51 protein-coding genes, 1 tRNA gene, 1 rRNA gene, 1 pseudogene and 1 riboswitch (1 of these 55 running past the window's edge) are annotated in these 57671 nt (G+C 49.5%); of the genes and pseudogenes, 20 read left to right on the top strand and 34 right to left on the bottom strand.

What is annotated here, in order from left to right:
* On the top strand, positions 1-302 hold the 3' end of the coding sequence (locus KG631_RS07280) for a DUF58 domain-containing protein (protein ID WP_213997501.1). The gene continues 628 nt to the left of window position 1, outside the view; 302 of the gene's 930 nt are visible here — the last part of the coding sequence; its start codon lies beyond the left edge, outside the window; it ends in the stop codon at positions 300-302.
* A complete protein-coding gene (locus tag KG631_RS07275) occupies positions 296-2248 on the top strand; it encodes a DUF3488 and transglutaminase-like domain-containing protein (RefSeq protein ID WP_213997495.1) in 1953 nt (650 codons plus the stop codon). Before KG631_RS07280 ends, KG631_RS07275 begins: the two co-directional genes overlap by 7 nt.
* A gap of 23 nt (positions 2249-2271) precedes the next feature.
* Here the strand turns inward: KG631_RS07275 and KG631_RS07270 are convergent, their stop codons facing one another.
* From KG631_RS07270 to htpX, 3 genes are all read right to left on the bottom strand, one after another.
* Positions 2272-2508, bottom strand: a complete 237-nt coding sequence (locus KG631_RS07270; protein WP_213997487.1) for a TIGR02647 family protein — start codon at positions 2506-2508, stop codon at positions 2272-2274.
* Positions 2509-2610: 102 nt separating this feature from the next.
* On the bottom strand, positions 2611-3747 hold the full coding sequence (locus KG631_RS07265; protein WP_213997480.1) for an alanine--glyoxylate aminotransferase family protein: 1137 nt from the start codon (positions 3745-3747) through the stop codon (positions 2611-2613).
* Positions 3748-3919: 172 nt separating this feature from the next.
* Positions 3920-4780: a protease HtpX gene (gene htpX, locus KG631_RS07260; protein ID WP_213997472.1), complete on the bottom strand. Its 861-nt coding sequence runs from the start codon at positions 4778-4780 to the stop codon at positions 3920-3922.
* 167 nt (positions 4781-4947) lie between these two features.
* Here htpX and pepE point away from each other — a divergent pair, with 167 nt between their 5' ends.
* The gene (gene pepE / locus KG631_RS07255) at positions 4948-5649 is read left to right on the top strand and encodes a dipeptidase PepE (RefSeq protein WP_213997464.1); all 702 of its coding nucleotides are present in this window, start codon (positions 4948-4950) and stop codon (positions 5647-5649) included.
* A gap of 100 nt (positions 5650-5749) precedes the next feature.
* Here pepE and bioD read toward each other — a convergent pair whose 3' ends face one another.
* The 4 genes from bioD to bioB all read right to left on the bottom strand — a co-directional run bounded on the left by bioD (position 5750) and on the right by bioB (position 9549).
* Entirely contained in the window at positions 5750-6442 is a 693-nt protein-coding gene (gene bioD / locus KG631_RS07250; protein WP_213997449.1) for a dethiobiotin synthase, read from the bottom strand.
* Entirely contained in the window at positions 6432-7259 is an 828-nt protein-coding gene (gene bioC / locus KG631_RS07245; RefSeq protein ID WP_301003673.1) for a malonyl-ACP O-methyltransferase BioC, read from the bottom strand. The genes bioD and bioC overlap by 11 nt, the downstream gene beginning before the upstream one ends.
* On the bottom strand, positions 7256-8419 hold the full coding sequence (gene bioF / locus KG631_RS07240) for an 8-amino-7-oxononanoate synthase (protein WP_213997435.1): 1164 nt from the start codon (positions 8417-8419) through the stop codon (positions 7256-7258). The genes bioC and bioF overlap by 4 nt, the downstream gene beginning before the upstream one ends.
* A gap of 77 nt (positions 8420-8496) precedes the next feature.
* Entirely contained in the window at positions 8497-9549 is a 1053-nt protein-coding gene (gene bioB / locus KG631_RS07235) for a biotin synthase BioB (protein WP_213997428.1), read from the bottom strand.
* A 114-nt stretch (positions 9550-9663) separates the two neighbouring features.
* Between bioB and bioA the strand changes: the two genes are divergently transcribed.
* Complete coding sequence (gene bioA / locus KG631_RS07230) at positions 9664-10944, top strand: adenosylmethionine--8-amino-7-oxononanoate transaminase (RefSeq protein ID WP_213997422.1); 1281 nt, start codon at positions 9664-9666, stop codon at positions 10942-10944.
* Positions 10945-10974: 30 nt separating this feature from the next.
* On the opposite strand, the gene KG631_RS07225 is transcribed toward bioA, so the two are convergent.
* Positions 10975-11358 carry a hypothetical protein gene (locus KG631_RS07225; RefSeq protein WP_213997416.1) on the bottom strand — a complete coding sequence of 128 codons (384 nt, stop codon included), beginning with the start codon at positions 11356-11358 and terminating at the stop codon, positions 10975-10977.
* Between the two features lie 103 nt (positions 11359-11461).
* On the opposite strand from KG631_RS07225, the gene asnS reads away from it, so the two are divergent.
* The gene (asnS, locus tag KG631_RS07220) at positions 11462-12862 is read left to right on the top strand and encodes an asparagine--tRNA ligase (protein WP_213997409.1); all 1401 of its coding nucleotides are present in this window, start codon (positions 11462-11464) and stop codon (positions 12860-12862) included.
* Positions 12863-12937: 75 nt separating this feature from the next.
* Here the strand turns inward: asnS and KG631_RS07215 are convergent, their stop codons facing one another.
* From KG631_RS07215 to KG631_RS19190, 4 genes are all read right to left on the bottom strand, one after another.
* On the bottom strand, positions 12938-13495 hold the full coding sequence (locus tag KG631_RS07215; RefSeq protein ID WP_213997403.1) for an NAD(P)H nitroreductase: 558 nt from the start codon (positions 13493-13495) through the stop codon (positions 12938-12940).
* Between the two features lie 163 nt (positions 13496-13658).
* A complete protein-coding gene (locus tag KG631_RS07210) occupies positions 13659-15065 on the bottom strand; it encodes a glycogen synthase (protein ID WP_365868402.1) in 1407 nt (468 codons plus the stop codon).
* 19 nt (positions 15066-15084) lie between these two features.
* A complete protein-coding gene (gene glgC / locus KG631_RS07205) occupies positions 15085-16323 on the bottom strand; it encodes a glucose-1-phosphate adenylyltransferase (RefSeq protein ID WP_213997393.1) in 1239 nt (412 codons plus the stop codon).
* 266 nt (positions 16324-16589) lie between these two features.
* A complete protein-coding gene (locus KG631_RS19190) occupies positions 16590-18608 on the bottom strand; it encodes an FAD-dependent oxidoreductase (RefSeq protein WP_213997387.1) in 2019 nt (672 codons plus the stop codon).
* A 179-nt stretch (positions 18609-18787) separates the two neighbouring features.
* Between KG631_RS19190 and sppA the strand changes: the two genes are divergently transcribed.
* Positions 18788-20668, top strand: a complete 1881-nt coding sequence (sppA, locus tag KG631_RS07195; RefSeq protein ID WP_213997381.1) for a signal peptide peptidase SppA — start codon at positions 18788-18790, stop codon at positions 20666-20668.
* Between the two features lie 68 nt (positions 20669-20736).
* Positions 20737-21762 (top strand): asparaginase, encoded by a 1026-nt coding sequence (gene ansA / locus KG631_RS07190; RefSeq protein WP_213997371.1) that lies wholly within the window; start codon positions 20737-20739, stop codon positions 21760-21762.
* 24 nt (positions 21763-21786) lie between these two features.
* On the opposite strand, the gene KG631_RS07185 is transcribed toward ansA, so the two are convergent.
* The 9 genes from KG631_RS07185 to KG631_RS07145 all read right to left on the bottom strand — a co-directional run bounded on the left by KG631_RS07185 (position 21787) and on the right by KG631_RS07145 (position 30694).
* Complete coding sequence (locus tag KG631_RS07185) at positions 21787-24522, bottom strand: DUF349 domain-containing protein (protein WP_213997367.1); 2736 nt, start codon at positions 24520-24522, stop codon at positions 21787-21789.
* Positions 24512-24793, bottom strand: coding sequence for a DUF1315 family protein (locus KG631_RS07180; protein ID WP_213997361.1), 282 nt, complete (start codon positions 24791-24793; stop codon positions 24512-24514). The genes KG631_RS07185 and KG631_RS07180 overlap by 11 nt, the downstream gene beginning before the upstream one ends.
* A 4-nt stretch (positions 24794-24797) precedes the next feature.
* Positions 24798-25121: a zinc ribbon domain-containing protein gene (locus tag KG631_RS07175; RefSeq protein WP_097110331.1), complete on the bottom strand. Its 324-nt coding sequence runs from the start codon at positions 25119-25121 to the stop codon at positions 24798-24800.
* 54 nt (positions 25122-25175) lie between these two features.
* Positions 25176-26303, bottom strand: coding sequence for a M14-type cytosolic carboxypeptidase (locus KG631_RS07170; protein WP_213997358.1), 1128 nt, complete (start codon positions 26301-26303; stop codon positions 25176-25178).
* Positions 26304-26368: 65 nt separating this feature from the next.
* Entirely contained in the window at positions 26369-26614 is a 246-nt protein-coding gene (locus KG631_RS07165; protein WP_213997354.1) for a DUF2960 family protein, read from the bottom strand.
* Positions 26615-27466 carry an EamA family transporter gene (locus KG631_RS07160; RefSeq protein ID WP_213997347.1) on the bottom strand — a complete coding sequence of 284 codons (852 nt, stop codon included), beginning with the start codon at positions 27464-27466 and terminating at the stop codon, positions 26615-26617.
* 2 nt (positions 27467-27468) lie between these two features.
* Positions 27469-28578, bottom strand: a complete 1110-nt coding sequence (locus KG631_RS07155) for a 1-acyl-sn-glycerol-3-phosphate acyltransferase (RefSeq protein ID WP_213997341.1) — start codon at positions 28576-28578, stop codon at positions 27469-27471.
* Positions 28579-28698: 120 nt separating this feature from the next.
* Entirely contained in the window at positions 28699-29571 is an 873-nt protein-coding gene (locus KG631_RS07150; RefSeq protein WP_213997337.1) for an EamA family transporter, read from the bottom strand.
* A 157-nt stretch (positions 29572-29728) separates the two neighbouring features.
* Complete coding sequence (locus KG631_RS07145; RefSeq protein ID WP_213997333.1) at positions 29729-30694, bottom strand: DUF4382 domain-containing protein; 966 nt, start codon at positions 30692-30694, stop codon at positions 29729-29731.
* A 153-nt stretch (positions 30695-30847) separates the two neighbouring features.
* Between KG631_RS07145 and KG631_RS07140 the strand changes: the two genes are divergently transcribed.
* A tRNA-Pro gene (locus KG631_RS07140) sits at positions 30848-30924 on the top strand.
* Positions 30925-31044: 120 nt separating this feature from the next.
* Here the strand turns inward: KG631_RS07140 and KG631_RS07135 are convergent.
* Positions 31045-31527 (bottom strand): DUF4124 domain-containing protein, encoded by a 483-nt coding sequence (locus KG631_RS07135; RefSeq protein WP_213997332.1) that lies wholly within the window; start codon positions 31525-31527, stop codon positions 31045-31047.
* Between the two features lie 255 nt (positions 31528-31782).
* On the opposite strand from KG631_RS07135, the gene KG631_RS07130 reads away from it, so the two are divergent.
* The gene (locus KG631_RS07130; RefSeq protein WP_365868434.1) at positions 31783-32472 is read left to right on the top strand and encodes a superoxide dismutase; all 690 of its coding nucleotides are present in this window, start codon (positions 31783-31785) and stop codon (positions 32470-32472) included.
* Positions 32473-32556: 84 nt separating this feature from the next.
* Positions 32557-33114: a YaeQ family protein gene (locus KG631_RS07125; protein ID WP_213997322.1), complete on the top strand. Its 558-nt coding sequence runs from the start codon at positions 32557-32559 to the stop codon at positions 33112-33114.
* A gap of 14 nt (positions 33115-33128) precedes the next feature.
* Here the strand turns inward: KG631_RS07125 and KG631_RS07120 are convergent, their stop codons facing one another.
* The 4 genes from KG631_RS07120 to apbC form a co-directional block, all read right to left on the bottom strand.
* Complete coding sequence (locus KG631_RS07120) at positions 33129-33704, bottom strand: glutathione S-transferase family protein (protein ID WP_213997319.1); 576 nt, start codon at positions 33702-33704, stop codon at positions 33129-33131.
* On the bottom strand, positions 33704-34630 hold the full coding sequence (locus tag KG631_RS07115; RefSeq protein ID WP_213997317.1) for a DMT family transporter: 927 nt from the start codon (positions 34628-34630) through the stop codon (positions 33704-33706). Before KG631_RS07115 ends, KG631_RS07120 begins: the two co-directional genes overlap by 1 nt.
* A 185-nt stretch (positions 34631-34815) precedes the next feature.
* Positions 34816-35406 carry a dCTP deaminase gene (gene dcd / locus KG631_RS07110; protein WP_213997315.1) on the bottom strand — a complete coding sequence of 197 codons (591 nt, stop codon included), beginning with the start codon at positions 35404-35406 and terminating at the stop codon, positions 34816-34818.
* Positions 35407-35408: 2 nt separating this feature from the next.
* Positions 35409-36341 (bottom strand): iron-sulfur cluster carrier protein ApbC, encoded by a 933-nt coding sequence (gene apbC / locus KG631_RS07105; protein ID WP_213997313.1) that lies wholly within the window; start codon positions 36339-36341, stop codon positions 35409-35411.
* Positions 36342-36491: 150 nt separating this feature from the next.
* On the opposite strand from apbC, the gene metG reads away from it, so the two are divergent.
* Both metG and KG631_RS07095 read left to right on the top strand, forming a co-directional pair.
* The gene (gene metG / locus KG631_RS07100) at positions 36492-38555 is read left to right on the top strand and encodes a methionine--tRNA ligase (RefSeq protein ID WP_213997311.1); all 2064 of its coding nucleotides are present in this window, start codon (positions 36492-36494) and stop codon (positions 38553-38555) included.
* Positions 38556-38558: 3 nt separating this feature from the next.
* Positions 38559-39953 (top strand): MFS transporter, encoded by a 1395-nt coding sequence (locus KG631_RS07095; protein WP_213997303.1) that lies wholly within the window; start codon positions 38559-38561, stop codon positions 39951-39953.
* Positions 39954-39956: 3 nt separating this feature from the next.
* On the opposite strand, the gene KG631_RS07090 is transcribed toward KG631_RS07095, so the two are convergent.
* Both KG631_RS07090 and KG631_RS07085 read right to left on the bottom strand, forming a co-directional pair.
* Complete coding sequence (locus tag KG631_RS07090; RefSeq protein WP_213997300.1) at positions 39957-41423, bottom strand: hypothetical protein; 1467 nt, start codon at positions 41421-41423, stop codon at positions 39957-39959.
* A gap of 72 nt (positions 41424-41495) precedes the next feature.
* Positions 41496-42494, bottom strand: a complete 999-nt coding sequence (locus tag KG631_RS07085) for an NAD(P)H-quinone oxidoreductase (protein ID WP_213997297.1) — start codon at positions 42492-42494, stop codon at positions 41496-41498.
* Positions 42495-42592: 98 nt separating this feature from the next.
* Between KG631_RS07085 and KG631_RS07080 the strand changes: the two genes are divergently transcribed.
* Positions 42593-43798 carry a class I SAM-dependent methyltransferase gene (locus tag KG631_RS07080; protein WP_213997286.1) on the top strand — a complete coding sequence of 402 codons (1206 nt, stop codon included), beginning with the start codon at positions 42593-42595 and terminating at the stop codon, positions 43796-43798.
* Positions 43799-43840: 42 nt separating this feature from the next.
* Here the strand turns inward: KG631_RS07080 and KG631_RS07075 are convergent, their stop codons facing one another.
* The 5 genes from KG631_RS07075 to KG631_RS07060 all read right to left on the bottom strand — a co-directional run bounded on the left by KG631_RS07075 (position 43841) and on the right by KG631_RS07060 (position 49722).
* Complete coding sequence (locus KG631_RS07075) at positions 43841-44140, bottom strand: PilZ domain-containing protein (RefSeq protein WP_213997284.1); 300 nt, start codon at positions 44138-44140, stop codon at positions 43841-43843.
* A 126-nt stretch (positions 44141-44266) separates the two neighbouring features.
* Positions 44267-47941: an ATP-dependent RNA helicase HrpA gene (gene hrpA, locus KG631_RS07070; RefSeq protein WP_301003672.1), complete on the bottom strand. Its 3675-nt coding sequence runs from the start codon at positions 47939-47941 to the stop codon at positions 44267-44269.
* A complete protein-coding gene (locus KG631_RS18830) occupies positions 47904-48164 on the bottom strand; it encodes a hypothetical protein (protein WP_301003671.1) in 261 nt (86 codons plus the stop codon). Before KG631_RS18830 ends, hrpA begins: the two co-directional genes overlap by 38 nt.
* 62 nt (positions 48165-48226) lie before the next feature.
* The gene (locus KG631_RS07065; protein ID WP_213997281.1) at positions 48227-48646 is read right to left on the bottom strand and encodes a CBS domain-containing protein; all 420 of its coding nucleotides are present in this window, start codon (positions 48644-48646) and stop codon (positions 48227-48229) included.
* A 62-nt stretch (positions 48647-48708) separates the two neighbouring features.
* Complete coding sequence (locus KG631_RS07060) at positions 48709-49722, bottom strand: isoaspartyl peptidase/L-asparaginase (RefSeq protein WP_213997278.1); 1014 nt, start codon at positions 49720-49722, stop codon at positions 48709-48711.
* A gap of 197 nt (positions 49723-49919) precedes the next feature.
* Between KG631_RS07060 and KG631_RS07055 the strand changes: the two genes are divergently transcribed.
* The 7 genes and pseudogenes from KG631_RS07055 (at position 49920) to thiH (ending at position 57230) form a co-directional block, all read left to right on the top strand.
* Positions 49920-50102, top strand: coding sequence for a hypothetical protein (locus tag KG631_RS07055; protein WP_213997275.1), 183 nt, complete (start codon positions 49920-49922; stop codon positions 50100-50102).
* 77 nt (positions 50103-50179) lie between these two features.
* A complete protein-coding gene (gene sbcB, locus KG631_RS07050; protein ID WP_213997271.1) occupies positions 50180-51613 on the top strand; it encodes an exodeoxyribonuclease I in 1434 nt (477 codons plus the stop codon).
* A 54-nt stretch (positions 51614-51667) separates the two neighbouring features.
* Positions 51668-51778, top strand: a riboswitch (TPP riboswitch).
* Positions 51779-51953: 175 nt separating this feature from the next.
* A pseudogene (gene thiC / locus KG631_RS07045) lies at positions 51954-53624 on the top strand (phosphomethylpyrimidine synthase ThiC); the annotation flags it as partial.
* Between the two features lie 16 nt (positions 53625-53640).
* Positions 53641-55143: a thiamine phosphate synthase gene (thiE, locus tag KG631_RS07040; RefSeq protein WP_213997265.1), complete on the top strand. Its 1503-nt coding sequence runs from the start codon at positions 53641-53643 to the stop codon at positions 55141-55143.
* A complete protein-coding gene (gene thiS / locus KG631_RS07035) occupies positions 55127-55327 on the top strand; it encodes a sulfur carrier protein ThiS (RefSeq protein WP_213997263.1) in 201 nt (66 codons plus the stop codon). Before thiE ends, thiS begins: the two co-directional genes overlap by 17 nt.
* A 2-nt stretch (positions 55328-55329) precedes the next feature.
* A complete protein-coding gene (locus KG631_RS07030) occupies positions 55330-56097 on the top strand; it encodes a thiazole synthase (RefSeq protein ID WP_213997261.1) in 768 nt (255 codons plus the stop codon).
* On the top strand, positions 56094-57230 hold the full coding sequence (gene thiH, locus KG631_RS07025; RefSeq protein ID WP_301003670.1) for a 2-iminoacetate synthase ThiH: 1137 nt from the start codon (positions 56094-56096) through the stop codon (positions 57228-57230). The genes KG631_RS07030 and thiH overlap by 4 nt, the downstream gene beginning before the upstream one ends.
* Positions 57231-57485: 255 nt before the next feature.
* On the opposite strand, the gene rrf is transcribed toward thiH, so the two are convergent.
* Positions 57486-57600: ribosomal RNA gene (rrf, locus tag KG631_RS07020) — 5S ribosomal RNA — on the bottom strand.
* Between the last annotated feature and the right edge of the window lie 71 nt (positions 57601-57671).

Here is a 57671-nt window from a genome sequence, read left to right as displayed (position 1 = left end):
TCCGCAGCTATCAGGCTGGCGATAGTCTTAAATTAATGTTGTGGAAACGACTGGCACGTGACCCGGCAACTCCGGTGGTAAAACATGCACCGACTAGTCCACAACCAGAGCCTGACTGGATCAACATACCCGCAGTCAGCGGTGCTGCACTTGAAGTCGCGCTATCGAAGGCCTGTTACCTGATGTTGCAACTAGAACAGCGCAGTAAGCCTTACGGCCTGCGAATTAACAACAAGAGCATCAGCCCATCGTGTGGCCAACAGCACCTGGAACGCTGCCTTCGCGAGATGGCACTATGTTAGTGCTATTGAGCCGACAAGCGTTACTCTCTTTCTATGCCATTCTGATAGCAGTGATAGTGCTGCTGCATCAGGCACTACCATTATGGTATAGCGCCATTCTAGTAGTGTTGTTGCTGTACCGCTGGCCATTGCAGCAAAGCAGTTCAAAAGTTAATAAATTAAAACGTATTAATATTATTGCAGCATCGATCCTGTTGCTACTACTTATCAGCATTAAGCAAAGTGGCGTGTTTCATTTTATGATCCAAATATTACTGCTATCAGCCACCTGCCGGCTGGTGCTTATTCATCAGCGCCATGACAGCCATCAGCTGTTATGGGTGCTCTACTTCCTTTTAGCATGCTGTTTTATTTTTTATCAAAGCATGCTGGTCAGCCTGCTTATCTTGGCTCTTCTAATGTTCACGCTGTACAGCCATTATCAATTGTATGCCAGTAAACAACATAAAATTCAGCTGCTGCAACTGGGCAAAGCTATCCTGCTCACATTGCCAATCTGGATTTCCATGTTTTTGTTGTTTCCACGCTTACAACCATTGTGGCGGATCCCGACTGCTGAAACAGCAGTCACCGGCCTGGCAGACAGCCTTGATCCGGGCAGCATTGAAAACCTGGTGCAAAGCGATAAGTTGGCATTTCGGGCGATATTCGAAGACTCGTTACCACCGCGCCAACAATTGTACTGGCGGGCAAAAGTGTATGAAGATTTTGATGGCCGTAGCTGGACTGTTAATCAACGCTTTGAGCGGAGGCAACCGGCTAGTCGGCAACCAGTTAACAACAATGTTGAGCGGACGCTTAGCTATCAGATTATTGCTGAGGTTAGTAATCAACGCAGCCTGTTTGCACTTGGTATGCCGGTCCAATATACCAGTGTCGTGAGACCGGCATCTGCTTATTTAGTTGAGGCCAGGCGTCCTGTCAGTCAGCGTCTTAGTTATCAGTTAACGAGTATATTGTCAGCGGTGCCAGAAGATATTGCGCTGGAACAACGGTTAAATAGCCGTACGGTCAGTGCGAATCCGAAAACGAAAGCACTTGCGCGGGAACTCACCAGCAAAGCCAGCTCCACCGCTGGCTTAATTGACCAAATAAGTGAAATGTTCCGGCAACAGCCTTATTTTTACAGTTTGAATCCGCCCGGTCTGGGGGAGAACAGTATAGATGCCTTCCTATTTGATAGCCGTACCGGCTTTTGCAGCCACTATGCCTCAGCGACTGCCGTATTACTTCGCGAAGCGGGTGTGCCCGCCAGAGTTGTAGGAGGCTATCAGGGCGGGGTATGGCATGAAGAACAACAATATCTCGAAGTGCGACAACGGGAGGCGCATGCCTGGGTAGAATACTACGATAATAACGGCTGGCAGCGATTTGACCCCACAGCCGTTATCGCACCTGAGCGGGTACTGGCTGGCCTCGATGCGGCGCTTTCTGCCGATGAGCAAGATCAGTTGCAAGCCAACTGGCGTCGCTTGTCTGCCTTTAATTATCTTAGTCAGCAGTTGCTGCATCTGGATTATTACTGGTCGGTATGGGTCCTTGGTTTCGATGACAATCAGCAGCACAACCTGTGGCAACAGCTAAAAGCTGCCGGTAAGTTGCTGGCATTGCTTGGTACGTTGCTGATAACTGTACTGATACTATGGTGGTATCTGCATTTACAACGACAACCAGCAGAATTTGCAGCCCCGGTACTGCTTGTCAGACGCTACTTTGGCAAGGTGCTGGCCAATAAGCCGGCAGGTCAGCATTTCAGCCAGTTTATTGCTGAACTGAAAGCGCATAATCTGGCAGACGCCAATTTGCTTGGCAAAATAGATATGTTATATCAGCGTGCAGTATATGCCGATGATCAGCAAGCGCTACTGCAGTTAGAACAACATTTAAAGCAAAATGCCAGCACATTGGCCAGGCTGAACTGGCCTGAAAAACAGACCAGTGCGTGATTGCTCAGTAAACTGTGAATTGTCTAACGATTAGTTAAAATACGCATGGCGGTCTGAATATGCTCCGCACAGTGCACGCCCAGATCAGTCAGATAGCCACCGTCACTCTGAGTAAGCAACCCTTTCTGATGTAGTCGGGCAATTGCCGCACGGGTTTCGCTATCAGCATCTTTATGTACTTTTAACCCTTCCATCTGTGAATCGAGATTATATAAATTAAGAATTTTTATCTCAGCATTTAGCTCAGCGGTTACCGGCATAGCATACGTCCTCTGTTATTAACAGATTTAAGATAGCCGTTATCGACAAATATTGGCAGCCTTTTCTACAGAAAATTGGCCAAAGACTGCACCATAATAATCTTAACTCCCGGTAAGTTGCTCAGTGAGTGCCTGAATACACAGCGCCACGTTTTCACGACGGGCACCATAGCCCATTAATCCTAAACGCCAGGCTTTGCCAGCCAGTTCGCCCAAGCCGGCACCAATCTCCAGATTATATTCATTCAGTAGGGTACGACGAAGCAAAGCATCATCTACCCCTGCTGGAATATAAACACTATTTAACTGCGGCAACCGGTAAGGCTCTGCCACGACAAATTCCAGCCCAAGTTTAGTTAAACCGTCAGCCAGTAACTGATGCATAGCACGGTGCCGCTGCCAGGCTTGCTCCAATCCCTCATTGGCCAGTAAGAGTAAGGCTTCATGCAGGGCATATAAACTGTTTACCGGTGCCGTATGGTGATAACTGCGCTTACCCTGACCGCTCCAATAAGCCATCACCAGGCTTTGATCTAAAAACCAGCTTTGCACCGGGCTTTTGCGCTGCTGAATTTTGGCAACCGCCTTTTCAGAAAATGACACCGGTGACAAACCTGGCACGCACGACAGGCATTTCTGGCTGCCGGAATAAATGGCATCAATACCCCACTCGTCCACCCGCAGTTCCACTCCACCTAAAGACGTGACGGCATCGACGATAGAGATACACTCATACTGTTTGGCTAACGCGCACAGGGTTTTGGCATCACTTAACGCGCCGGTCGACGTTTCGGCGTGAATAAAAGCCAGAAAGCGGGCGTCAGGATGCTGTTTTAGCGTATCCTCAACCTGTTGCGGGCTTACTGGTTCACCCCAGGCATTATCAACACATACTGCAACACCACCGCAGCGCTCAACATTCTGGCGCATCCGCTCACCGAACACGCCGTTACGGCAAACAATTACTTTCTCGCCCGGTTCAACTAAATTGACAAAGCAGGTTTCCATGCCGGCACTACCCGGTGCAGAAACAGCAATGGTCATTTCATTTTCCGTTTGAAAGGCGTATTGCAATAATTGTTTCAGTTCATCCATCATGCCGATAAACAGCGGGTCTAAATGGCCAACCGTTGGCCGGGCCTGCGCAGCCAACACTTGCGGATATACATCAGACGGCCCCGGGCCCATCAGAATACGGCGTGGTGGGTTAAAGCTTTCTATTTTAGGTGGCGGTAACATAGCAACTCCGGCTAATTATTTTTGCTTACCTTAGCAAAACTAACAGCTGATGCCAGTGTTGTTCGGCTATTGCCGCTATTCAAAAGATTAATAATGGCATATGGCGGCCAACGGCGAAGAAAAAACAAGGCCCCGTTAACGGGGCCTGTTGCTATATACCAGAGATCAATAATTAAAATTCGCGGCGGTTACGCAGGGCTTCAATCCGTTTTTCCAGCGGCGGATGCGTTAACAACAGCTCTGATTTCGGTTTTTTACCGGCAATACCAAAGGCCATTAAGCTACCCTCTAAGCGGCTTTCATGGTTATGCTTCAGCCGTTCCAGTGCTGCAACCATTTTATCGGGGCCTTCTAAACGTGCGGCACCGGCATCTGCCCGGTATTCACGCTGGCGTGAGAACCACATAACAATAATACTGGCCAGAAAGCCAAATACAATTTCCAGGACAATGACGATACCAAAATAGGCAAAGGTGCCCAGCTGCTGGTTATTGTTGCGGATAGCACCGGCAATCAGCCGGGCGAAGAAGATAACAAAGGTATTAACCACCCCCTGGATCAGTGTCAGGGTTACCATGTCGCCATTGGCAATGTGCGATACCTCATGCGCCAGGACAGCTTCCACTTCATCTTGTTTCATATTGCGCAACAAACCGGTACTTACCGCCACCAGCGCATCATTGCGATTCATGCCGGTAGCAAAGGCATTCATCTCAGGCGAGTCATATACAGCCACTTCCGGCATACCAATACCGGCTTTTTTGGCCTGGCGCTCTACTGTACGCAATAGCCATTGCTCGGTGGCATTGCGCGGCTGAGTTATGACCACGGCACCGGTGGAGCGTTTCGCCATCCATTTTGACAACGCTAAAGAGATAAAAGAGCCACCAAAACCAAAAATGGCCGCAAAGACCAGCAGCCCGCTGATGCTACTGTGATCAATCCCCAAAAAACTGAAAACGATATTAAGTACAATACTCAGTACTACGATAACCGCCAGGTTCGTTGCCAGAAACAGCAAAACTCTTTTCATATAACTCTACCTCAGTGACTTAACTGCTATCAATATATGGGCAGCAAGCTGAATTTCAAATTAAGTGCCGCGGTAATTTATAAGGTAAAGTGTAAGAAAACATGTGTGACTGAACACTTTTCGCTACAATGACCAACTGTTACAACCGCTTAAGACCAGAGGTATTGATGCAATTACTTTTACTTAGCAGCTCCCGCGCCAACAACAGCGATTATCTGGCGCCCTATATGGCCTGGCTTAAAACGCAGTTACACGGGATCGATGAGTTGCTTTTTATATCCTATGCCGGCGTCACCATTACTGACGATAACTACCTTCAGCAAGTGGCCAGCGCACTGGCTCCGTTATCAATAAAAGTGACCAGCCTGCACCAGTACACTGATCCCAAAACAGCAATTAGCGACGCCCAGGCAATAGCAGTGGGTGGTGGTAATACTTTTCAGCTACTTCATAAGCTATATCAACAAGATATCGTGCATTTAATCAGGCAACGCGTAACCAATGGCATACCTTATATTGGCTGGAGTGCCGGCTCAAATATCGCCGGCGCCACTATCCGTACCACCAATGATATGCCGATCGTTGAGCCGGAATCGTTTGATGCATTAAACCTGTTGCCAGTGCAGTTAAACCCACACTACAGTGACTATAAACCAGCAGGTTTTCATGGTGAAACCCGGGATATGCGCCTGGCCGAATTTATGGTGTTAAACCCCACCACACCGATAATTGCGCTACCAGAAGGTACTGCCCTAAAATGCAGTGGCGATAAGCTGACACTGCTGGGCAGTGACGGCGGCTATCTATTTAAAGGCGGTGATAAAACGGCGATAGCGGAGAATAGTGATTTATCGCATTTTTTTATTTGAAAATAACGAATTTAAAAAAAGCAGGTGATAAAAACGAAGGTTGGAATACATGCTCAGTCGCCACAGAGTGTCTGAGCGGTAGCGAGTTGCTGTGGCGAGCTTAGCGTGTGTTGCAACCTGAAGTCTTAAGGAGATCCTTAGCTAAATTCAACGCAACTTGCTCCACGTCATCCGGTGCATAAGGCACCACACCCAGACAAGGCGCCGGGATCCGTTGTTTTAGATCAGCTATGTTCTGCTCTGACAACGCCATCTCCGGGTCGACACAATTAGCCATCCAGCCCACCAGCTCACAGCCACTGCGGGCAATCTCTCGCACGGTTAACATGGCGTGGTTTAAACAGCCCAGTTTCATGCCAACAACCAGCAGTACCGGTAACTGCTGTTTCCCTACCCAGTCAGCCAGATAGCGCTGATCACTGATGGGTAATAACCAACCACCCGCACCTTCAATTAATAGTTGCTGCAGTGGCAATTGTTGCCAGCTGTTAAGCGCATCATCAAGCGTTGCTTCGCTGATCGGTTGCTGTTCAATTTCCGCCGCCAGATGCGGCGCTACCGGCGCCTGATAGCATATCGGGTTTGCCTGCCGATAAGGTAACGCGATACCAGAATGGCGCCTTAACAGTAACGCGTCACCGTTCTGATTATGCTCGTCAGCCCCCGCAGCTATAGGCTTCACCCCTGCGGCAGCCACACCGAGCTTGGCTAAACCCTGTAACAACAGACAGCTGACAAAGGTTTTGCCGGCATCGGTGTCTGTGGCAGTAACAAACAACGATTTAACGGCCATACTTTTCTCCACGAATAAACAATACCTGATAAGTGGCTGGCAAGCCCTCACTGCGGCGGTGCTTCTCATAAGCTGCTGCTAGTTTTTGCCAGTAGCCTTTTCCGGTTAAGCCTGTCTGGCTGCGTCCGGCTAACTGATTTGCTCCTAACGCTTTTAACTCACGGGCTAAACTCTGCACATTAGGGTAATACAAAGGGTAACTACGACGTTCAAACTGCCAGTTAATACCCGGCAACTGGTTAGCTGCAGCAATAAGCGCTGTTTCAGGCAAAAATGGGTGGATATGCGAATGCTGATCCAAGGTTGCAAAGGCGCCTTGCAGCTCATATAAGGTGCCCTGCACCAGCGTACTGATAACCAGTTGGCCGCTGGGTGCCAGCACCCGGGCGGCTTCGGCTAATACAGCTGCAGGCCTCGGACACCACTGCAACATTAAGCTGGAGAACACCTTGTCAAATTGCTCTGCGGCCAGCGGTAGTGCTGCCGCGTCAGCCTGAATATAAGCCCTTGCCTGCTGCTGGCTACTGGCTTTGGCCAGCATACCTTCGCTTAAGTCAACTGCCGTAAAACCAGTACAGTACTCGCTGAATTCAGGGTGGATCCAACCGGGGCCACAGCCTAAATCGAGCAACTGGCCTTGTTGAATCACAGGCAGCATGGCCAGTGCATCCCGTGCTACCTGCTGTTGCAACCTTGCAGCAGCTAAGTAACTGTCACAGGCTTTACCAAAACTGGCTGCGACCTGTTTCACAAAGTGGGTTTCATGCGGCGCCTGATGTGCAGCCACTGACGGGGTAATTAACTCAGAGCTCATCATACTGTCTGCCTTAACTGCTGTACCAGTAACCTGATGTCCTGCGCAGTATGCTGAGCGCTAAGGGTTATTCTTAAGCGGGCACTGCCAGAGGGCACGGTTGGTGGCCGGATAGCGCTCAGCCAGATCCCGGCCTGCTTTAGCTTTTTGCTGGCGGTAAGTGCCCGCTGATTGCTGCCCAGCACCACGCCCTGAATCGCTGTGTCGGATACTAATAGCGGCAGCTCAGCCGCTAACTGGCGAAACAAGCTGATATTTTGCTGCAGTATCTCGCGTCGCCAGCTCTGGCTACGGCACAATTCAATACTTTTAATAACCGCTGCGCAAAGGGCCGGTGATAAGCCCGTGCTGTAAATATAATGGCGGCCAAATTGTTCCAGATAATCTATTACCGTTTTACTGCCGGCAACAAAAGCCCCCCCTACTCCCAGGGCTTTGCCAAAATTGGCCATCAGGCAAAACAGGTCGCTAATCGCAATACCTTGCGCTGCCGCACTGCCACTGCCTTCAGGCCCAAGCACTCCCAGGCCATGCGCATCATCCAGTAATAACGGTGCCTTGTGTTGCTGACACAGCGCCAGCAGCGCCGGCAAATCAGGGCCGTCGCCATCCATGCTGAATACGCCCTCAGTCACCACCATCGGCTGCAGAGCATCTGCCGATTGGTGCTCAAGCAGGCTGCTAAGCGAGCTTAAATCATTATGAGCAAAGCGTTTTAAGTCAGCCTTGCTACAAAGTGCGGCATCAATCAAAGACGCATGGCTGAGTTTATCCAGTAACAGCAGGTCCTGCTTATCGGCCAGGGTTAACAGCATTGCCTGATTCGCCGCAAATCCGGATGAAAACAACAGTGCCCGCTCTACTCCAAGCCAGTCGCACAGCATGTCGGACAATTGTTGATGTACTTTGTGTTGGCCGGTTACCAGTGGCGAGCCACTACTTCCTGCGCCATAGTGCGCCGCCCCTTCAGCAAAGGCCTGCAGTACCTCAGGCGCTGTCGCCAGCCCTAAGTAATCATTACCGGAAAAGTTAAGGTACTGCTGGCCGTTAATGGTGATTAAACGGCCATTGTAGTTATCTAAGGTGACGGGTTGGCGTAATAAGTTCTTCTCAGCACGCTCAGCGAGAGCGTGCTGCAACCGCGCCAGCTTAATTTGCGACATGGCTACTGCACTGCATTTCTACTGCACTGTTTTTACTGCGCTGCATGCTACTGGGCCGCATTCTAATAAGCAGCACGCTACTGAACGGCATGGTACAGCGGCGGATTGGCCTGTTCATTAAGGGCATCCGCTAACGCCAGCTCGTGCGCCTCATCTGACACATCAGTGCGTTGCTCCGGCTTAATACCCAGCTTGGCAAACAGTTGCATATCGGCATTGGCTTCGGGGTTATCGGTGGTCAGTAATTTATCGCCGTAAAAAATCGAGTTAGCACCGGCAAAGAAACATAACGCCTGCATTTGCTCGTTCATTCGTGAGCGACCAGCTGATAGCCTGACATGGCTTTGAGGCAGCATGATCCGGGCGACGGCAATAGTACTGATAAACTCAAAACCGTCTAAATCATCAACATTTTCCAGCGGTGTGCCCTGTACTTTTACCAGCATATTAATTGGCACACTTTGCGGATGCTCGGGCAAGTTTGCCAGCTGCATTAAAAGCGCCGATCGATCATTCGCGCTCTCTCCCATACCCACTATGCCACCGCAGCATACTTTCATGCCAGCGTCACGCACGTGGCTTAAGGTATCTAAGCGGTCCTGATAAGTACGGGTAGTGATAATTTCACCATAAAACTCTGGCGATGTGTCCAGGTTGTGGTTGTAGTAATCTAACCCGGCCTGGGCCAGCGTCTTCGCCTGGCTATTATCCAGCATCCCCAGTGTCATACAGGTTTCCAAACCCAGTTCTTTTACACCTTTTACCATTTCAATAATATAAGGCATATCACGCTGCTTTGGGTTACTCCAGGCGGCGCCCATACAAAAGCGACTGGCGCCCTGTGCCTTCGCGGCCGCGGCCTGGGTCAGGACCTTTTCAACTTCCAACAAGCGCTCACGTTCCAGCCCGGTGTTGTAATGGCCGCTTTGCGGGCAATACTTACAGTCTTCGGCACAGGCGCCGGTTTTAATTGATAACAAGGTACTTATTTGAACCTCGTTAGGCGCAAAAAACTGGCGATGAATGGTTTGCGCCTGGAACAATAAGTCATTAAATGGCATTGCGTATAAGGCGTTAACTTCGGCTAGGGTCCAGTTATGACGAACCTGAGTGGTGGCAGCAGCTTGCATAAGGTGTATCCATTGTTGTTATGCGGTTTTTGGGCTAGTCTAACCAGCGGTTGCAACTTGTCAACGCCGACCACAACAAAAACTTTACTACTGATTATTTTTTGAGCATTGATTATGGCCGTTAACTTAGAGTTCGATCGTGAGCATATCTGGCACCCCTACACTTCTATGCTAGACCCGCTGCCGGTTTATCCGGTCAGCCGGGCCGAAGGCTGTGAATTAATTCTGGAAAATGGCCAGCGGCTGATTGACGGCACCTCCTCCTGGTGGGCTGCCGCCCATGGCTATAACCATCCGGCATTAAATGCGGCGGTAACAGAGCAATTACAGCAAATGGCGCATGTGATGTTCGGCGGGATCACCCATCAGCCTGCGGTCAGCTTATGTCAGCAACTGGTTGAAATAACACCGGCAGATTTAACCAAAGTGTTTCTGGCTGACAGCGGCTCGGTCGCGGTTGAAGTGGCGATTAAAATGGCATTGCAGTACTGGCTGGCGAGCGACACGCCAGCCAAAACCAAATTGATCAGCCTGCGTAAAGGTTATCATGGTGATACCTTTGCAGCGATGGCAGTGTGCGATCCGGTTGATGGTATGCACGACATGTTTAGCGGCATTTTAAACCAGCATTATTTTCTGCCACCGCCGCATAGTCCCTTTGATGCAGCGTTTGATCCGGCAGATATGCAGCCTTTAGCTGAACTGCTGGCACAGGAGCATCACCAGATTGCTGCGCTAATTCTGGAACCCATCGTACAGGGCTATGGTGGTATGCGTTTTTATCATCCGGAATATCTGCGTCAGGCCAGGGCCCTGTGTGATCAGTACAACGTATTGCTGATTGCCGATGAAATTGCCACCGGCTTTGGCCGTACCGGTAAACTGTTTGCCTGCGAACATGCCGGTATTACCCCGGATATCATGTGTTTGGGTAAAGCATTAAGTGGTGGCTATATTACGCTCGCCGCAACGTTATGTACCGATGAAGTGGCCAGGGGCATCAGCCTGAGTGCGGCCGGTGGTTTAATGCATGGCCCGACCTTTATGGCGAACCCACTGGCCTGTGCGGTGGCCAATGCCAGTGTTAAGCTGATTCGTGACAATAACTGGCCGGCACAGGTGGCAGCGATTGAGCAGCAGCTGCAGCAGGAGCTGGCACCGTGTAAAAATCTACTTGCAGTAAAAGATGTCCGGGTGTTAGGCGCCATTGGCGTGCTGGAAATGCAGCAGAAAGTAGATGTTGCCAGGTTACAGCAACAGTTTGTTGAACTGGGCGTCTGGATCCGGCCATTTAATAACCTTATTTATATTATGCCGCCCTTTATTATCAGCCCTGCCCAGTTAAGCAAGCTTAGCGCCGCCATGGTGAATGTGGCTACACGCTGCGGCAGTTAATAAGATGCAGGGTTGGGCTTATATGACGGACTAGCGCAAAATATAAAACAACATACCGCTGGCGCTAAGCAATAACAAAATAATATTGAAATGCAAATGGTCGCTGCGGCGCTTTAAGCGCATCCGGTTAAGCAACAGGCTGGCAACGCTGACGACTACACTGCCCCACAGCAAATATACTAACCAAAAGGTTAAGCGGGGCCGCCAGTAGTCGCGAATATCCAGCCCGAGATAACGCACTAAACCTGAGTCCATTTCCGGCCGGGCATAATGGCTGACAATCAGTGCCGCAAAAAACAGCAACCAGGCAATGACGGCAAGATACTTAAATGCCCGGCAGAGTAAATCAGGCCCTTCCCGCCGTTCAAATTCAGGCCCTCCCTTATCTGACCCCACTTTGTTATATGCTGTCATTTTTGGCTTCCTTCCAACTTTTACTTGTTTTCAGCTTCTGGCAAAGTATGATTACAGCTTTCATAAATATAGCCTAGTTATAACACCATCTGGAGTTTGTTGCATGACGCACGCCGTAGTTAAAGATGTGTTGGCCGGTAAGTACGATACCGGTTCACAGATCACCGTTAAAGGCTGGATCCGCACCCGTCGCGATTCCAAAGCCGGTATTTCTTTTTTAGCTGTGCACGATGGCAGCTGTTTTGATGCGGTGCAGGCCGTTGTGCCATCAGATCTGGCTAATTATGAAAATGAAGTTAAGCGCTTAACCACTGCTTGTTCAGTTATGATTACCGGCACCGTGGCGCGCTCTGAAGGCCAGGGGCAGGCATATGAGATTCAGGCAGAAAATGTCACCGTAGTTGGCTGGGTGGAAAACCCGGATACCTACCCGATGGCCCCTAAACGCCATAGCATGGAATACCTGCGGGAACACGCCCACCTCCGCCCGCGCACCAACGTGGTTGGCGCTGTGACCCGGGTACGGCATTGTTTAGCGCAAGCCGTACACCGGTTTTTCCATGAACAGGGTTATTACTGGATCAGTACTCCAATTATTACCGGCTCTGATACCGAAGGTGCCGGTGAAATGTTCCGGGTCAGCACTCTTGATTTAGAAAACCTGCCGCGAACAGATAATGGCAAGGTTGATTTCAGCCAGGATTTCTTCGGCAAGGAAACCTATCTGACCGTTTCCGGCCAGCTTAACGGCGAAACCTACGCCTGCGCCATGTCAAAAATTTACACCTTCGGCCCGACCTTCCGGGCCGAAAACTCTAATACCAGCCGTCATTTAGCAGAATTCTGGATGATAGAGCCGGAAGTAGCCTTTGCGGAATTAAAAGACATCGCTCAGCTGGCAGAAGATATGCTGAAGTATGTGTGCAAAGCGGTGCTGACCGAGCGTGCCGACGATATGGCGTTCTTCGCCGAGCGGATTGACCCGACTGCCATCAGCCGTTTACAAAAGCTGGTTGACTCCTCCTTCGTGCGGATGGATTACACCGACGCCATTGAAATTCTGCAAAACTGTGGCAAAACGTTCCAGTACCCGGTTGAATGGGGTGTGGATCTGCAATCTGAGCACGAGCGTTACCTGGCAGAAGAACATGTGGGCGCGCCTATTATTATGCAGAACTACCCGAAAGACATTAAAGCCTTTTATATGCGCTTAAATGATGACGGTAAAACCGTTGCGGCAATGGATGTACTGGCCCCCGGCATTGGCGAGATTATTGGCGGCAGTCAGCGGGAAGAGCGGCTGGAGCAATTTGATAAGCGGCTGGATGAAATGGGCCTGAACAAAGAAGACTACAGCTGGTATCGCGACTTACGCCGTTATGGCACTGTGCCGCACGCCGGTTTTGGTCTGGGCTTTGAGCGGTTAGTGTCGTATGTTACCGGGGTAGGCAATGTGCGCGATGTAATTGCTTTCCCGCGTACGCCGGGTAATGCCGAGTTCTAAAACGGTGTATCTGAAAACAACAAACCCGCCAATGGCGGGTTTGTTGTTTCTGAAAACTGTGTACGCGGGTATAGCTTAAAAATAGGAGAAAAACGCCTCCGGATCCGGATCGCTGCGCACCGGCGCATTAGCTGCTGCAGTACCTAAATATAAAAAGCCGACAATTTCATCATCCTCGCCGACATCCAAAGACTGCTTTACAAAATCCTGCTGGGCATAACTGCCAGTGCGCCAGATCCCACCGAAGCCCTGGGCAAACGCGGCCTGTTGCATCGCCATTACCGCACAGGCAGCAGATTGCACTTGTTCATGAGCTGGTACTTTTGCATGTTCCGTTACCTTAGCAATACAGACAATCACCATAGGGGCCCGAAGCGGCAACTGTCTGGCACGTTCGTGCATTTCCGGGGAAATACCGGGCGCATCTTCAATAGCGGCCTCGGCAAAAACATCTCCCAGCCGGTTTAGAGCCTCTTTGCCAGTGACGATAACAAAGCGCCACGGTCGCAACCCACCGTGATCAGGCACTTTTAAAGCCGCCTTTTTAATCAGCGCCAGCGCTTCGCCTTCTGGCGCTGGCTCGGTTAAACGCGGCGTAGAGTATCGTGTCGTTAATAATGTCAACGCATCCATAACTTAACCTCTGTAGACATTTCAGTAAACGTATAAGTAAACATTCTGGCCAGCAGGCTAGCAGGCTAGCAGGCTAGCAAAGATTAAACCCTGTGCCCACGACAAAATCATGCCAGCCACACTGTTTGCTCAGCCGCTGGCCATATCGCTTAAAATAGCGCCGTCAATTGGCTTGCCTGGCTTGCTGATACAGCGCCAGGTACTGGTTAGCGGCCTCGGCCCAGCCAAAGCTCTGCGCCATGGCATTTTGCTGAATTTTTTTATACATTTTCTGATCCTGATATAACGCCAAAGCCTGGCGTAACGCTTGCTGCAAAGCATCAACCGTTGGTTCAGTAAAGCCAATGCCGGTTGCTTTTTTTTCAGGCCAGGGTACAACAGTATCTTTTAAGCCACCGGTTAACCGCACCAGCGGCAAGGTGCCATAGCGTAAACTGTACAGTTGATTCAGGCCACAGGGTTCAAATAAACTCGGCATCAGAAAAAAGTCACCGGCCGCCTCCACCTGATGAGCCAATTGTTCATTAAAACCTTCGATAAAGCGAAATTTATCAGCAAAGGTTACTGTTAGCTGATGTAACTGCTGGCAATAATGCGCCTCGCCACTGCCAACAATCACCACTTGCAGCGGATAATTCGCCAACAGATGTTTAAGCGCTGGGATCAGTATATCGTAGCCCTTCTGACCGGTAACCCGGCTTACCGCTACCAGCAAAGGCTGGTCAGTTACGGCTAACTGATAGTCCCGTTGCAATTGTTGTTTACACAGCGCCTTGCCGGCTAAATCAGCCGCCTGATAATTTGCCGGCAGTGCCGGATCCATGGCCGGATCCCATTGCTGGTAATCACAGCCATTTAAGATACCGCTGAAATCGTCCTGCCGCTGCTGATACCAGGCCGAGAGACCATTGGCTGCCGGCTCAGTTAATAACTCATCCCGGTAGCCCTGACTGACGGTATTGATCTTCGTTGCATATTGCAGTGCTATCTGCAGAAAATTAATGCTATTGCCATGCAGTGGCAGGTCAAGCTGTGACGCCCATTGCGGCTCAGATTGTTGCTGGTAGGCACCGTTGTGAATGGTAAAAACAAAGGGCGTTTTGGCAAGTGCAGGATAATGCCGGTAGCTATTCGCTAAATAATACGCCGCCGGTGCGGTTTGCCAGTCATGGCCATGCAAAATGTCGAATGCAGGCTGGTCTTTACACCACTGCAGTACCGCTTTGCAGAAAAACGCAAATCGCAGCGGGTTGTCCTGATAACCATGCTCGCCATCGTCATATGGCCGGCTTCTGGCAAAAAAGTCATGATGCTCCAGCAGGTAAACCGACACACCGGCGATGTCAGTATGACGTACCGCACAGCCAAGGGTATGGCCGCCCAGCTCGACAAATACTGAGTCTGCAGCCGTTGTCTCAACCTGATACAAGGCGCCGTATCTGGGCAGGATCACACTAACCTGATGGCCACCGGCCAGTAAGCTACTGGCCAGGCCGCGACAGGCATCGGCCAGACCACCTGTTTTTATTAAGCCTTCATATTCACTACAAATAAACAGAATACGCAACACAAGTTCCTTAACAATTTAATCAGGCGTCATCAAAACCGATTTTTGCCCCTTTCGGGATCACTACCACACCACCTGGCGAAATATGGAAGCGGGCTTTATCCTGCACCGGATCTTCGCCAATAATGGTGCCGGGGGCTATTTTTACGTCTTTATCGATAATAGCGCGGCGAATACGGCAACCACGGCCAATATCATTGTTGCCCATCAGCACACACTTCTCGATGTAACTGTGGCTATGCACATGCACGTTGTAGCCCAAAATTGACTGATACACGATAGCACCACTGACAATACAACCCGACGCCACCATCGAACTTATCGCCTGACCGGTGCGGTTGGTTTCATCATGGACAAATTTGGCCGGTGGCATTGGCGGCGTATAGCTGCGCAGGGGCCAGTAGCGGTTATAGACATCAAATGGCGGGTTAATCGAAATTAAGTCCATATTAGCTTCATAATAGGAATCTATGGTACCAACATCGCGCCAGTAGCCGGCGCTGCTTTCAGACTCGCCGCGAATCCGATTGCTGGAGAAGTCATACACATACACTTCACCCTGCGGATACAAGCCCGGAATAATATTATGGCCAAAGTCATGTTTCGAGTCGGCAACTTTAGCATCCTCTTCCAGCACCTCAACCAAGCAGCGTGCTTCAAAAATATAGTTACCCATCGACGCCAGCACAAAATCAGGCCGGCCGGGGATAGTTTTCGGGTTTTCTTTCGGCTTTTCTTCAAAGCCAATCATTTTACCGTGCTCATCAACCTCTATTACCCCAAACTCATGGGCCTGACTTACCGGCACCGGTATCGCCGCCACGGTAAGCTTGGCTTTGTTGTGGCGATGAAAGTCGAGCATTTGCCGCACGTCCATTTTATAAATATGGTCGCCACCAAATACACAAACATGCTCCGGGTCCAGCCCTTCTATTAAATGCAAGTTCTGATAAATGGCATCAGCAGTACCCAAGTACCAGTGCTTGCCGGTCTGCATCTGCGCCGGTATCGGGTCAATAAAACGGTTGGTTAAACCACTTACCCGCCAGGCGCGGCCTAAGTGCTTCATTAACGAGTGCGATTTAAACTGAGTGATCACAAAAATCTGCAGCAAGTCAGAATTTACAAAGTTGTTTAAAACAAAATCGACAATCCGGTAGTTGCCGCCAAATGGCACCGCCGGTTTAGCGCGAATGCCGGTAAGTGGCGCCAAACGGGTTCCCTCGCCCCCGGCCAACACCATAGTTAACACTCCTGACATAAAGACTCCCTGTAATGACTTTGTAATTATATGGAAATGTACTGCAAAGCTAATACCACGATAGCAGCATTAACAAATAAAGCACCAGAAAAGTGACTTGCCAATAGCAAAATCAGACTTAAGTCGGTGATCTTTCGCTATACCGTGGCCATCAATAGATTTTAACGTTGGGAAACGAAAATTGGGTTACAGCAGGATGACAAAATAAAACCGCACCATGATGGTGCGGCTCGCTTAACAAAAAAGGGGTAGCAAACTAACTGCAGCTAAATCTGCGCCGCCAGCTCTGCACCCTGGCGGATGGCGCGTTTAGCATCTAACTCGGCGGCTACGTCGGCGCCGCCAATCAGATGGTGGCGAATGCCGAGCTCGGTCAGGCCTTGCTGCAGCGCGCGCTGCGGCACCTGGCCGGCGCAGATAATGACGTTGTCGACATCCAGACAACGCTCTTCGCCGCCTATTTCCAGCCACAGGCCGTTATCATCTACTTTCAGATAATTAACCCCTGCCATCGACTCGACGCCTTTTTTCTTCAAAGAAGCGCGATGAGTCCAGCCGGTGGTTTTACCTAAACCCGCACCAACTTTACTGTCTTTACGCTGCATTAAATAAATTTTACGGGCAGCGGGCTCTGGCAAGCTGTCAGGTAATAACGCACCACGGCTTTGATAGCTTTTATCTACGCCCCACTCTTTTAACCAGGCATCGGGCTGCAGGGTTAATGAGTTATCTTCGGTCAGGTATTCCGCTACATCAAACCCGATGCCGCCGGCACCAATAATGGCGACGTTTTTACCGACCGATTTATGATCGCGTAACACATCTAAATAACTCAGTACTTTCGGGTGGTCCTGCCCTGGCAGGGCAATATCCCTTGGCAAAATACCACTTGCCAGAATCACTTCATCAAAGCCCTGTTCGGCCAGGCTGGCTGCAGTTTGCTCCGAGTTTAAATGCAGCTTTATCGCATGCAACTCAATCATTTTGCCAAAATAACGCAGCGTTTCATGAAACTCTTCTTTGCCCGGAATTTGTTTGGCGTAGTTAAACTGGCCACCGATTTGATGCGATTTATCAAATAAATGCACCTGATGGCCGCGCTGCGCTGCATACACACTAAAGGCTAAGCCGGCAGGGCCAGCACCGACCACTGCCAGCTTTTTCGGCTGCGCTGCCGGGGTAAAGTTAAGCTCGGTTTCATAACAGGCTCTGGGGTTAACCAGACAGCTGGCCCGTTTGTTCTGAAATACATGGTCCAGACAGGCCTGATTACAGGCAATACAGGTATTTATTAAATCGGCGTTATCAGCCGCAGCTTTATTGACAAAATCGGCGTCGGCTAAAAACGGCCGGGCCATACATACCATGTCGGCCTGACCATTGGCCAGAATATCTTCGGCCACTTGCGGGTCGTTAATCCGGTTGGTGGCGATAACCGGAATACTCAGCTCTTTTTTAACCCGCTCGGTTATCCAGCTAAAGGCAGCGCGCGGCACCCGGGTGGTAATAGTTGGCACCCGTGCCTCATGCCAGCCAATGCCGGTATTAATTAAGGTGGCGCCGGCCTCGGCTATGGCTTTACCCAGCTCGACGACTTCTTCAAAGCTGTTGCCGTCTTCAACTAAGTCCAACATCGATAAGCGGTAAATAATAATAAAGTCAGTGCCGCATTGCTCGCGCACGGCTTTTACCGTTTCAATGGCAAAGCGGCTGCGGTTGGCAAAACTGCCACCCCACTCATCCTGGCGCCGGTTCGTGCGCTGACAAATAAACTGGTTAATTAAATAGCCTTCCGAGCCCATGACCTCAACGCCGTCGTAACCGGCTTTTTTCGCCAGCTTAGCGGCATAGGCAAAATCTTTAATGGTGCTGTTAATTTGCCGCTTTGACATCTCGGCAGGTTTAAACGGAGTGATCGGCGATTTAATTTTACTGGGCGCGACATTAAACGGGTGGTAGCCATAACGCCCCGCGTGCAGCAGTTGCAAGCAAATTTTTGCATCGTGCTGATGTACTGCCTCTGTTATCTGGCAATGTTTTTTCACCTGCCACCAATGGCTGAGCTGGCTGCCAAACGGCACCAGATTACCCCGGAAGTTTGGGCTGATCCCGCCGGTAATAATTAAGCCCACCCCACCTTTAGCGCGTTCAGCATAAAAGGCGGCCAGCTTGGCGAAGCCATTTTTTTCTTCTTCCAGGCCGGTATGCATCGAGCCCATAATTACCCGGTTTTTCAGGGTAGTAAAACCTAAATCCAGTGGTTGTAATAATTTTTGATATGCCACCGCCGCCTCTCTGGTCGTACCTGTGAAATTATGAAGAATGTAGCCGCTTTGGCTATTGATAGCAAGTGCTAAACATTTACTTACAAATTCAATTTAGTCTTTGCAGCTAAATTGGTTAGCATAGCGGTAATAAAACTATCATTTCGCTTCCGTTACAGGAACTCATACAGGAATTTATTATGTCCGAACCGAAAAAAGGTCCAATTCGCCGCTTCTTTGGCGCTATCTGGCGGGTCTATAAAGGCTTCCGCTCTACCGTACTAAACCTGCTGTTTATCTTGATTGTCGCTTTTGTACTGGTTGCCATGTTCAGCGGTGAGGACGAAGTTGAAATTGCCGATACAGCGGCCTTAGTATTAAACCTGAACGGTGATTTAGTTGAAGAAAAGCGCTGGGTAGACCCGGTATCTGCCGCAGTCAATGAAAGCCTGGGTGCCGGTGAAGAATCACCGGAAATGCTGGTATCAGATGTTGTAAAAGTAATTGAAACCGCGACAACGGATAACCGGATCCAGGCAATGGTGTTAGATGTATCTGGTTTAGGCTATGCCTCTATCGATAAAATGCAACGGGTTGGCGCCGCAATTGCAGACTTTAAAGCGGCCGGTAAAAAGGTATTCAGCCATGGGGCATATTATGGTCAAACCCAGTACTACCTGGCCAGCTATGCTGATGAGATCAGCTTAAGCCCAATGGGTGCGGTTATTCTGGAAGGTTATGGCAGCTATCCGATGTACTACAAAGAGGCATTGGAAAAGCTGAAAGTGAATACCCATGTATTCCGGGTCGGCACTTATAAGTCAGCAGTAGAGCCTTTCCTGCGCAACGATATGTCTGAAGCCGCCAAAGAAGCCAATATTGCCTGGCTATCTGATTTGTGGGACACCTACAAGCAGGACGTCAGCAGCCGCCGTGGCTTTGATATTAGCAACTTTGACGAAACCTATGACGCTTTATACCAGAAGCTGCAGGCTGCCGATGGCGACACCGCCCAGTATGCTATCAATAATAGTTTTGCCGACAATATTGCCACCCGTGAACAGTTCCGGCAGAAACTGATTGGCATCGTCGGTGAAAATGACAAGCATGTATATAACCACGTTGGCTTTGACGACTACGCCAAGTACGCCATTGCCAACAGTAATTTTGTTAATCCGTTAACCTCGAAAGTCGCGGTAGTGGTAGCAAGGGGCATGATAGTTGATGGCTCTGCCAAAGCGGGCACCATTGGTGGCGATTCAACGGCAGCATTGTTACGCCGGGCACGCTTTGATGACAAAATAAAAGCGGTGGTACTGCGGATTGACAGCGGTGGCGGCAGCGCATTCGCTTCAGAAGTGATTGGTCAGGAAATTGCGTTGCTACGGGAAGCTGGCAAGCCGGTTATCGCCTCTATGGGTGCTGTGGCAGCCTCAGGCGGTTACTGGATAGCGGCACCAGCCAATGAGATCTGGGCGTCCCCTACCACCATTACCGGTTCAATCGGCATTTTCGGCCTGTTACATACTCTGGAAAACTCATTAGATAGCCTGGGTTTAAACGTCGATGGCGTCGGTACCACTGAACTGGCCGGCCTGTCTTCTGGCTTACCACTTTACAAAGGCTTAAACGACAAAGCGAAAGATGTGTTCCAGTTATTAATTGAACGCGGTTACAGTGAGTTTTTAACCATGGTTGGCAGCAATCGCAATATGTCAGTGTCTGAAGTAGATGCCGTGGCCCAGGGCCGGGTATGGACCGGCAGCACCGCACTTGAGCTGGGTCTGGTCGATAAACTGGGTACCTTTGACGACGCCATCGCAGCGGCAGCTGAAAAAGCAGGCCTGGATAACTATGATGTACAGGTTATTACTCAGGAATTAAGCCCGACCGAACAGATGCTGAAAGAATTGTTCGGCAGTGCCAAGGCAAATGGCTGGTTACCACAGACACAAGCGTCGCCAGAGCAACAGATGCTGCAGCGGGTTAGCAAGCAACTGCGCCAGGACTTTGTTATTCTGAACCAGTTTAACGACCCTAACGGTATCTATTCATACTGTGTAACCTGCACCGTTAACTGACAGTTACCTTAATTTCTACTACAATGCCCGCCATTCTGCGGGCATTTTTTATGGTAAACATTGCTTATATGAATAGAAAACGTATTTATGTCGCCTATACCGGTGGCACCATTGGCATGCAACAATCCAGTCAGGGCTTTGTGCCAGTGCCTGGCTTTTTAAGTGCCACAGTTAAGCAAATGCCGGAGTTTTTTCATCCCGACATGCCCCTGTTTGATATTCATGAGTATCATCCGGTTATCGACTCTTCAGATATGACCCCGGCCCACTGGCAGCATATCGCCAGCGATATTCAGCAGCATTATCAGCAGTATGATGGCTTTGTGGTATTGCATGGCACTGACACCATGGCATACACCGCCTCAGCGTTATCTTTTATGCTGGAGAATCTGCAAAAACCGGTGATTATCACCGGCTCGCAAATTCCGCTGGCCCAGCTTCGCTCTGATGGCCAGGTTAATCTGCTTAATGCGCTGTATCTGGCGGCCAACTATCCGATTGCCGAAGTAGCGTTATTTTTTAATAACCAGCTGTTTCGCGGTAACCGCGCCACTAAGGCCGATGCTGATGGTTTTAATGCCTTTGCCTCACCCAATTTTTTACCGCTGCTCGAAGCCGGAATTAACATCGATTTGATTGAAGGCAAAGTCAGCCCGGCCCCGGCAAAGGTAGCAGACTTACAGGTTGCTGAAATTACCCCGCAACCAATCAGTGTTGTCACGCTGTACCCCGGGATCAGCACCGATGTCATCAGCAATATGCTGAATGCCCCGGTACGGGCGTTGATCATTAAGTCATTCGGCGTGGGTAATGCGCCACAACGGCCAGAACTGCTGAAAGTACTGCAGGCGGCGACAGAGCGCGGGCAAATTCTGGTTAACTGCACTCAGTGCTTTAAAGGCAAGGTAAATATGGACGGCTATGCCACCGGCAATGCCCTGAAAAACTGCGGCGTGATCAGTGGCTTTGATATGACCCTGGAAGCGACGTTGACTAAGCTGCATTACCTGCTGAGCCAGCCGTTAGATGCATCGCAGATCCGTCAGAAAATGCAGCAGAATTTACGCGGTGAGCTAACTGATCAGGGGGCTTAATCCCTGATCAGTTAGCCAGGTGGTTTAGTTTAAGAAAATGACCTTAAGCCGCTCTACTAAATGTTGCTCTGCTGCCGCTACCGGTCCAAACGCCAGCCAATGCTTAAGCAAGCTGTGTTTATCAGTCACTTCTCCTGCATTGTGCTTTAAGGTCAGCAAAGTAAGCTGTACTTGCTGACGTTCAGCGCGCTCCTGCTCCGGGCTATTTATGTCACTGACGATCTCAAGTGCCTGGGTTAAGCCTTTACGATCTAACCCCAGCGCACCGGCCAGCTCAGCTTGCGGTTTAAACTGTGCCGGCCAGCTGTCGCAGCTGCCGTCTGGTTTAGCTAACTGTTCAAATAGCACTTTCGTATCGTGCTGCGCCGCCTGACTGGCCTGTTGCTTTATTAACGCCGCCAGTTGTTGCTGCAAGTTGTCGCGCTGCTTACGGGCACTGGCAATAACCCCGACATCCAGTTGCTGCAGCTGCTCATTCACCGCGGCAAATTCACTACTGGTACTTTCTGTCGTTAACGACTGTAGCTGTTGAGCAATGTCGCTAAGCGCGCTGCTCAGCGTTTGTTCCTGCGCCAGCTGCTGTTGCTGCTGCTCGGCAAATGCCGCCTGACGCTGATTAAAGAAACCATCACAAACCTGGCGGAATTGCTGCCATAGTTGCTGATCATGTTTTTTACCGGCAAAACCCAGTGTTTTCCAGCGTTGTTGCAACTCTTTGAGTATTTTACTGCTCTGGTTGCTGTCGCTAAGTGCTACGGCGGCCTGCGCTTCGTTAATCAACGCTTGTTTTTGTTCGGCTACCTGCTGCTGAAACTCAGCTGCCCTGGCTTTTAACGGCTCAACTGCGGCCTGATAGCGAGCCTGCACCGCCAGAAAATCCTGACGTTTAACCGGGCCGGCTTGCTGCCAGGCCTGAGTCAGCGACTTTAACCCGCTGTCCAGTGCTACTGCGTCCGGCTGCGCAGCCGCCAGCTGCTCTAACTGGGCAACAATCTGTTCACGTACCGTTAAATTTGCCGCTTTTATGGCATCCTGTTCCGCAAAGTACGCCCGACACGGCGCATATGCTTGCTCGCAAGCAACATCAAAGGCGGCATTTAACTCTGCTTCCTGCTCTGCTCCCGCTTTACCAAAACTGCCCCATTGCTGGCGGGCCTGTTTTACCTGTTCGGCCCGGGCTGGAATATCATCCGGGGTTGCTGTTGCAAGTTGCTGCAGTTGTGCCAGCAATTCTTGTTTACGGGGGGTGGCAATATATTCCTGCCAGTCAGCCAGCTCGGTAATCCGCTTACTGGCAAACTCATAGTCAGCCGCCAGCTTCTGCTGTTCAGTCTCGTTAAGTACAGCGTAATCTGCGCTGATCCCTTTAAACAAGCCAAATAACACTTTAAAGCGGCCCTGCTGGTCCAGCCGTTTAAACTCAGCAATTTTACTACGACACTGGCGCACCGCACGTTCGCTCTGGTTGCTAAGTGCGGCAATAGCCTGTTGCCACTGCTGCTGCAACTGTTGCTTTGCAGTGGCCAGCGAGGCCGGCACCGCCAGCGGTAACTCTGCAGTGATAGTGTTCCAGTTATTTTTATACTGAGTTAATTGCGCTTTTGCTGCAGCAAGCTCGGTAGGATCTGCCGGTAACACCTGGGCAGCCCAATCACTGACTAAGCTCGACGCCTGACTAAGCTTCTCTGCGGTTTGCGGTAAACTGCTTAACTGACTGGCCAGAGTGTGTTGCTGTTTTAGCAGATTTTTCCGCTGGGATTCACTGACAGTCGTGTTTTGTGTAATCTGCGCAGACAGAACTGCTAACTGCTCGGCGATAGCTTCGGCTGCACTGATATCCACATTAGCCAATGCTTCAGTCAATTGTGCCGTCAGCGCAGTAATAGCATCCGAAAACTGCTGATACTGTTCAGTAGCGGCTGCCAGTTGCTCCGCTTGTGCTTTCTCCCGCGCCAGTTGCTCCAGTTGCGGTGTCAGCCAGCTTTGCAGTTTGCTGCGCAGTTGCTGATACTTTTCAGCAAGCCCGACAGCTTCAATGGCAGGCAGACATTCCAGCTCCGTTTGCAGGTGCTGCCACTGGCCTTGCAACTCAGCAAGTTGTGCCGGGATCTCAGCAACTGCATAGCGTTCGCGCAAGGCATTTAATCTGGCCAGTAGCAGGGTTATATCCTTGCGAACTTTTAATGGCTTTTGCTTTTGCTCAGCCAACCGGCTGATTTTTTGTTGCAGTTGCTGAGCCAGTTCGCCACTTAGCACTTTACTGAGCTTTTCCAGTTGTTTCTGGTCATCCAGTTGTGCCAGTAACTGCTGTTTCTGGGTAATGGTCAGTACCTGGCCAGTCAGCGCAGCCATATTCAGCTCTGGGTTATTTAATCGCTGTAACACACTAAACAGAATTTCGGCGTCAGTTTCCCGCCCGGCTAATTGTTCCAGCAATGCTAACCGGTTGCACTGGGCAACAAACTGGCGCTTTAACGGTGCTGAAATTTGCTGTTGTAGCAGCATGGTCAGTAACTGTTGCTCAGCGTACTGACGTAACTTATCACTGCTGTCTTGCTTACTTGCCTGCCACCATAAGGAAAAGTCGTTCAGGTGCTCTAAGGCACTGCGCCGCACAGTCTCATTGCTGTCGTTAAATGCCAGTTCGTGCAAAATTTCTTTATGCTCGCGCTGGCCGGCAGACAGGCTGGCAATAGCTTGCTGACGAGTGGCACTATCAGGGTGTTGCCACTTCGGTTTAAACCAGTTTTTAAATATCATCGTGTCCGAACCTTGCTATTGCATCATTGTTGTCAAATTGCTTTTTCAGTTCAGCTTTCGATTTCTGGATTAGCTGACCATCGGCGCCCACAGTAAATAATTCGTCTGACTTTAGCACCGTAGCCTGATAGGCCATCACCAGCTGTAAGGTTTGCGCTTTCTGTTGTTCAGTCAGTGCTGTGCCATCGGCCCAGCGTCCGGTGGCAACAGCATCAGCCAGTTTTTGATAGGTTTCCGGCGCCATAGCGCTAACCAACGCTTTAAAATCCATAAGGCTACTTTCGCTTCAACATAATAATACGGGCCCGGGTAACCACATACCAACAGAAGCCGAGGGCAATCGCTGCATTTGATAAATATTGGTTGTAGCTGTGATTTGCCGGTTGCCACCAGTATAAAATACCAAAGCCGCCCAGAAACAATACCATGGCCAGCATCGACTGGTTCATCAGCGACTGCATTTTACGGTTTTTCTTCTCCCGTTCAATGGCAGCCAGTTGCTCTGGCGTGTTGCTGCTAAGATCGCCACCGCATTTACTGCACGCTGTTGCTTTATCGGAAATTCGTTGCCCACAGTACGGGCAGGAAATAATTGCCATAATACTTACCTTTCGTTCTAATCTTTACTTCTCTGGCTTGGCCACCAGAATACCTTAACGTAGCTTATCTACCACCTGCAAAATGGCGCTCAGGCTATCCTGGCCCAGTTTCATTGAACGGATATCTGACCAACCAAATGCCGCGTCGGGTAAATCAGCATTATCTTTAAACGGCATTTCCACGGTATACGCCAGACATTTAAACTGTTCAGCCACCCAGTTAGTAGCAACCGTCAAATTAGCCTGCCCCGGTTCATCCTTGTCGTAACCATGTTTTACCTGAAACTCCGGTGTCACTGTCAACAAAGCGGCTTTAAAATCCTGTTCCAGCTGGCGCATATGTTCGTTATATGCAGGCACGCCCTCAGAGCCGGCAACAAAGTTATAGGGCAGGTTTTCATCACCGTGAATATCTAAAAACATGTCCAGGCCGGTTTCCAGCATTTTCTGGCGTACCAGATACACTTCCGGGCTGCGATCCAGCGTTGGGTTTTGCCATTCACGGTTCAAATTAGCACCGGCGGCATTAGTGCGTAAATTACCGCGAACACTGCCATCCGGGTTCATATTCGGCACAATGTAAAATACCGCTTTCGCCAACAGGCTGCGGGCCACGCCGTCATCTTCGTCCAGTAGTCTATCGAGTAAGCCTTCAATAAACCACTCGGCCATGGTTTCACCGGGGTGCTGGCGGGCTGTGATCCAGATTTTCTTTTTACTGTCGTCCGGCTCACCGATTACCAGCAGGCTCATATCACGGCCATCCAGGGTTTCGCCTAGATCTATCAACTGGCAGTTATAGTCGTTTTGTGCCTGATGCAGTAAATCCTGATGCCGCTCATAGCTGTAAGGGGCAAAATAAGCAAAATAAACCGACTCTGCTTCCGGGTAGTGATTAATCGTTAGTGCCTGACCATCGTACTCGGTTTCCACCCGAAACCAGGTTTGACGGTCATACGAAGCCACCGCCTGGTAGTCCTGCCAGCCATCGGGGTACGCTGAGCCGGCAGCATTAGTGAGGGTAATTTTATGCATTTGGGGATGCGGGCTGTTTAACCGAAAATGAAACCACTGATAAAAATCTGACTGGTTATCTTTACGAATGGCCAGTTGAATATCGGCCGGATCGTCGGCTTTTATTATCTCGATATTACCACTGTCAAAGTTGCTGGTGATTTTCATAATTCAGTTCCTGTTTTTTTAAATGCTGAAAGCCTAACATAGCCGCATGGGGCTGAACATGGGCTTCAGGTCTCGTCGCGCAGAAAAGTAATATTACTAAAGCCCATTTTGGTAAAGGCTTGCTGCCGGAAGTTCTTAATAGCCGCTTTATCTTTGGCCGTTTTTGCCACCTGCTGTTCCATTGCCAGAAAACCGCTGAGATCAATCCCTTCCGCAGCAGCAACCGCCTCGTATAAATCGACAAAACGATCATAGCTAAAGGCGATAACTTTAGTGGTGCCTTTAAAGGTGTACTGTACTTGTCTTGCCACTTAACCTCCCTGCCCGGCTGGCCTGCGGCACAACCAGATTGAAAAACCGATCATAGCGCAGCCAATGCTCAGGCGCACTAAATCCGTATCACGTTGCCAGATAATTACATTAACCAGCAGCCCGGCCGGAATAAGTGCGTTATTCATCACTGCCAGCATGCCACTGGAAACCTGAGTGGCGCCTTTATTCCAACCGTAATAGCCCAGGCCCGATGCAACCAGCCCCAGCCAGAGTAATACTGCCCAATGCACCGTTGTATCGGGGTATTGCTCGTTGCCCAGCAGTAACCAGGCTGGAATAGCGATTAACGCCGCACCGACATAAAACCAGCCAAACAGCTGATATTGTTTAATATCCCCCTGGCCAGCCAGCAACCTTTTATACCCTACCTGGCCCAGGGCAAAGCACAAATTAGCTGCTTGCACCACGGCAAAACCAGCCCAGTAATGTTCACTAAACGACTGGTAGCGCATGATGGCTGCCGCCAACACCGCAATCAGCGCTGCCAGCAAAAACTGCGGATTAAAGCGTTTGGCCAGCACATCATGCAGCAGGGTGATATATAGCGGCGTAAAAATGGTAAACACTAACACTTCGGCCACAGTCAGTAGCAAAAAAGACTGGTAATAAAACAAATACATCAGGCCCAGCTGCAAGGCCCCCAGACCAATCACCGGCAGCACCAGGCTGCTGGCAAAACGGTAACGCAGCAACAAAGGGCTAAATAACAATAATGCTAATAGTATTCGGCTAAGCACGGCAAAATAAGGGTCAACCTGGCCTGCCAGGTACACTCCAATCAGGCTGAACGAAAATGCCCACAGCACGGTCACACTGAGTAAATAGCCCATTATTATTGTTTTTTCAGCACGGGTGCCGCGTATAACGCCGTCATCATGTCATGAGCGCCTGGCGGCACACTTTGCAGCCGTTGCTGCCATTGCTCGGTCGCTTTTTCGGTTGCAGCAGGTTCACTTCTGCCAGCAGCTAGCGCATTGATGGGGTAAAGGCGATAGTGTTGCCAGATTTGCTGGTCTATATAATCTGCGGCTGTATCCGGGTCATCTGGTAATGCCCGCAGTGGCTTAGCAAAAGCAACATGTACCCTGCCCTTATAACCGACAATGCCTTTTATAATGGCATCAATATCTTCAAATTCGGTTTTCTGATAACTGCCCTGGGTTTTCTTCTGCCATAGCTCATTAATTTTGTCACTGTCGCAGGGGTCATATTCGTATGAAATACACACTGGCACAATATTCAGGCTTTGCAGGTACTCATTAAAGCTGAGCCCTTGCTTCTTGCCCTGCATATAAAACATTTTAAGAATTGTTGGATCGGTTTGATCGTTACCGTCTTTGGCCCGCCCCTCACGTTGCGCAATCCAGACAGAATGATTGTCATCCAGCGAGTGTTTAATATACGCAGACAATTGCGTCAGATTCTTTAGCATTTCACGCGGGCCCTTGGCGCCCCGTTTGACAATAAAGCTTTTATTTAACTTCATCAGCTCAGTGGCACAGGCTTTGCGCAGCAAATTATCGCCAATGGCAATTCGCACGGTAGCAAAGCCCTGCTGATGCAGACACCAGTTAACCAGCGCCGGGTCCATCGCAATGTCCCGATGATTCGATAAGAATAAATAAGATTGCGTCGGGTCTAGCTGCTCCAACCCGGAATAGGTTACTTTATCAGTGGTGCTGGCAATCATTCGGTCCATAAAGCCGGCTACCTGCAACTGCACTGCCCTTACCGACTTCAATCTGGCCCAGCGGCGTTTCAACCATAAACGAACCAACGGCGACAACAGCCAGCCAAAAGGCCCGGATAAGCGCGGAAAGCGATAATGCAAAATGGCCTGAATAAATTCGCGATCAGCAATGAGGCGCGAAATAGCCGGCGCAACTTCGTTATCATGATATGGCCGGATGTCGGCGAAAGGATCCTGCTCCAATTGCTCCACTTTTACTCAGTTCGGTTGCTTAAAACAGCGGCCTATTTTACTGAGTTAGCAAAAATTCACCAGCAAAGAACGCATTTAATTCTGGCTGAATTACCACAGGCACAGCTGGTAATTAACCTGTCAGGCCCACATAACACAAATAGCAGCCAATACGATCAGCGCTAAGCCAAGATGGTCATTTCGTACTAACTTCTCTTTTAAAATAAATGAAGAAATCAGTAACATAAATAGTACTTCTACCTGGCCCAGAGTTTTCACCAGAGCCACCGACTCCAGGCTCATCGCTGTAAACCAGCCAACCGAGCCCACACAACTGCACACGCTTACCAGCACAGTTAACTTTGGCCGTTGCCACAGCGCTCGCAGCGTGGCGTGATCTTGCAAACCCAACCACATCAGTAAAAGTACGGTTTGTAACACTATCACCAGCAGTAATACCCAGGCAGCACCGTGTGGAAAGGGTAAACCTAACACCAGGCTGGCCTGACGCACCCATAATGAGGTTAGCGCAAAGGCTAAACCACTTCCCAAACCCAGCAGCATTACCGGCCAGGATAACTGGCGTAAGCTGGCGCCACTTAGTAAAAACACCGCTCCGCCACCAAGCGCCACGCCCAGCCAACCTAACGGCGTTAACGTTTCACTGAAAAACAACACGCCCAGCACTGCCGCCAATACCGCTTCACTTTTTGCCAGCCCAGCACCAATGGCGTAGTTTCTTAGCATAAACAGCTTCACCATTAACGCCGTGGCCAGAATTTGCGCCAGCGCTGCGCCAATAACAAAGCCGCCAAAACTGCCACTTAGCTGTGGTAACGGAGCCGGTTGCCATTGATATAGCGCCCATAAATACAGCGCAGCCAACGGCGACGCCCAGATAAAGCGCGCCAGGGTAACACCGGCCACTTTTACCTCTTTGCTTAATTGTTTTTGAAACGCATTGCGCCAGGCCTGCATAAAAGCAGCCAGCAAGGTAAATGGGATCCACAACACGGCATGCACCAGAAGACGTAAAGACGGCTATGCTAGCAAGGAAGGACTGGTTTGAATAGCAAGCTATACAAATAGTCATTATTAAAGCTGAAAATAGCGACAGCAGACAATGCTGTCGCTAAAAAGTGGTGGTTAAAATTATTGGCTGTTACAAAATTTACTCTACAAAATCAAGTTCAACCGGTGTACTACTTACCGATATCTCTACGTTCTGAGCCTGTAAAAATTCAATCTGATCTGCAGCTTCCGGATCATCTGCTACGTCACAACTTAATGCTGCCGTATAACTATCAGCATCAATAAAACCAATGCTGTAATTATACTCGCTTACACCGTCAAAGTAGACATTGGTACTGGTATAAGGTTGATAGCTATTATCACCGCCAGTGTCTGACAACTCATCAAGCGGCCGGTCTGCACCTTGATATAAATACACTGTAGCCACAGGTATTGCTGCATCCGCCGGGGCAACAGTGCAATTATTGTTAATTAATATCCCTTCAGCAACCTGACCGGTAATATGGCCAATTTCACTATTATCAACCAACCGCAAGCCTGTGGGCTTTAACAGATAACCGGCCTGACCAACCGGATCGACCATGGCTTTTCGTAAATCGAACTCCAGAGTGTAACTAAAAGTGCCCCCGGCAGACAATGTTACGCCTCCCAGCTTCAATTCGTTGGAAGGCACTCGTAGAGGGACACGGCTGCCATCTTCAACCTCAACATAACTGCCCTCAGCGATCTCCAGTCTCAGTTGACCATAGTTACCGGCTGCAAATTCAGCTTCACTCACCAGCGCCTCCGATTTAGCGCCGTCAAGCAGCAGCAAATCGATCCCCCGGGTATTTGCAATTACGTTGCCCTGCTCATCCCGACAGTTATCGTTCGCTTCAGCGGCATTATCGTCGTCACCTATGGTGAAACTTTGACTGCCCACGCCGTTGCCGGTTAGTTCCACCTCATTAAAGCAGACCATCACCACCCTGGCGCCGTTAACCGGCGCGTCACTGACACTGAGGCTGAATTTGACTGACTGAGGATCATTATCAGATGAACCACCACAAGCAGTTAACGTAGATATCCCGGCAATAACTGCGCCGGTTATAATTGCTTTTTTCATTGTATTACCCTCCATAATGGTGCTGTTAGTTAACGCCATCGGGGCTGAACCTTTACTTAATCAACGCGTTTCATTCCAAACTGGCGAAATTTGCTGCAGTCAACTCATCCGGCATTGCATTCTGGCGGGGAATCATTATGATACGCGCTACGTCGGTACGTAGCGCAGCTTGGTAGCGCACTTCGCTGGGGGTGAAGGGGTCGGAGGTTCGAATCCTCTCGTACCGACCATTAAATTCCAATAAAAAAGCCGCTTAGCAAAGCGGCTTTTTTATTTCTGTTTCAAGTTGGAATATGGTTGAGATGTTTGCAACGCTGATTATCAATCATGCCCTGGCATGGCATCAGTCATTAAAGCCGTCTCAATTGTTTTGACAGGCGGTCAATCTCGCTATCAACTGCACGGATATCGGTATCGTATTGCGCTGCGATTGCAGCCATCTCTTTTGACAAACTTTCTTCCCATACCGCGCCAGCAAGATTATTGTTTGCGTTAAGCTTAGACTGCCGCAATTTTGTGATCTCGATATCACGCCGGCTCTGTAACCTGGCCTTGTCCCCCTTAAGTTTAGTTATTTCAAGTTGCATATCACGTTTAGTTAACGCATTGCGCACCCTGACCAATGTTTCAGATGGGCTTTCAGTTTGCGCTGCAGGCTGTTGCTGGTTGTTCAGACTATCAATGTTGTCTGTGGCATAGCCGGTTTGTTCAGCGTCATCACTACAGGGAATTTGGCTGTAAGTTGTGACGCCATTTAGCTGACATTTATAGACCGCTGCTATTGTCGAAAATGGCAGCAACGAGAGCAAGCCGCTGATAACGATGAGTTTCATTAACAATTCTTCCAATTCCTTTCATTGAACCAATGATAAACGATAGGACGTAAACATCCAGCGTGTGTCGGCTTGAAATTGTTAAGAACTGTTTACCATTCTTGCTGCCGGCAGAATGGCGCCGCACGTTGTTAGTAGCTATCCAGCTGTCTTAAGTTTATAGTATCTTTACCTTTAAATTTAAGCTGTTAACTCAGATTCACCGGCACATTGTGTTTTGTATCATTATATTTTAGTGTTTAACAGGAGTTATCTATCATGCTGAAAACCGCCAAATCACTATTGCTTGCTACGTTATTTTCAGTAAGTACACTCGCTACAGCGGCCGAACCCTTTACCCTGGCACCACTGCCCTACGCCGCTGATGCGTTGGCGCCGGTTATTGATAAAGCAACCATGCAAATTCATCACGGTAAGCATCACCAGGCTTACGTGAATAATTTAAATGGCCAGGTTGCAACCTTTCCGGATTTAGCACAACTGCCGCTGGAAGCTATTATGTCGCGGATGTCACGATATAACGATGCGGTTCGCAATAACGCCGGTGGTCATTACAACCATCAGCTGTTCTGGCAAATCATGGCTCCTGCCGGCCAGGGTGGCGAGCCGTCAACAGAACTTCAAAAAGCAATAGAACGCGATTTTGGTTCCTTAGTAGCGTTGCAAAATGCCTTTAATCAGGCGGCAGCAACCCGCTTTGGCTCCGGCTGGGCCTGGCTTATTCTGGACGAAAATAACAAACTGGTCGTCACTTCAACCGCAAATCAGGACAACCCGCTAATGGATGTCGTTGATGTGCAGGGCACGCCAATACTGGCACTGGATGTTTGGGAGCACGCTTACTACCTGCAATATCAGAATAAGCGTGGCGACTATGCTACGGCCTGGTGGAAACTGGTAAACTGGCAAAAGGTTAACGAGTTACATCGCTCTGCACTCAACTAAGGCTGGCAAGCTTCTTTACTGTTTTTGATGCGATAGCCGCAGTGCTGCGTTACACTGCGGCTTTTTTATGGCGGGTATATCTCTATGGCACTTAAAGCGACTGTTTTTAAAGTTCAGCTGCAAATCGCGGATATGGACCGTAACTATTATCAGGATCACAGTTTAACTCTGGCTCAGCATCCCTCTGAAAACGATGAGCGGATGATGGTGCGCTTGCTGGCATTTATTATTAATGCATCCGATAGCCTGACGTTTACCAAAGGCTTAAGTGCAGAGGAAGATCAGGCAGAGCTGTGGGATTGCGATTTAACTGGCAACATTAATTTGTGGGTTGAGTTTGGCCAAAGTGATGAAAAATGGCTACGTAAAGCCTGTGGCCGGGCGCGGCAGGTGCAGTTGTTCTGTTATGGTGGCCGCAGCGTGCCGGTTTGGTGGAAAAATATTGAACCAGCGCTGCAGCGCTATCAAAATTTACAGGTAACGGAAATTCCTGAAGCGGCTGTAAAAGAGATGGCAGCTTTGGTTAATCGTAATATGCAGCTGCAGTGCAATATCAGTGAAGGTCAGATCTGGTTATCTGATGCCAGTCAAAGCGTGCTGATTGAACCGGTTGTGTTAAAACAAGCGCAGCAACCCGTTTAATCACAACCGTTTAATTACCCCAGCCGTGGGTCTGTGTCAGCGACCATCGGCTGCTGCTGATTCTGCTCAACAAAGGCCAATAGCGCTGGATAATCATCCAGCTCAAGCAGCTCGCGGAACAAAATCCAGTCAAGCAAGCTGTACAGTGCCATCGCCGGATAACGCCAGTTAGCGAACTCGGCATTGGCCGCTTGTTGCTCCAGTACAAATAATGACGTGGCAATCCGCTCACGCTGTAAATTGTAAAACAGCTTATCTTCGTTCGTATCAAGGCCACTGCGGCTGCACTGAAATAACATCACCAGTGAATCATTCACCGCATTGATTACGGTTAACTGATTTTCCTGATACCAGCTAAGTGCCGGCTCTCCTTGCTTTGCCGCCAGATAACGGTAGATCACCCCTGAATCAAAAATAGTCTGCTCAGCATCGGCCAGCATCGGGATGCGCAACGTTGGATTCATCGCCGCCAGAATTTCACGATCAGCATCCTCGAGAATATTCAGCTTAATAAACTCACAATCAGTGTCAGACAGGAATAAACGGATCCGCCTGACATAGGGTGAAGTTTGTGAACCATATAATTTCATTATTGCTCCTTTAACTCTTGTTCTTTTAACGCTTGCTCCGTCAACACAGGTGCAGCACGAAAAGCCCTGATACTAAAACCGGTAACCAGCATAGTACCGGCAATAACAATAGTGGCACCCGCCAGAGTATGCCAGCCAATTATTTCATCTAAAAACAGGTGGCCCCAGACTACGCCAAATACCGGGATCAGAAAGGTGACTGTTAGCGTCGGGGTTGCCCCCAAATCCTGCACCAACCGAAAATATAATAAGTATGCTACACCCGTACAAAGAATACCTAACGCCAGCACGGCCAGTATGCTTTGTGTAGCGGGCTCTGCTACCGGCATTGGCAAAAACCATAGCAAGGGCACCAACCACAATGTAGCACCCCACATATTACCGTGCGCGTTGACAAATGCCGGTACCGGCCTTGCCAGCCGGGTGTACCAGGTAGCAATACCGTAACAACAAGCTGCACCAGCGGCCGCAGCAACAGCAGGTAAGGCAACGCTGTAGGCAACAACATCATCAAAGCCTACCAGGATAGCCACACCACTGATCCCAAGCCCTAAACCCAGTAGTACTTTTACCGTCATTTTCTGGCGAAAAAACAGCCAGCCAATTAGAGCGCCCCACAACGGCGCGGTGGCATTGAGTACCGCCAGTAACGATGCGGTCAGGGTTTGCGCGGCATAGGCAAACAATAAAAAAGGCAACGCAGTGTTAAAAAAACTCAGCAGCATAAAATGGCCGGCATACTGGCGAACAGGTAAGCTGCGCTGATAAACCAGCGCCACCGCCGCCAGAAACAAGGATGCCAGCAGCACCCGGCCAAACATCAGCCAGGCGGGGCCAAATTCGGCTACCGCAACCCGCATAAATAAAAAAGAAGCGCCCCAGATTGCGGCCAGAAACAATAATCGGATAATACTACCAGGCGTCATGGCTTGGTTCCCTGCTTCAAACACTTTGTAAATAACGTCACCATCTATAACCGCAAAAATTTAACGGCTTAATGTTGCCAAGCTATGCAGTTTTATTGCATAATCATCCCGCTTCATTTTTGCTTTATAGCTTTTGACCCACGCTCAGTCGTGGGTTTTTTAATGGCTAGTCGTCCACCGTTATCTCAGCTTTTGTCGTCATGGCCAATGCGGCTGGCATCAGCACCGGTTTGCTGCCGGTATTTAGCATCAGGCCGGGTGTTATAAGGTCTGTCTGCCGGTGAGGTCATTAATTCAAAATTGAGCGCGCCAATTTTCATGTGTGGCCGCAGTGCCAGCGGCAACTTACCGCTGTTATAGAATTCCAGCACAATATTACCCGACCAACCCGGGTCTATCCGGTGCGCGGTAACATGTACCATTAAACCTAAACGTGCCAGCGACGAGCGACCATCCAGCCAGCCGACAATATCTGCAGGCAACCTTACTGACTCCTGAGTAACGCCCAGCGCTAGTTCACTCGGGTGTAGTATAAATACCTGATCATCGGCAATGTAGATTTCATCGCTCATCACTGAGTTCAACGCTGCATCTACCTGCGCCCGCGGCCCGCTTAAATCGATATAGGGCGCCGCATGCGCCTGAAAAACTCTGAATTTATTGCCAAGCCGGATATCAACGCTGACTCCACTGATCATATCAGCCTCCGGCGCCGGGGTGATGCCAATTTTACCTTCAGCCAGGTAGCGCTCTATATCACGATCACTCAATCTCATGCTTAATCATCCGTTATTATAATTTCAACCTGCTGCGCAGTGGCGCCGGTCATATTAGTTAACATTTTGTGGCAGATTGTACGGTAAATTTCTGCGATTGGCTGCAGCTTTAACACAGCGGGTTTACCCCTATCGGCATACTCGCGGATCTGGCGCTCCAGTGGCAACTGGCCAAGCACTGGCACCCGATAACGTTCAGCCAGTCGCAGCCCGCCTGCAGTGCCAAAAATATCATCAGCCTCGCCACAATGCGGACACAGGTAATAACTCATATTTTCAATCAGCCCCAGTACTGGAATTTTTACCTGGTTAAACATCGTAATCGCTTTACCAGCATCGCTCAGGGCAACGTCTTGTGGCGTTGTAACAATCACTGCGCCACTCACTTTTAGTTTCTGAGCCAGAGTAAGCTGGATATCCCCGGTACCGGGCGGCATATCGACAATTAAAATATCTAGCTCTGGCCACAGGGTTTCATTAATCAGTTGCAACAACGCCTGACTGGCCATTGGGCCGCGCCAGACTGAAGCTTTATCCGGATCGACTAAAAAACCAATAGATTGCAAACTTAAACCAAAGGCTTGCTTGGGGTTTAACAGTTTGTTGTCGGGTGAATCAGCTCTTGCCCCTTCCAGTCCGAGCATTAACGGAATAGAGGGCCCATAGATATCCGCATCCAGCAAACCCGTGCGCAGGCCCAGCTGAGCCAGTGTCGCAGCCAGGTTAACTGCGGTCGTTGACTTACCAACGCCACCTTTACCAGAGGCAACCAGTACAATATGCTGAATATTTCGCATTACCGGCTCAGTTGCAGCGAGCAGCGTCAACAAATCACCGAGTTCAGTTACCGGCGGTGTTGGCTCAGCATCCGGGTGATTAACATTTTCACCCGTCGTAGTGGCCTTTTCAGCCGGTTTTTTCAACCAATTAAACATTGTTGCTCCAAACATTCCCGCAGATAACAGAAAATTCGCAGTTATCTGCCACATTTTTGCCGCATCAAGGCTTTGGCGGATGCGATTTAATGCTGGCTATTGTATCATTAAGCAACTTTTTTTCAGTTATTTATGCAAAGAGCCCACCCGATGTCGCAACGGAAAATTTTAATCACCAGCGCTTTACCTTACGCCAACGGCCCTATCCATTTAGGCCACCTGCTTGAATATATTCAAACCGATATCTGGTCGCGTTTTCAAAAAGCCCGTGGACATGAATGCTACTATGTATGCGCTGATGATGCGCATGGCACTCCAATAATGCTGAAGGCTCAGCAGCAGGGTATTGCTCCGGAGCAAATGATTGCTCAAACCAAGATTGAACATGAAGCCGACTTTGCCGGTTTCGCTATTGGCTTTGACAACTACTATTCAACCCACAGCGAAGAAAACCGCGAATTTGCCAGTCTGATATATCAACGCCTGGACCAGGCCGGCTACATTAAACGCAAAACTATCAGCCAATTGTATGACCCACAGAAAAACATGTTTTTGCCTGATCGCTTCGTAAAAGGTGATTGTCCGAAATGTGGTGCGCTGGACCAGAACGGCGATAGCTGTGATGTCTGCGGCGCGACTTACAGCCCGACCGATGTGAAAAACCCCCGCTCTGTGGTGTCAGGTGCTACACCGGTATTAAAAGACTCTGAGCATTACTTTTTCGATTTACCCGCCTTCAGCCAGATGTTACAAGAATGGACCCGCAGCGGCGCCCTGCAGGAGGAAATGGCCAATAAACTGCAGGAATGGTTTACCGACGGTTTGCAGATGTGGGATATCAGCCGTGATGCCCCCTACTTTGGCTTTGAAATACCCGGCGCGCCAGGCAAGTTTTTCTATGTCTGGCTGGACGCCCCTATTGGCTATCTGGCCAGTTTTAAAAACTATTGTGATACCAACAATATCGACTTTGACAGCTTCTGGCGTCCAGACTCTGCCGCCGAGGTGTATCACTTCATCGGCAAAGACATTATTTATTTCCACAGCCTTTTCTGGCCGGCGATGCTGGACGGTGCCGGTTTTCGCAAACCGAACGCGGTTTACGCTCATGGCTTTGTCACCGTTAATGGCGCCAAAATGTCTAAGTCTCGCGGAACCTTTATTAAAGCCCGCACCTATCTGGATAATTTAAACCCGGAATATTTACGCTATTACTTTGCCTCGAAACTGACTTCAGGCATTACCGATCTGGATTTAAACCTGGATGATTTTACTCAGAAGGTAAATGCTGATTTAGTCGGCAAAGTGGTAAATATTGCTAGCCGTTGTGCCGGCTTTATCAGTAAGCGCTTTGACGGCAAGCTCTCTGCCACTGTCGCGGAGCCTGCCCTGTTACAAGAGTTTGTTAGTGCTGGTGACAGCATTGCCGATAGCTTTGAGAAACGAGAATTTGCCAGAGCTATTCGGGATATTATGGCGCTGGCCGACAAAGCAAACCAGTATATTGACAATAAAGCGCCCTGGGTCTTGGTGAAAGACGACGCGCGCCAGCAAGAAGCCCATGATGTTTGCTCAATGGGCCTCAATTTATTCCGGGTACTAATGCACTATTTAAAGCCGGTATTACCGGTAATGGCCGGCGACGTTGAAGCCTTTTTAAATACTGAGCTTAGCTGGCAGAACTACCAGACTCCGCTGCTTAACCATGTCATTAATCCGTTTAAGGCGTTAATGCAGCGGGTTGATCCGGTAAAAGTCGCTGCGATGGTTGAAGCCTCAACTGACAATCTGCAGGCAACACCGCAAACACCTGCGCCCGCTGGGGCCAAACAAGCTAAAACAACTGAAAAATCTGCTGCCCCTGCCGGGCGCGAACCTGTCAGCGACACCATCAGTATTGAGGATTTTGCCAAAATAGATTTGCGGGTAGCCAGAATAGTCAGTGCCAGCGCGGTTGAAGGCGCCGATAAACTGGTACAATTACAGCTCGATATTGGTGAAGGTGAAACCCGTCAGGTATTTGCCGGCATTAAAGCGGCATATGCTCCAGAAGATCTGATCGGCCGCAGTACTGTAATGGTGGCCAATCTGGCTCCACGCAAAATGCGCTTTGGTTTATCAGAAGGTATGGTGCTGGCAGCGGGTCCTGGTGGCGGTGATTTATTTATTTTAAGCCCGGACGACGGCGCATTGCCGGGTATGCGGGTAAAATAAAGCATGCTTAGCCCGTTTCGCAGTTTCTCATCACTGTTTGCCACTACCCTGGTAATGGTGCTGGGTGCCGGCCTGTTAACTACTTATCTGGGGTTATCACTGGCGGCAGATGGCATTGAGCAACTGTGGATTGGCGGCATGATGTCCGCTTATTATCTCGGCCTGGTGGTGGGTTCTAAACTGGGCCATAAACTGATTGGCCGGGTAGGTCACATCCGTACTTTTGTTGCCAGTGCTGGCATGGTAACTGCTTCAGCGTTAGGCCATGCCCTGACTGACGACTTGCAAGTCTGGCTGGCATTGCGCTTACTGGTTGGTACCGGCATGATGTGCCAGTATATGGTGCTGGAAAGCTGGTTAAATGAACAAGCTGACACCAACCAACGTGGAACCGTATTCGCCAGTTATATGATTGTGTCCTATGTTGGTATGGTTGGCGGCCAGACGGTCTTATCGTTTTTCCCGGAACTGGGTCTGCAGCCGTTACTTTTGGTAGGTATTTGTTATGCGCTTTGTATCGTCCCGATAGCGCTGACCAAGCGGATCCACCCTGCACCGCTGCACCCGGCGCCGCTGAAAATTCTGCCTTTCTGGCGTCAGGTACCGCAATCGCTGACTACCATCCTGATGGCCGGCGGCATTTCAGGATCTTTTTATGGTCTGGCACCAGCGTTTGCCGCGGGTTCGGGTTTATCGACCAAAGAAATAGCGGTGTTTATGTCGGCTACTATTTTTGCTGGTTTACTGGCCCAATGGCCGATGGGTAAACTGTCAGATAAGATCCCCCGCAGCCGGTTACTAAGGGTCAACAGTGCGCTGTTGGGAATATTGGTACTCACCATGGCTATCTTGCCCGTGACAGGCCCGCTGTTAATCGGCTTAACATTCTGCTTTGGTATTCTGGCCTTTACCCTGTACCCACTGGCTACAGCACTAGCGAATCAGCATATTGAGCCTGGAGAGCGGGTAGCACTCTCTGCCACCATTTTATTAACCTTTGGTATCGGTGCCACGATCGGCCCATTAATTGCGTCTGGCCTGATGCAATTGCTGGGTAACAGCATGCTTTATGGCTATATGTCACTGGCCTGTTTAATTCTGTTTATCCGGCTGCAGCGGGTTAACTATAATCAGAAAATGGCCAAAAGGATGTTGTCACAACAACAATCTTCAGATTATCAGGTAGCATCGGGTGATCTTGTGTCCTCACCACTGGCGGCAGCACTCGATCCGCGGGTAAACGAAGAGTTGGTGCAACAACAAATGCGCGATGAGGTTACCGGGCAGCCGGCTGCCCAGGATGCATCTGACATGACGACCGAGCCAGCACCTGAACCCGGTCCAGCAGCCGACACGCCGGTAAACGTGGATGACGCTGCAGCGACCAAACCAGATTAACCGCTAATTTTGGTTCATTAATGCTTTATTCCAGAGATTCTGGTTTTTAGTGTAGGAAAAATATTCTTCCGGATGCCAACACTTAGGCAACAAGGCCATACTTTTACGCTCTTCGAAATTAGAAACCAGCTTGCTTAAAATCTCCAGTAAACGCTCTTCACTAATCCGCTCCAGTTTTTTCCGGGCCTGCGGGTAATACAAATTATTGTCTACACTAACGATACAGCCTTGCGCAGACACGTTGTAAGTAAGGTTACGGGTAACCATCCGGCATACCGGCATCCGCGGATCGTCCGGATATAAGCCGGTAACAATGGCATATTCATAGCGATCTAAATCCTGTCGATCGGAATCTTTGGGGATATAAGTAACCCCGAATCCTTGCGGGAAAACCCCGGTAATTTTAAGGAGGCCGGCTACTGCAACCGGGCTGTAAACCCCTTTTTCAACACCTTTCTCCAGCACCAGGCCGACCTTAGGCAATGAGTCATAGCTATAATTGGCTTTGGTGGATAGCACAACTGAGGTATAAATTTGCGGAATTTTCAGCAAATTGCCGACGCCATGCTCGGGTTTGATAGCGTTTTTTAACAGAAATATCAGAAATGCCTGTTTCTCCCGCTCATTCTGCAAATACCAGTCACGTTGTTCTTTTGAATTACCCTGGTAGGCGCCAATACCAACTGCTTGCACCACAAAATTCAGGCTTTCACGATAGCTTATTTTCAAAAGCTCCGTTCGCTCATCATTCTCCAGCACCCGGAATTCATCTAAATCGCCAGCCGGTCCTTTCAGGATACGCTGTGCATCCGGATGACAGCTACCAATATCCTGAAGCAGTGCTGCCATAAGCAGCGGCACCTGCACATCATCCCGAAACGGCTGGTACTCATCTTCTGCCGGAGTTTCTGCACTGGCCTTATACCGGTTAACGATAAACGGATGGCTGATATTTCCGTCCAGTAACAGCCTGTCCAGTAAGCGTAAACTTAGCAGTGCTTTATACAGGTGCTTACTTTTTTGATTAGACGGCGCAACGTTTTTACCCTCTGTTGGCGACATCAACTGAATAGTGCCAAGCATTTTTGCCGTCTGGATATTAGTCTCTTCAAATGAATCACTTTCAGATAATGTCTGAATGTCCAGACACAAAAGACGTAACGACTCATAAAGGTTCAGCTTGGCTTGCTGCTGTTGCTTATTGAATAATTCCTGCTCATGTTGTGCCTGCTGCAGGTTACGCTCAATAAGCGCCTGATCACCTTTACTTGCCTGAGCCTGGCGGTTTTTAAATAAAAATACCTGTTGTTCACATTCTGCTCGTTGGTGCTCACGCTCAGCGAAACTTCCAAACCATAGCGCAGCTTGTTCGAACAGTGAGTCGGCCACCACAGTATCGTCATAAATACGGTTTAACAGTGCTTTAACAGCTTTAGTAAAATTGGATTTACCTACATTTCCAATCGGCATTGTTCGTATTTATCCTTGTCTAAATTCATTATTCGGGCAGTTGTAATATTGTTTTAAAGGTCTTATTAGCTTTTAAAATGTTAAAACCAATTTGCCGATGTTGTTATTGTTTGCCATGACATCGTGCGCCTGCTGAGCGTTGTGCCAATCGACACTGGCACTAAGTACAGCTACAAATTTGCCCTCACGCATGGCCTGGCCAAAGGTCTTGCTGAAACTGGCGGTTAACGCTGCTTTGTATTGATTAGTTCTGTTGCGCAAGGTGCTACAAACCAGGCGACCACGCTTTTTAAACAGCGGCGCAAAATCAAAATTATCAACCGAGCGCCCCCCCATCAGTGCATAGATAACAATAATGCCATCGACGGCTAATACTGCAACGTTATCTTTCAGGTAAGCTGCTGCGACAGGATCAAGAATAATATCCGCACCACTTGGCCAGCTGGCAGCCAGTTTTTCGGCAAAGTTGCTGTCGTGGTAATTTATAGCAATATCGGCACCGAGTCTAAGACATGCGTCGACTTTATCCGGCCGTCCAACCGTTACCGCCACTATCGCGCCAGTCAGTTTTGCCAGTTGCAGGGCACTGGTGCCTACACCACTGGCCCCTGCGTGCAATAAGACCCGTTGCCCGGCGGTTAACCCGCCCAGCTTGAATAATAACTGGTAAGCCGTTAAAAACGTCTCAGCCGCTGCTCCGGCTTGCTGCCAGCTCCAATGTGCAGGCTTGCTAATAGCATGCCCGCTATGCAACAGAACATATTCAGCATAGCCCCCCCCTGCGACAATACCAAACACCTCACTGCCAAGCCACTTTTCATCAGCCGTGCTGCCCACCTGCACCACAAGCCCGGCCACCTCTAACCCTAAAATGTCACTTTCACCTGGTGGCGGCGGATAATACCCTTGCCGCTGCATTAAATCAGCCCGGTTCACGCCCGCGGCTTTAACTTTTACCAGCAACTGGCCGGCCGTGGGTGATGGGACTGGCCGTTGTTCAACATTAAGTGTGCTGTTTTTACCAGGTTGCTGCACCACAATAACCTGCATTTGCGACGGAACAGCTGCCATATAGCCCCTTATTATCAGTAACCGCTAGTTTTAGCTTTAGCTTTGCGACCAGCTTCTCTAAAATGCGACTTTTAGTCTAGCACAGTGTAACCAAGCGTATGAGTAAGCAAACTGCAAGTCCTGCCATTATTCTGGCACCGGGTCGGGAGAAAGCACTGAAACGGCAACACCCGTGGATATTTTCTAACGCGATAAGTCAGGTTATCAGTACGCCGAACAGCGGGGATATCGTCGATGTGTTAAGCAGCAAGGGTGAATGGCTGGCCACAGCTGCCTATTCGCCCCGCTCGCAAATAAGAGCAAGGGTATGGAGCTTTGTTCAGGGTCAGGCAATAGATGAAGCGTTCTTTTATTCTCGCCTTGCTGAGGCGTGGCAACTTCGGCAGAACCTATTTAACCCGGCCACGACAACTGCCGTTCGACTTATTGCCGGCGAGTCAGATGGACTGCCGGGTATTACCATCGATAAATATGCTGATATGCTGGTTTGCCAACTTCTGTCTGCCGGCGCTGAGGCCAGCCGTAAACAGTTAATCGCGGCATTAATCAGATTATTTCCGGAACACAGCATTTATGAGCGTTCTGATGTTGATGTTCGAAAAAAAGAAGGCTTAGAGCCCACCAAAGGTTGGTTACATCTGCCACGCGACACAAGCGAGGTGGTGATTCAGGAACATGGCATGAACTTACTGGTCGACGTTGAGAATGGCCACAAAACCGGCTTTTATCTGGATCAGCGTGCCAGCCGGCAGGCCGTTAAGCGCTATGCTAATGCCAAGACTGTTTTAAATTGTTTTAGCTACACCGGTACTTTTGCCATAGCAGCATTGCAAGGCGGGGCTAGTAATGTAACCAATGTCGACTTATCTGAGCTGGCGCTGGCTACTGCAGAGCGCAACGCACGTCTGAACACACTCGATCTTAGTAGGCTGACGCAGGTAAAAGCCGATGTCTTTAAATTGCTACGCCAATACCGGGAACAAGGCATGCAGTTTGATATGGTGATTCTGGACCCACCAAAATTTGCCGACAATAAGTCGCAACTGGCGGGTGCTTGTCGGGGTTATAAAGACATCAATATGGTTGCTATGCAGCTGGTGAAACCGGGCGGTTTACTGTTTACTTTTTCCTGTTCAGGCTTAATGGAAGACAGTTTATTTCAGAAAATAGTTGCTGACGCTGCGCTTGATGCCAAACGGCAATGTCAGTTTTTAGAACGTTTACAACAAGACAGTGATCATCTGGTGCTAAGCACGTTCCCGGAAGGCCATTATTTGAAAGGGCTCATCTGCAAGATAGCATAAGCCTTTCGCCCAACTGACATATCTGACCCGCTTAGCAGCGGGTTAGTTTAACTCCATAAACGCCAGGCCAATCTGGTAGCCATCTTCACTTTCCTGAGCACAACGTACTACTTTAGCAGTGGCGTCCAGTGGCGGAATGCTGGCGTTGTTTGACTCCAGCCGGATTTTTATTAATGTTCCCATCTCCAGCGGCTCATCTATATCGACAGACATACCTGATGCGCTCAGATCACGACAAACACCATCTATCACCCGGCCTGCTTCAGGATCATTGAGCAGTAATTGCACATCTGCATTTACCATCATTCTGAAATAGTGCCGTCCATCGCCTTTAGTTAACATAACTTTCCCCTGTTAAGACTACAATGCTAGTTATAGATCTTTCCACTCAGTGTGTAAAGTACCTTACATTCTAACTGACTATGCACTGCAGAACGTTATCACATGACCATGCCGATATAATTATAATTACGCTGTTTTAATTTCGGCTACCGCATGCAGTATCCGTTTAACGGATATTGGATAAGGCGTACCAAGCTGCTGCGCGTGTAACGACACTTTCAATTCCTGCAGCATCCAGTAAATTGCACTAACCTGCTGCGGAATTACCGCCGCGCCGGCAAACTTACCCAACAGATTAGTATAGGCATCCGCTGCTTTTTGATACTCGTGCATCAATAATCGGTCGCGCTGTGGATCGACTGCCAGTTTTTCCAGCCGTTTTTGCATTGCTTGTAAATACCGCAAAATATCGGCCAGCCTGCCGGCGCCATGACTACTGACAAACCCCTTAAATACCAGCTCAGTTAAATGCTGCTTAATATCCCCTTGCGATTGAATATGTGCCAGATCGACCTTACCTTTTAATCGCTTCTGAATAGCGTGTCCCAGGGTTAAAATTTGTTCAACCTGCATTGCTATTGCCACCACAGTGTCACCCAGCTCAGCACGGACTTTGTCCCTTAACTGATTAAACTCCGCCGGATTCTGCGGGACCTCATATTGGGCAATCAGTGTATCTACCCCCGCCGCAATGCAATCATCGATTAACTCAAGCACCCGACCAAAGGGATTAAAATAAAGCCCTAATTTCGCTTTATTCGGTAACGATTCCTGCAAGTACTTTACTGGCGACGGCACGTTCAGCAATATTAAGCGCCGTAAGCCCAGTTTGGTTTCAAGCATTGCTTGCTGCGGGTTATCCAAAAGCTTAATCGCTACAGAATTTTTTTCATCCACCAGCGCCGGAAACGCTTTAATCTCATAGCCCGCCTGAATTCTGACATATTCCCGGGGCAGCTCACCAAAACTCCAGTCTGTCAGTGCTGTTTGTTCTATACCCTGTTCGGCAACCTGACTGAGGCTTTGTTGCACTTCACCCTGCATAGCTTGTTTTAACAAATTAATAGAACGGCCTTGTTGTAGTGTTTTACCCTTATCGTCTACCACCTTAAAATTCATTACTAAATGTGCTGGCACACTGGTTAGATCCCAGGCATCCTGCGGTATCGTGACACCGGACATTCGCTTTAAACGTTGCGAAATAACCTCAAGTAATTTGCCCTGCTCTGGTTCAATCACCTGTAGCAAGGCATCAGCATAGTTCGGTGCTGGCACAAAGTTACGCCGGAACTGCTTTGGTAGCGATTTAATTAATGCAACCAGCAACTCATGACGAAGCGCCGGGATCAGCCAGTCAAATCCTGTGTCCTCAATTTGATTCAATAGCGCCAGCGGAATGATCACACTGACCCCATCATCCGGCTCACCCGGGGCAAAGTGATATTGCAATGGCAGGGTTAAGTTACTCTGACGCCAGCTTTCAGGAAACTTGTCGGCAGTAATGTCACTGGCATCACGGTTAAGCAGGCTATCCGGGTCAAAATTTAAAAAGTCGGGCTGGCTGGCGCGCTGTTTTTTCCACCATTTGCCAAAATCTATCCGGTTATTGGCCCAGACCGGAATTTTTTCAGCATAAAACGTCGCCAGCGTCTCTTCGTCTACCAGAATATCACGCCGCCGTGACTTCTCCTCCAGCTCAGTCACGGTATCAATCAGCCGCTGGTTGTAGCTTAAAAAGGCTTCATTGCTACCCAGTTCCTGATTGACCAGCGCTTCGCGAATAAAAAGCTGATGGCTGACCACTTCATCTATTTTGCTGTACAACACAGCTCTTCTGGGCACAATTACCAGACCATACAACGACACCTGCTCATAAGCGACTACTGCGCCGCGTTTCTTCTCCCAATGTGGCTCACTGTAACTGCGAGTCACTAAATGTGCGGCCAGCGGCTCAATCCATTCCGGTTCAATTTTGGCCAGACTTCGCGCATATAATTTGCTTGTTTCAACCCACTCTGCCGCTACTACCCACTTTGGTTTACGTTTAAACAGGTGACTACCAGGAAAGGCATAAAAGCGGGTCTGGCGCGGCCCTAAATAATCGGCGTCGGTATCTTTAAAACCAACCTGACCTAGTAACCCGCTTAGCAACGCGCTATGCAGCTGCTGATAGTCCGCCATACCACTATTGAAGGACATCCCCTGCTCTTTGGCTAATTGGCTTAACTGGCTTACTAAATCCTGCCATTCTCTTACCCGCAGGTAGTTTAAAAACTCCTGACGGCACAAGCGGCGAAACTGGTTATTACTTAATTCCTGCTGCTGTTGTTGCAGGTATGCCCACAGTTTCAACCAGCTGCTGAAATCTGAATCGGTGTCGGCAAACCGGCCATGACTTTCATCTGCTTTTTGCTGTTTATCCAGCGGCCGCTCTCGCGGATCCTGAATCGACAGCGCGGCAACCACCACCAGTACCTCATTTAAGGCTCCGTTACTGCTGGCCGCGACGACCATCCGGGCTAGTCTGGGGTCGATAGGTAATCTGGCAAGCTGTTTACCCAAAGCGGTTAAACTTAATTTTTGGCGGCCTCGTTGTGGTGCTATGGCGCCGAGCTCTTCCAGCAACTTAATACCGTCATTGACAAAACGGCTGTCAGGTCGCTGTAAGAACGGAAATGCATCAATATCGCCCAACCCCAGCGCCAGCATTTGCATAATAACTGAGGCTAAGTTAGTACGCAGAATTTCCGGATCGGTAAATTCGGGGCGGCCAATAAAGTCCTCTTCGCTGTATAGCCGGATGCAAATACCGGCAGCGACCCGGCCGCAACGGCCTTTGCGCTGATTGGCACTGGCCTGACTAATTGCTTCTATGGGTAGTTGTTGTACTTTGGAACGATAACTGTAGCGGGATAACCGCGCGGTGCCGGGGTCAATAACGTAACGAATACCAGGGACTGTCAACGACGTTTCAGCAACGTTAGTCGCCAGTACAATTCGTCTGCCGGCATGGCTCTGGAATATCCGGTTTTGCTCTGCAGCACTTAACCGGGCATACAGTGGCAGTACTTCAGTATGGGGTAGTTTCAGTTTCTCCAGCGCCTCTGCTGTGTCTCTGATTTCCCGCTCACCATTTAAAAAAATAAGGATGTCGCCACGGGGTTCACGATACAGTTCTTCTACTGCATCAAAAATCCCCTGTAACTGGTCGGTATCTTTATCATCCTGCTCAGTGTACGGCCGGTAACGGGTTTCTACCGGATACGTCCGGCCAGATACTTCAATCACCGGCGCATCGAAGAAATGTTTAGAGAACCGCTGCGGATCAATGGTTGCCGAGGTAATAATCAGCTTTAAATCTGGCCGCTTTGGTAGCAGCTGCTTCAGGTAACCTAACAAAAAGTCGATATTAAGACTGCGCTCATGCGCTTCATCAATAATGATGGTGTCGTATTGATTTAAAAAGCGGTCCTGCTGCATTTCTGCCAACAACACACCGTCGGTCATTAGCTTTACCAGTGTCTGGCTGGTGGTGTGATCGCCAAAGCGGATTTTGTAACCGACCTGTTGCCCGGCCTGACACCCCAGCTCCTGGGCAATACGATCGGCTACACTGCGTGCAGCAAGACGCCGAGGCTGAGTGTGGCCAATGGTACCGGCCACACCGCGGCCAAGCTCGAGACATATTTTCGGGATCTGTGTTGTTTTACCTGACCCCGTCTCACCGGCGATGATCACCACCTGATTTGCTGCTATCGCTGCTTTAATATCGTCTTTTTTTGCTGCTACCGGCAGTTCCATCGGATAACTTATGGCTGGCAGCGCCGCAGAGACGCAGCGCCCGCTGAGCCACCGAGCGGGCAATATCCACCGCGATTTTTTGTAACATTTGCTGCTGTACGGCCTGCTCAGCGATTTTTTTACAATTATTCAGACGGCGGCGCAGCCGGAATTGGTCCTGTAACAGACAATCAGTTAATTCAGAATAGAGTGATGAAACGTTTAATACGGGCTCAACAGACAAAATAACACCCTCAGAAATCAGAGGGCGTCATGCTACCAAGCTAGCGGGGTAAAGGTCTAGCGTTATACAACCCGTCGGTAATGAGAATGCAGCTCTTTATCGATTGCCGCTAAAACATCTGAACGGGTGATAATGCCCAGCAGATAGCCATCATCGTCAACCACCGGGTATAATTTCGGTTTTATTTTCAGCATCATTTGCGCTAAATCGATTACCCCATCATAAGGCTTTACTGTTAATACCTGAGTATTCATTACATCCGCTACCCGCGCAGCTTGCTGATCATGATAGGTCGACATTAACATGCGGGCCAGACAATCCTGTTCAGAGACAAAACCAACAATTTTGTTGGTAACATCTACCACAGGCCCGCCGGTTTGTTTTCCTTTTATTAAGCGGGCAACCGCCATTTCAACTGGCATATCAACGGTAAAGGTTACCGGATGACGATGCATATAGTCGGCTACTTTAAGTAAATCCATCTCGTTCCTCCAACACAACCAAGCACAACCCGCCTGCTCATTTCAGTTTAGCCAACGTTGGCTTAATTGCCCGCTTTTTCACGCTGAGTGGCGAATATTTCAACAACAGTACCACTATCATCCCGCTTAGCCCGGTACATGCCCTGGGTATTGAATGCCCAGCTTAATTCACCCTTACTATCAACGACAATAACGCCACCGGTACCGCCAGCCTGCAGTAGCTCGTCTATCACTTCACTGGCAGCTGAAGCCGCTGTTTTACCTTGATATTTAACCCTTGCACAAATATCGGCTGCTACATTATAGCGAATAAAATATTCACCGTGTCCGGTACCGGAGACCGCACAGCTGGTATTGTCTGCGAAATTACCTGCCCCTATTACCGGCACGTCGCCTACCCGCCCCCAACGTTTTGCCGTCATGCCGCCGGTCGACGTTGCTGCCGCCAAATTACCTGTATGGTCAATTGCTACGGCACCAACGGTTCCCATTTTCCAGTTAGGATCGGCAACGATAGCGGCCTGATGAGGTAGCTGTTGTTGTGCCTCTTTTGCCCGTTTTAACGCTTCAAAACGAAAATCAGTATTAAAGTAGTTGTTATCAACCAGCTCCAGTTGCTGCGAGGCAGCAAATTGCTCGGCGCCTTTACCTGTTAACATAACATGTTCAGACTGCTCCATTATTGCCCGGGCCAGTAAAATCGGATTTTTGACATTAGTGACACTGGACACCGCACCAGCATTGCGATCCTGACCCGTCATAATAGCAGCGTCCAGCTCATGGGTCTCATCCCAGGTGTATACCGCACCTTTGCCCGCGTTAAATAACGGTGAGTCTTCCAGCACCGTGACCGCTAACGTCACTGCATCTAAACTGCTGCCACCTGCAGCCAGTAACTCGTAGCCCTTGTTTACTGCATCTGCCAGCGCCGCTTCATAATTTTTCTGTTGCTCATCCGTCATCTGACTGCGGTCAATGGTACCCGCACCGCCATGGATAACAATGCCGACCGATGCTTTCTCTGCCATAACCGAGCCTGCCATGCACAGGGATATTGCCAGTAATAGTTGCTTCATTAGATTTCCTTCTTATTGTAAGTGTGTTCTTTGTACTGGAATTTTTCTCAGAGCACAACTTGCTGTAGAGCTTAATGGCCACTCAGCAAATTTCAACCGCTGTTAGCCGATTAGCTGCACCATGAGTTCGGGGTAGCATTGCGTTGCACTGGTAACTATCTATACTTCGGACAAGAGCGATTAACAATGTGTAGATTATGATGAGCAGCCCTGACAATACAAATAACAGCAATGGTACCGAGCCGGGCCAGCAGGATCAGCAACCTAAACCTCTTTCACACCGGGACGCCGAAGCTGCCAGCCCCGAAGATTACTCTGTATGTGGTGAGGAAGACCCGGGCTCTGCACTGGAAAGCATGGTTGACGACCACAAAAAATAGCGCACCATGCCGGCACCAGTGATATTATCCGAAACATTCCAGAAATAATTCAGCTGCATTAATCGCAGAATTACATTATGTCGCAATCGCTATCTTTCTATTTTCACGACTACGAAACCTGGGGCGCCGATCCAAAACGCGACCGCCCTGCTCAGTTTGCCGGGATCCGTACCGATATCAATCTGAACGTGATTGGCGAGCCTGATGTCTGGTATTGCCAGTTAGCCAACGACTATCTGCCTCATCCGCAAGCAGCCCTCATTACCGGACTTACACCTCAGTTGTGTAATAAAAAAGGTCTGAGCGAGGTCGGGTTTATGCAACAGATTCTCAACCGCTTTAGCGAGCCAGGTAGCTGTGTATTGGGATACAACAACTTGCGGTTTGATGATGAAGTAACGCGTTACAGTTTATACCGTAATTTTTATGAACCCTATGGTCGCGAATGGCAACAAGGCAACAGCCGCTGGGACCTGATTGATGTAGTACGGGCCTGTTATGCTCTGCGCCCGGAAGGTATTAACTGGCCTTTGCGGGAAGATGGCAGCCCCAGTTTTAAGCTTGAGCATTTAACCCGGGCGAATAACCTGACGCATGAGCAAGCGCACGATGCCTTATCGGATGTCTATGCCACTATTGCCATCGCTAAATTAATTAAAGAAAAACAGCCTAAACTGTTCAGCTATTTATTTGAGCTGCGCAAAAAAGCCAACGTCAGTGAGTTAATAGATGTTGCCGGCTTAACACCTCTGGTGCATGTATCGTCAAAATTTCCAGCCAGTTCTGGCTGCGTAAGCTGGATAGTGCCGCTGGCCTTTCACCCCACCAATAAAAATGCAGTTATTTGCTACAACCTGCAAGCCGATCCAACACCATTGCTGACAGATGATATTGAAACCCTTAACAACAAACTGTATACCCGCACTGCCGATTTGGCTGAAGGTGAAGAGCGGCTTGGTTTAAAACTGATTCACTTAAACAAATGCCCGGTGCTGGCTAATGCTAAGACCCTAACAGTTGACCGGGCTAGCGAACTGGGCATTGACCGTAGCCGTTGTCTGGAACACCTGGAATGGTTTAAACAACAACGACAACTGCAACAGAAAGTCGTTGAGCTTTACCAGCAACCTACAGCGTATGCCAGCGAAGCTAACCCCGACTATCAGTTGTATAACGGCTTTATCAGCGATGCCGATAAGCAGAAGATGCAGCAACTGCATCAGTTAACACCCGAGCAATTAGCGGTAAGCGCGCCGGTATTTGGCGACGATCGCTTAAACAATCTGCTGTTTTTGTTCAGGGCCAGAAACTACCCGCAAAGTTTAAGTGATAGTGAACAGCAAAAGTGGCAACGTTACCGTACCGATAAACTAATGCACGGCCTGGATAACCCCAATTTGACCATGGAAGATTTCAGCCTGGCACTGGAAAATCTCGCGCATGAACATGCCAGTGATGAGCAGAAAATGAAAATTCTTAAGTCGCTGTATTTGTATGTTCAGAGTTTATAAAACACCGGTTGCAATCAGACCTTGAATTTCGTTAGCAATAAGTGAATACTTAGCACCATCTTGTCGGAGTGCCCAGCTGTTTACAGCGGGCTGAGACCGTGAAAACGGGATCCGTTGAACCTGATCAGGCTAATACCTGCGAAGGGAAACAAGGGGAACTACAGCATTTAACCCCATCCAAATCCGCCCGGCGGATTGGCTGACTGTTATAACCTGCCCCCACTCCGGACAAGCAACCTCAACTTGTTAACCGGAGCTTGCTATGTCTGCTACACCTTTATCAAAACGTGATTTACGTGCCCATGCCCGTGCCTATATTCAGGCGCTACAGGGTGAAACCTTTCCCGGCTCCAGCCGTCGTTACCTTGAATGTGAGCAAAGTGGCGTCAGGGTGCCAGTCCGCGATATACATCTTAGCCCCAGCCGAATGGCTGATGGCAGCGAGCAAGCTAACCTCAGTTTGCCGGTGTATGACACCTCAGGCCCTTACGGCGACCCAGCACAGCAGTTGGATGTGTTAAAAGGCTTGTCGAAGCTTCGGCTTAATTGGATAACAGCGCGCGGCGATGTCGCACCCTCACCCGAGTTGCCTTTTGCTGATATTGCGCTGGATGAACAGATCACCGAATTTGCGCATCAGCCGCTGCGGGCTAAAGACGGCAACACAGTGACCCAGCTGCATTACGCCCGTGCCGGTATTATCACCCCGGAAATGCATTTTATTGCGCTGCGGGAAAATATGGCCATAGCTGACGATGGGGTCAGAAGCCATCAGGGCGAGAGCTTTGGTGCGGCTATACCCAAACAGATAACCGCCGAATTTGTTCGCCAGGAAGTCGCAGCCGGCCGGGCGATAATTCCGGCTAATATTAACCACCCGGAAGCCGAGCCAATGATTATCGGCCGCAATTTTAAGGTGAAGGTAAATGCCAATATCGGCAATTCATCGGTTAGCTCCAGTATCGAAGAAGAAGTAGAAAAGCTAGTCTGGGCCACCCGCTGGGGCGCCGATACGGTAATGGACTTATCTACCGGCCGGCGTATTCATCAAACCCGTGACTGGATCTTACGCAACAGCCCGGTCCCCATTGGCACAGTACCAATTTATCAGGCACTGGAAAAAGTTAACGGTGATGTCGGCCGGCTTAACTGGCAGGTATTTTACGACACCCTGGTAGAGCAAGCAGAGCAAGGCGTCGATTACTTCACTATCCATGCTGGAGTGTTAAAAGACTATGTAGCCCTAACCGCCAACCGTGTTACCGGTATCGTCTCACGTGGCGGCGCCATTATGGCGCAGTGGACCAGGCTGTATAATCAGGAAAGCTTTTTATATCAGCATTTTGAACAAATTTGCCAGCTCTGTGCTGCCTACGATATTTCACTCTCCTTGGGTGACGGCCTGCGTCCTGGCAGCATTGCCGATGCCAATGACGAAGCCCAATTTGCGGAACTGCGAACCTTAGGCGAGCTGACCCAAATTGCCTGGCGCTATGATGTGCAGGTAATGATTGAAGGCCCAGGCCATGTGCCAATGCAGCTTATTCAGCAGAATATGACCGAGCAGCTAAAACACTGCCATGAAGCACCGTTTTATACGCTTGGTCCATTAACCACCGACATTGCACCGGGCTACGACCATATAACCTCCGGCATAGGCGCGGCGATGATTGGCTGGTTTGGCTGTGCCATGCTGTGCTATGTCACGCCGAAGGAGCATTTAGGCTTACCGAATAAAGAAGATGTAAAACAAGGCCTTATTACATATAAGATTGCCGCCCATGCTGCTGATCTGGCGAAAGGCCATCCGGCGGCGCAGCTTAGGGACAATGCCCTATCCAAGGCGCGTTACGAGTTTCGCTGGCAGGATCAATACAACCTGGCGCTGGACCCGTTCACCGCCAAAGCCTATCACGATGAAACCTTAAGCCATGAAGGCGCCGACAGCGAACAATTCTGCTCGATGTGCGGGCCGAAGTTTTGCTCTATGCGGCTTAACCAGCAAATTCAGCAGGAAGAGGCATTAAATGATGCCTGATCACGCATCTGAAGCCAAACCCATAGTGTGGACCATTGCCAGCTCAGACAGTGGCGGTGGCGCCGGCATTCAGGCCGACTTACTCACTTTCAATGCTTTGGGCTGCCATGGCTGTAGTGTTATAGCCGCCGTTACAGCGCAAAACAGTGCTGAAGTCGTCGGCTATGAAGCAGTAAGCCCGGCATTATTTGTTAACCAACTCAATTGCTTGTTGCAAGATATGCCGCCCCAGGCAATTAAAATAGGTTTGATCCCCGATGCAGTCTTGTTAGCACAATTAGCAACCTGGCTGGCACAGCACAAAGCGGATTATCAGTTTGTTGTTATTGCCGATCCGGTGCTGAGCAGCAGTAGTGGCTACAACTTCGTCCGGCAAAACACCTTAGGCATCTGGCGGCAACAACTATTGCCGTTAGTTGATTTGATAACACCTAACCTGCCAGAGTTAGCGATATTAACAGACTTGCCGCAACAACAAGACGATGTACAGATAGAGAAATTACTACGCTGGGGAGCAACTGCAGTATTGGTAAAGGGCGGTCACAGTAAAGATGCTGACGACATTACTGATCGCTTTATTGGCGCAGATGGTAATTTCATGATGAATCAACCCAGGCTTACCACAGCGCACAACCATGGTACAGGCTGTGTATTGTCTAGTGCGATTACCGCCGCTTGCGCTCATGGTTACCCTTTGATAGACAGCACTATCATCGGCCGCGCTTATCTGCAGCAGTCATTAAGTCACAGCTATGCCACTGGCAAAGGCGCGGGTAGCTTACAGCATCACAGCTGGCCAACTAAGCCATGCTATTTTCCTCTGTTACAACATGCTAAGGAGAAAACGCGCAGAAAGTTCCATTTTGCCAGCATCAGCGCGCCGATCGGCTTTTATCCGATTGTTGACAGCGTGCAGTGGTTGAAACGTTTGTTACCCCTTGAGCCTGATGTTATTCAACTACGCATCAAGCATGGAACAGCAGATGAAATTGATCAGCAGATCGCCGAAGCGGTGCTGTTAAGCCGCGACTATAAACTACGACTGTTTATCAATGATCATTGGCAACTCGCGATTAAATACAGTGCTTATGGCGTGCATTTGGGGCAGGAAGATTTAGCACAGGCTGATTTAGCTGCCATAGCATCAGCCGGTTTGCGGCTGGGTATATCTACCCACAGCTATACCGAGCTACTGCGTGCCAGGCAGATTAAACCATCCTATATTGCACTGGGACATATTTTTGCCACTCAAACCAAACAAATGCCATCGCAACCACAAGGCCTAACCCGGCTACGATATTATGCAGCTTTATGCGAGGATATTCCGACTGTAGCAATTGGTGGTATTAGTCTGCAGCGGCTTGAAGCAGTATTAAATTGCGGCATTTCAGGTGTCGCTGTAGTGTCAGGCGTAACAGCGCAAGCGGAGCCAGAACAAGCGTTTTTAGCATTTAAATATCGCGTGGAGCAACATTATGCAAGTCATGCTTAACGACAAGCTATTACAGGTTTCAGCTAACAGCACAGTGTCACAGTTGCTACAACAGCAACAACTGAAAACAGAGGGCCTGGCAGTGGCTATTAATAATATTGTTATAACTAAGCGACAATGGAACGAGCAACAGCTACAGAACAATGACTCTGTATGCCTGTTCCACATTGTGACCGGAGGCTAATAATGCTGCGTATAGCAGATAAAACCTTTAATAGCCGCTTGCTACTGGGGAGCGGTAAGTTCTCCAGCCCTATGCTGATGCAGCAAACCATTGCAGCCGGTGGCTGTGAGCTAGTAACGTTGGCCCTAAAACGACTGCAACTGGATAAATTACATGATGATTTACTTTCTCCGCTGCGGGAGATGAATATTCAGCTGCTGCCTAATACCTCAGGGGCTAAGACAGCCAAAGAAGCCATCTTCGCCGCTGAACTGGCGCGAGAAGCTTTACAGACCAATTGGCTGAAACTGGAAATTCATCCGGACCCGCGCTATCTAATGCCAGATCCGATAGAAACGCTGATAGCAGCCGAACAACTGGTGAAATTGGGCTTTGTGGTACTGCCCTACTGCAGTGCTGATCCGGTGTTATGTAAGCGGCTGGAGCAAGTTGGCTGCGCTGCAGTAATGCCGCTTGGCGCCGCCATCGGTTCTAATCAGGGCTTACAAACCCGCGCTATGCTGGAAATTATTATCGAACAATCCACAGTGCCAGTTATTATCGATGCAGGTATAGGTGCACCATCACATGCCGCCGCAGCGATGGAGCTGGGCGCTGCAGCGGTATTAGTTAACACCGCCATCGCCAGTAGCCATGATCCAGTAGTGATGGCGGGTGCCTTTGCCAATGCGGTCAGCGCCGGTCGTGCCGCCTATCTGGCGGGTTTGGCAACGCCACTACAGCATGCGGTTGCATCCAGCCCGTTCACTGATTTTCTGGCGGGACTATGAGCGATACCATTAATGACAAGATAAATTTTAGCGAGCAATGGCAACAGCAAAGCTGGCAGGCATTGCAACTGCAAAGCCGTAATTATTCAAGCGCTCAGGTACAGGTAGCATTAACGAAAAACCGGTTAATACTCAAAGATCTGCAGGTATTACTCTCTCCTGCTGCGTTGCCATTTTTAGTGCAAATGGCAGTTAAAGCTCAGCGGCTTACCCGGCAGCGTTTTGGCCATATTGTCCATTTTTTCGCACCACTGTATTTATCAAATCTGTGTGCTAACGAATGCACTTACTGTGGTTTTTCGCTAAGTCAGAAAGTTAAGCGACGCACTTTAAACCTTAGCGAAATAGAGCAGGAATGTCAGGCTATTAAAGCACTGGGCATCGATCAGGTGCTGTTGGTCACCGGCGAGCATGAGCGTAAAGTTGGCATAGAGTACTTTTGCCAAGTGCTACCGGTCGTCCAGCGCTACTTCAGCAGTATTCAGCTGGAAGTTCAGCCTTTAAGTTCTGCTGATTATCGGCAACTAAAAGCGCTGGGTGTCGATGCGGTGATGCTGTATCAGGAAACCTATAATGCTAAGGCATACAAGCAGTATCACTTAAAAGGGAGAAAAGCCGAGATCACCTGGCGGCTTGATGCCCCTGACAGGGTTGGCCAGGCCGGTATCGACAAAATAGGCTTAGGTATTTTGCTAGGCCTGACCGATTGGCGAACCGATGCTATTTTGCTGGCCCGGCATTTGCAATATTTGCAGAAGCGCTACTGGCAAAGCCGTTTTAGCTTATCGGTGCCCAGGATCCGCCCCTTTAGTGGTGGTAGCAATGTTATTAGTCCAATCAGTGATCAAGAGCTAATCCAGCTGATTTGTGCTTTCCGGCTGTTTGCCCCAGAGCTGGAAATTAGTTTGTCTACCCGGGAGTCAGCAGCATTTCGTCAAAACGTCGTGCCGTTGGCCATCACCAGCGTCAGCGCTGGTTCAAAAACCCAACCGGGCGGTTATAGCGTTGAGCCGGAAAATTTGGAACAATTTAGCATCGACGATACCCGCTCGCCAAAGCAGGTGGCAACAGCACTTGCCGCTCAGGGCTTACAGCCAGTATGGAAAGACTGGGATAGTTATTTGGGGAGATAAAGCTAAAAGCTAAATCCCCCTTTCACAAAGGGGGAGGCTTGTTAGTATGTGCGCAGCTCTGAATCAGCATGGCGACAAAAAACGCCGGGAGCGTTTTTGACTGCCGCAGGCAGGTCCCAACGGGACGAGCCCCAGGGATGGGGCGAGCAATGCCACCAGCGAAGCGCTGTGGCTGGCGTGGGAGTGTAGTACACCCGCGCAGCGGATAAAGCAAAAAGCCCACTCGACTGAGTGGGCTCTTTGGCTTTATTGGGAGCCTGGCGGTGTACTACTCTCGCATGGCGAATGCCACACTACCATCGTCGCAGCTGCGTTTCACTTCTGAGTTCGGAATGGGATCAGGTGGGTCCACAGCGCTATTGCCACCAGGCATTAACTGTTTACTGTTCTTTAACTTAGCAAGCTGATATTCAGTTACTCACAACTGTACTTCTAAACGCT

The organism is Arsukibacterium sp. (genome assembly GCF_018402695.1).
GTDB lineage: Bacteria > Pseudomonadota > Gammaproteobacteria > Enterobacterales > Alteromonadaceae > Alishewanella.
Note: the sequence above shows the minus strand (reverse complement) of the source record. Positions and strands in the feature narration are given on the sequence as shown.

Bases quoted from the DNA above. Each gene is read 5' to 3' on its own strand.
- KG631_RS07275 (WP_213997495.1), top strand. From the start codon at position 296: ATGTTAGTGCTATTGAGCCGACAAGCGTTACTCTCTTTCTATGCCATT.
- KG631_RS07270 (WP_213997487.1), bottom strand. From the start codon at position 2,508: ATGCCGGTAACCGCTGAGCTAAATGCTGAGATAAAAATTCTTAATTTA.
- KG631_RS07265 (WP_213997480.1), bottom strand. From the start codon at position 3,747: ATGTTACCGCCACCTAAAATAGAAAGCTTTAACCCACCACGCCGTATT.
- htpX (WP_213997472.1), bottom strand. From the start codon at position 4,780: ATGAAAAGAGTTTTGCTGTTTCTGGCAACGAACCTGGCGGTTATCGTA.
- pepE (WP_213997464.1), top strand. From the start codon at position 4,948: ATGCAATTACTTTTACTTAGCAGCTCCCGCGCCAACAACAGCGATTAT.
- bioD (WP_213997449.1), bottom strand. From the start codon at position 6,442: ATGGCCGTTAAATCGTTGTTTGTTACTGCCACAGACACCGATGCCGGC.
- bioC (WP_301003673.1), bottom strand. From the start codon at position 7,259: ATGATGAGCTCTGAGTTAATTACCCCGTCAGTGGCTGCACATCAGGCG.
- bioF (WP_213997435.1), bottom strand. From the start codon at position 8,419: ATGTCGCAAATTAAGCTGGCGCGGTTGCAGCACGCTCTCGCTGAGCGT.
- bioB (WP_213997428.1), bottom strand. From the start codon at position 9,549: ATGCAAGCTGCTGCCACCACTCAGGTTCGTCATAACTGGACCCTAGCC.
- bioA (WP_213997422.1), top strand. From the start codon at position 9,664: ATGGCCGTTAACTTAGAGTTCGATCGTGAGCATATCTGGCACCCCTAC.
- KG631_RS07225 (WP_213997416.1), bottom strand. From the start codon at position 11,358: ATGACAGCATATAACAAAGTGGGGTCAGATAAGGGAGGGCCTGAATTT.
- asnS (WP_213997409.1), top strand. From the start codon at position 11,462: ATGACGCACGCCGTAGTTAAAGATGTGTTGGCCGGTAAGTACGATACC.
- KG631_RS07215 (WP_213997403.1), bottom strand. From the start codon at position 13,495: ATGGATGCGTTGACATTATTAACGACACGATACTCTACGCCGCGTTTA.
- glgC (WP_213997393.1), bottom strand. From the start codon at position 16,323: ATGTCAGGAGTGTTAACTATGGTGTTGGCCGGGGGCGAGGGAACCCGT.
- sppA (WP_213997381.1), top strand. From the start codon at position 18,788: ATGTCCGAACCGAAAAAAGGTCCAATTCGCCGCTTCTTTGGCGCTATC.
- ansA (WP_213997371.1), top strand. From the start codon at position 20,737: ATGAATAGAAAACGTATTTATGTCGCCTATACCGGTGGCACCATTGGC.
- KG631_RS07185 (WP_213997367.1), bottom strand. From the start codon at position 24,522: ATGATATTTAAAAACTGGTTTAAACCGAAGTGGCAACACCCTGATAGT.
- KG631_RS07180 (WP_213997361.1), bottom strand. From the start codon at position 24,793: ATGGATTTTAAAGCGTTGGTTAGCGCTATGGCGCCGGAAACCTATCAA.
- KG631_RS07175 (WP_097110331.1), bottom strand. From the start codon at position 25,121: ATGGCAATTATTTCCTGCCCGTACTGTGGGCAACGAATTTCCGATAAA.
- KG631_RS07170 (WP_213997358.1), bottom strand. From the start codon at position 26,303: ATGAAAATCACCAGCAACTTTGACAGTGGTAATATCGAGATAATAAAA.
- KG631_RS07160 (WP_213997347.1), bottom strand. From the start codon at position 27,466: ATGGGCTATTTACTCAGTGTGACCGTGCTGTGGGCATTTTCGTTCAGC.
- KG631_RS07145 (WP_213997333.1), bottom strand. From the start codon at position 30,694: ATGAAAAAAGCAATTATAACCGGCGCAGTTATTGCCGGGATATCTACG.
- KG631_RS07135 (WP_213997332.1), bottom strand. From the start codon at position 31,527: ATGAAACTCATCGTTATCAGCGGCTTGCTCTCGTTGCTGCCATTTTCG.
- KG631_RS07125 (WP_213997322.1), top strand. From the start codon at position 32,557: ATGGCACTTAAAGCGACTGTTTTTAAAGTTCAGCTGCAAATCGCGGAT.
- KG631_RS07120 (WP_213997319.1), bottom strand. From the start codon at position 33,704: ATGAAATTATATGGTTCACAAACTTCACCCTATGTCAGGCGGATCCGT.
- KG631_RS07115 (WP_213997317.1), bottom strand. From the start codon at position 34,630: ATGACGCCTGGTAGTATTATCCGATTATTGTTTCTGGCCGCAATCTGG.
- dcd (WP_213997315.1), bottom strand. From the start codon at position 35,406: ATGAGATTGAGTGATCGTGATATAGAGCGCTACCTGGCTGAAGGTAAA.
- apbC (WP_213997313.1), bottom strand. From the start codon at position 36,341: ATGTTTAATTGGTTGAAAAAACCGGCTGAAAAGGCCACTACGACGGGT.
- metG (WP_213997311.1), top strand. From the start codon at position 36,492: ATGTCGCAACGGAAAATTTTAATCACCAGCGCTTTACCTTACGCCAAC.
- KG631_RS07095 (WP_213997303.1), top strand. From the start codon at position 38,559: ATGCTTAGCCCGTTTCGCAGTTTCTCATCACTGTTTGCCACTACCCTG.
- KG631_RS07090 (WP_213997300.1), bottom strand. From the start codon at position 41,423: ATGCCGATTGGAAATGTAGGTAAATCCAATTTTACTAAAGCTGTTAAA.
- KG631_RS07085 (WP_213997297.1), bottom strand. From the start codon at position 42,494: ATGGCAGCTGTTCCGTCGCAAATGCAGGTTATTGTGGTGCAGCAACCT.
- KG631_RS07080 (WP_213997286.1), top strand. From the start codon at position 42,593: ATGAGTAAGCAAACTGCAAGTCCTGCCATTATTCTGGCACCGGGTCGG.
- KG631_RS07075 (WP_213997284.1), bottom strand. From the start codon at position 44,140: ATGTTAACTAAAGGCGATGGACGGCACTATTTCAGAATGATGGTAAAT.
- hrpA (WP_301003672.1), bottom strand. From the start codon at position 47,941: ATGGAACTGCCGGTAGCAGCAAAAAAAGACGATATTAAAGCAGCGATA.
- KG631_RS07065 (WP_213997281.1), bottom strand. From the start codon at position 48,646: ATGGATTTACTTAAAGTAGCCGACTATATGCATCGTCATCCGGTAACC.
- KG631_RS07060 (WP_213997278.1), bottom strand. From the start codon at position 49,722: ATGAAGCAACTATTACTGGCAATATCCCTGTGCATGGCAGGCTCGGTT.
- KG631_RS07055 (WP_213997275.1), top strand. From the start codon at position 49,920: ATGATGAGCAGCCCTGACAATACAAATAACAGCAATGGTACCGAGCCG.
- sbcB (WP_213997271.1), top strand. From the start codon at position 50,180: ATGTCGCAATCGCTATCTTTCTATTTTCACGACTACGAAACCTGGGGC.
- thiE (WP_213997265.1), top strand. From the start codon at position 53,641: ATGATGCCTGATCACGCATCTGAAGCCAAACCCATAGTGTGGACCATT.
- thiS (WP_213997263.1), top strand. From the start codon at position 55,127: ATGCAAGTCATGCTTAACGACAAGCTATTACAGGTTTCAGCTAACAGC.
- KG631_RS07030 (WP_213997261.1), top strand. From the start codon at position 55,330: ATGCTGCGTATAGCAGATAAAACCTTTAATAGCCGCTTGCTACTGGGG.
- thiH (WP_301003670.1), top strand. From the start codon at position 56,094: ATGAGCGATACCATTAATGACAAGATAAATTTTAGCGAGCAATGGCAA.